This window comes from Clostridioides sp. ZZV14-6150, from assembly GCF_020657875.1.
Lineage (GTDB): Bacteria > Bacillota > Clostridia > Peptostreptococcales > Peptostreptococcaceae > Clostridioides.
On the sequence record NZ_JAGWDA010000001.1, the window covers coordinates 288358 to 346028 of the forward strand.

A 57671-nucleotide genomic window follows, 5' to 3' on the forward strand; every position below is an offset into this window, starting at 1 on the left:
TCTATATTAGTCATAAATATCACCTTTTTTTATTTTTTCTTTAATATACACTTACTTATATTCTCTATGTGTTTAATTAAAATATACCACAAAAAAACTAGATTAATTTAGAAATAATTCTAAATTCACTCTAGCTTTTAAGTATTTTTATCTAAATTTATAAAAATTTAATAAATTATTCATCCAACTTAAGTACAGACATAAATGCTTTTTGAGGAACTTCAACAGAGCCAATTTGTCTCATACGCTTCTTACCTTCTTTTTGTTTTTCAAGAAGTTTCTTCTTACGAGATATATCTCCACCATAACATTTAGCAAGTACATCTTTTCTTAAAGCACTTATTGTCTCTCTTGCAATAACTTTATTACCAACAGCAGCTTGTATAGGTATAGCAAATTGATGTCTTGGAATTTCTCCTTTTAATTTCTCACACATTGCCTTTCCTCTAGGGAAAGCACGAGTTTCATGTACAATAAAACTAAGAGCATCAACTTGCTCTTTATTAATTAAAACATCAAGTTTTACAAGAGTAGATGCAACATATCCCTTAATCTCATAATCAAGAGAACTATATCCTCTAGTTCTTGATTTTAAGGCATCAAAGAAATCATAAACAACTTCATTAAGAGGAAGGTCGTAATGAAGCATTACTCTTCTCTCATCTATATATTCCATGTTTAACATATTTCCACGTCTTTCCTGGCAAAGTTCCATAACAACACCTACATAATCTTTAGGAACTATTATATCTCCTTTTACTATAGGTTCTTCTATCATTCTTATCTCAGCTACTTCTGGTAAATTTGCAGGATTTTGTATCATTACAACTTCTCCATCAGTTTTTGTAACTCTGTATATAACAGATGGTGCTGTAGTGATTATATCAAGATTAAATTCTCTTTCAAGTCTTTCTTGCATTATTTCCATATGTAAAAGACCTAAAAATCCACATCTAAACCCAAACCCTAGTGCTGCTGAAGTTTCAGCCTCATATTCAAGAGCAGCATCATTTACTTGTAATTTTTCAAGAGCATCTCTTACATTTTCATACTTTTCACCTTCTCCTGGATATATACCACAATATACCATTGGAGTAGCTTTTTTATATCCTGGTAAAGGTTCTTCTGTAGGATTATTTGAATCTGTTATTGTATCCCCTACACGACAACTTCTTATATCTTTTATACTAGCAGCAACATAACCAACATCACCTGCTGATAATTCACTAAGTTCAGTTTGCCCTGGAGCCATAACACCAACTTCAGTTACTTCAAACTTTTTCTTAGTATTCATCATTTTTATTGTCATACCTTTTTTAACAGTTCCTTCAAACACTCTAACATAGGCTACAACACCTTTATAAGCATCGTAATAAGAGTCAAATATTAACGCCTTTAATGGAGCTTCATTATCTCCTTTAGGTGCAGGAACATTTTTTACAATATCTTCTAAAACATCTTCTATATTTAAACCTGTTTTAGCTGAAATAAGAGGTGCTTCACTTGCATCAAGCCCTATTATATCTTCAATTTCATGTTTTACTTCATCTGGTCTTGCACTTGGTAAATCTATTTTATTTATTATTGGTAATATTTCTAAATCTTGGTCTATTGCAAGATACACATTAGCTAAAGTCTGTGCCTCAACACCTTGTGCTGCATCAACTACCAATAATGCTCCCTCACACGCAACTAAACTTCTTGATACCTCGTAATTGAAGTCTACATGTCCTGGTGTATCTATAAGATTTAAATAATATTCATTTCCATCCTTCGCCTTATACATTAATCTTATATTTTGGAGCTTTATAGTGATTCCTCTTTCTCTTTCAAGATCCATGTTATCGAGTAATTGACTCTTCATGTCTCTTTCACTGACAAGCCCCGTTTGTTGTATTAATCTATCAGCTAAGGTAGACTTTCCATGGTCTATATGTGCAATTATACTAAAATTTCTAGTTCTACTTTGTTTATTGTCCACCTTAAATTCCCTCCTCTTGATTATTCTTATAGTTATCATTTTATATTATATAAAAACTTTTTATATATCAAATTTTAAATTTTTGAATATAAACTAATTGGCATTAAACAAAATTATCCACATTATATGTGGATTATCAAGCCTAACACTAAATATTATATAATATCATAAACTTAAAGTAAATCCTATAAAAGATAGTTAATGTATTTTTATTTTATACAATTAAAGATACATAACTAAAATAAGGCTTATTTTAATCAATAAACCTTATTCACTTATTTACTACTTATTAAATTTTTCAACAATTTTGTGTATATCAAAATTTGGTATATCAAGCTTTGGTATATCAAGCTTTGTAATATCAAATTTAATACTTGAGAAATAATTATGTTGTTTTATTCCCAACATACTTTTAGCATTACTGTCAACTATAAATACACAAACTGATGTACCTATAATCATAATAACTAAAAATATAATTCTCATAATATACTTATATTTTCTTTGTTTACTTTTACCTTCTATATTTCTTTCTAATCGGCTCATTCAACATGCTCCTAATTATACTAAACAATCTAATTTTTTTGTTTAAAATATTCATCTAAAATTTCAGCAAGATACTTTGTAGTAGCCTTAGATTCTTCTATACTTGTTGCATTATTTCCAATTTCTATTAACATGTGATTTTTAACTGCAAATTGATTAAATCTAGCATAATCTTTTTCTACTATTGGAGACACCAAGCCTGGATATTTCTTTTCAGCAAAAGCAGTTATATCATCTGCTAAAGCTCTAAGCTGTGCTTTATTTTCATTTTTTCCTCCTACAACAAAGAAGAATTTAGATACTCTCTCTCCATTTATCATAGTTGTATATTTTAAATGGTCTTTTTCTTTAGTGGCTGGATTAGTTAAATCCCTAGCATCCCTATGTAAATCTATTGCTATGTCCACTGTATTATATTTAGGGAGTATACTTTTTATTGTTTTTAAACTACTTGCATAAGAGTTATTATAAGATGGATAGTCATGGTATTTAGTAGTATGGACTACACCCCATCCCTTACTGTCTAAAGCACTAGTTAATGCATTTCCTACTTCCATTACTGAATTTTTCTTATCTCTTGAATGATAATTTCCATCAGGTGAATTTGAATAAGTTTCACATCCATGAGTATGATATATCAAGATTCTTGGATTTTCTTTAGTCACTCTTAAATCATCTTTATAATCTTCACTAGATGCAGTACTAGTTTCAGTTGTATCTGAGTTTTTTGACTCAATGTCTGGAACATTTTCTTTACCAACATAAAGTTTTATATATTCTTTTTCACTTTCTTTCTTATTATCAGCTTTACTTACATCCTCAGATTTTTTATTTTCATCTTTACTTTCTTTACTTGTTTCTTTATTTTTATCACTCTTTTTATTTTCTGTATTATTTCCTTCGACTTTAGCTTCTGGATAAGATGAATTTACTAAAAATTTCAAAAAGTCATCTTGATTTAAAGCCAATGATTTTCCTGGTAAAATGCATGCTAATATAAAAGTCAAGGTTACTACTTTAATGCATTTTTTAAACATATTTGCTCCTCCTTATTTTACAATCTACCTGGATGTAAAGACCTATTTAGACCTTCACTTATTATTATAGATAGATTTTCAATTGTATCATCTATATCTTTTGGTGTTACGATTAAATTCTTATCATATGGGTCTAATGAATCTTTTATTAGATGATATTTTTCTTCTTCTTTAAGTTTTTTCAACATATTATAAAAACTTTCTGTTTCTTCTGACTGAGATATTAAATTATCTATTGCCATATCCAAAACATCTATAGTAAGAGTTGCTGCGTCAACCACAGTTGGAACTCCTATTGCAATAACATCCACTCCTAAAGTTTCTTTAGTGAGAGATTTTCTTGTATTGCCAACACCTCCACCAGGTGATATTCCTGCTGTTGATATTTGTATAGTAGAGTTTACTCTTTCCATTTTTCTTGATGCTAGTGCATCTATTGCTACTACTCTATCTGGCTTCACTTTCTCAACTAATGACTTCACTACTTCACTAGTTTCTATTCCAGTAACACCCATAACCCCTGGGCTTAAAGCTGATACCTCAGTAAAATCATCATCATAATCCTTGTTATAATTTTTAAAGAGATGTCTAGTTACCAGTGTTTTAGATACACTTTTTGGACCCAATGCATCAGAAGTAATATTTCTATTTCCAAGACCAATTACTAGTGTCTTTTTGTTTTTGTCTTGTCCAAACACATCTACCAATTCATCTTTTAAATAACTTATCATTTCTTCTCTTGACTCATCATCATCAAACTTCATAAGATTACTTTCTAGGGTTATATATTTTCCTATATCTTTGTTCATTATCTCTGAACCTTGTTCATCTATTACTTCAACTTTTGTTACAATACAATTTTCTAATTCTTTAGTTTCTATTTCTACCCCAGGAATACTACTTCCTTCTTGAGACTTTTCACACATTTCACTAGCTTCTAAAGCTAAATCTGTTCTTACATTAATCATATAAACCTCCAGTATAAATTAAATGCTAATTATAATTGTTAACAAAATTTAGTATTTTATAACAAAAAACTATAAATTTATTTAAAACAAGTAAAATTAAGGCTTTCAATGTAAGAAAATCGAGTTTGGTCAGTAAATGGTCAGTAAACTTCCTTATCTATCATTTATTTACAAATATAAAAAGGTAGCAACTATTTACATAGGCGCTACCTTTTAATCTATTTATCACTTTCTTCCCAAGATTTCATTCATTATATATTTCCTCTAAAACAATTAAATGATAAACATATTTTTGAAAGTGTTTATTCAACTTTTTGAAGGGTTTAAAGATGTGCAATCATAAAAAAATGCTCTCTAAAGTACCTTTCTTGTTTTATTGGTTGAAGCCTAATGCAGATAATGTCTTAGCATAATAGTAAATAGGCATGTTCTTTGTTGCATCTTCTAAACTTTATGTTCATAGTAGAATGACTTCTTCACTTCATTTATTTCTGTTGAAAGAATGGTTCAGCAATTGCTAGCCACTCATTTGGAAGATAAAGAGAGAGATAACCATGATTATAACCTTTAGCTTCATAAATCCTACATGAGGCCACATAAGACTGAAACATTTTCGCAGAGTTTTTGACACACTTCATTTCTTTTTCTCCATACCAGTACATCACTTGTGCCGTGGTTTTTTTGACGCTATCCTTAAGTGTATATTGCATCATATAAGTACGATACATATTATATAATGTTTCTTTTCTGACATGTGGCATATCCTGCATATAATATGCTTTGATTTCATCTGGGTACTGCATATTTTTAGGTAATAGCTTTGGCATCATAGCAATTTGAAAACGACAGGCCTTCTCACTAAATAGAAGTCCTCCACAAAAACGAATACCAGCAATACAAAACCTTGCCATAGTAGGTCTTGGGTAGCATATACTACCATCAATAATTGCCTTTTGGGTAATATCAGGTTTTCGAGATAAAAGCTCCATCACAATTTGACCACCAAGTGACACACCACACAAAGCAAAAATATGACCACCACATTCTTTATCTATATATTCTACTAACTTGTCTGCTGTATCCTCTGTGGAAATATATGTATTCTCATATTCTTCTCCATGACCATCCAATGTAGGAAGTATTACATAATAGTTTTCAGACAAAACCTGTGCTTGTCGTAAATAGTTCCACCATGCGTTCCCACCTCCATGAATCAACATTATATGTGGACTTTTTTTATTTCCAAATTCATGAAATTTCATATGTCACCTCTCCCTATAAAAATAAAATGAATGTTATTTCTTCTTGTCATCATCCACTACAGGTGGAGAAGATATAATTGAGAGTTTTCGAAGCTTTAGATTCGATTTAGGTTTTTGATCTACATATGGTTTCAATAAATTAGCTATATTTTGAAGAAGATCTTTATATTCATTATCAGTCATATATAACAATGCTGAAGTAAAAAGTACATTATCTTTTTTATGCTCTTGATTTTTCCTGCTAAAATACTCATTCATTTCCTGCATTAACCCTATATGAAATGCTGTAGAAAGTGCAACAAATGCCTCACCTTCCATTGGCACTTCATCTTCCTTTAGTGCATAAACCTTTTCAATCGTACCACGCACACGATTTTCTTTGACTACTTCAATCATATTATTCTCTTCTAAAATTTTGACATGATGATAAACCGTTGCGCGAGGAATATCATTCAAATACTTCACTATATCAGATGTACGAACACTGCCATGAAGTCGAATATACTGTAAAATACGAAGTCTAGCAGGATTTAGAATCAATTTTACTACGTCCATCTTATCATCCCTTTCTTTAATCTATAAAAATATTATAGTCTATTTTTTTAGACTATTCAACTGTTCAATGTAAAAACGTTAAAAATCATGTTAGTTTTTCGATATTTATTTTATTATTAATAATACATTTATAAAATCCATCATATATGTACATGTTTTTTCAATATAAATAATTAAATGATAAATATATTTTTGAAAGTGTTTATCCAACTTTTTGAAGAATTTAAGGATATTCAATCATAAAAAAGGCTCCCTAAAGAACCTTTCTTGTTTTACTGGTTGAAGCCTAATACAAATAATGCCTTAGCATCATAGTACTTAGGCATAGTTTTTGTTGCATTTTCTAGTCTAGAAGAATTAAACTCTGCTGAAGTTCTATATAATGCAACTTCAGAACCATCAAATTCATACCACTTACCATCAATTTGCACATAGTTCCAAGCATGGTTTAAGGCTCCATCTTCCTGATATATCGAATTCATTCCCATTAGCCTTGTCAATACATGAAAGCTACTTGCAAAACTTCCACATGAAGCACGTTTTTCAACAAGATTTCCATATACATTTGTATCATGTGCTATACCACTCACATATTTTGACTCTATTACCAGTTTTGCAGCTCTATTCGCCTTTTCCATATCAGATGCATTTCTCCAATCGAAACTATTTAGGAAATTTCTAATTACTGCAAGTTCATTTTTAGTCTGCTCATAAGTAAGCAACTCTTTGCCTGCTATAATTTTTATAGGGTCAAGATTTTTAAATATTACACTCTTGTATGCTTCACCTGCAAATGCAGCAGCGTATGCACCTAATCCTGCATATCCTTTATTTATATAATAATATTTGCCATCTGCTCTAAGTTCATTCCCATTTTCATTTCCACCATAATTAATGTCCCACCCAGCTTTACCAGTTGTGTTAAGGCCAAGCTGTACTAGCATCCCTTTGAGAGGATATTCCTCGTTTGTATTGTTTTTGACTACGCCTGTATTAGTGTCACCTACATTATTAGTTACATTCAAACATTGTGTTATTATAGAAGCATCAATATTTCCTATTGATGTTATTTTAGTAGCACCTTTAAGTATACTTTTGTTACTTCCATTTCCAACTAATACAATTGGTTTACTTTCAGCTAGAGTTGAGCCAATTAACGGATAAACTAGGTCACTTCCACTAGCTACATAAAATTCTTTAGCACCACCATAAAACTGTTGAACTATCTTTTTATTAGTCTCATATCTATCAATTCCACCTAATCTAGTTGCTCCTAATTTTTCTACAAGTTGATTACTCATAGTATTTGTTGAACCAAATGCAAATATTTTATCTCCTTTAATTTTAAACTCAGGCATATCTGAACCGTTAGTAAGTAATACAGGTATCTCATTTTTAAATGCAACTGAAGCTGCACTTATGGCATCTGCTTCACCTTTAAACCCATTTGCTACCAGTACATTACCTGAAGTACCTTTTAATTCTAAAATCTTGTCACTTACCTTATAACTTGTACTAAGTCTATCTTTTCCTTCAATTCTTTCAACGTCAATATTTTTTTCCTTTAATAAATTCTCTACTTTGCTTCCTATAGAATTATTTCCTCCTATTATGTACACTTTTTTAACATTATTAAATCTTTTTAATGTTGAGTCTGGTATCTCATCTTTCTTAGTCAATAATATTGGTGCGTTTTCAACTCCAGCCAATCCACTTGCTGATAATCCATCTGCTAAACTACTATCCACATTGATAAGGATAGCTTTAGTATAATTCTGCCTATCTGCAATAATAGCTGAAGTTTCATACTTATCTTTACCATTTATACTATCAATCGAACTTAGTGCATTTGATACTATTGGAAAAGCAGAAATTACTAGCAAGAATGAAATTCCCATAGTTAATAATTTTTTACATATTTTCATAATATAAATACCTCCTAAATATTATAGTTCTACTTAAATAATATACTATAGAATGAAAAAAACATCTCAATTATTGGAAAAATTATCTTAATTAAACATATAAATTTATATTTTTATAAATTTTTTATTAAATTTACAAAAATGAGTAATTTCTTGCATTATCTTATAATTATTGGAAATACTATCAAAATGTATGTAAATAGTTTGTATTATATCAAAATATTTGTTACAAAAAATGAAATATTAATTTATATATATTAAAATATTTAAAACACAAAATATACCAACCTAAAAACAAGATATTGCAAATTATTTATACACAATCTATAGTCTAAAAAATCAAAATAAAAAACATTATTAAAATATATAAATAATAATCCTTGATTTTTAGATTTATTTCTGTTAAAATCTAATATGTTGACGATGAATATGAGAAAAAAATACAGGGAGGTGAACACGGTGGCAAATATAAAATCAGCTAAGAAAAGAATAAGTGTTATCGAAAAGAAAACTGCTTTAAATAGAGTTAGAAAATCTCAAATAAAAACTGCAATAAGAAGATTCGAAGATGCTGTTGCAGCTGGAAACAGAGAGGATGCTGTTGTTAAGTTCCAATATGCTCAAAAGAGAATATACCAAGTAGCTTCTAAAGGAACTATACATAAGAATGCTGCAGCTAGAAAAGTAGCTAAATTAGCTCAAAAGTTAAACGGTATGAACGCTTAATTACCAGTTTATATTTCTTATATATAATAACCCCTATGTAGGGGTTTTTTATTTTGGAAATTTATACAATAAAAAATAAATAGTTAGACATATTATAGTTGATTATATACTCTTAGACTCAATTTAGCCTACTTGTACTTTGAACTATAACATATCTTGCTATTTATTTTTTATTAATATATAAGTTTTTTACATTGCTTGCCTTTTACAGTATCTACTAATCAACATTTCTACTGCTAAAGTATCCCTTATAAGTCCTGTTTTTATTTTATAATCGCTTTCTAATATATAGTTTAAAATTTCTATGATTATATCATCAGAGAAGTTTTTAGTCTGTTTTAATGCTTTTCCTATTACAAATTGATGCATTTTTAATTTATCTGCTATAAGTTTTGCTGAGTATCCCTCTAGTTGTAATTGTCTTACTTGCATAACTATTTTAAATTGTCTAGCTATCATAGAAAATATACCTAAAACAGATTCGCCTTCTTGTATCATATCATTCAATATTTTCATTGCATTAGAAGCACTTTGCTCTCCAATATAATCAATTAACTTAAATATATCATTTTCAACCTTTTTAGGAGATAATTTATCTATTACATCATTAGTTACACTATTTCCCTTTCCAACAAATGAACTAATTTTATTTATCTCGTTTTCTAAGTCTGATAAAGTCTTTTCACTACTTTTATCTCTATATCCTTCTTGTTCAATAAAATACATTATTTGAGAGTTTTCTATTATAACTTCATTTAGAGCAAAAGATTTTTTTATCCACTTAAATAAGTCCATATCAGAAAGCTTGTCACAATTAAAAACAATTCCATTATTACCTATCTTTTTAACTAAAGATTTTCTTTTGTCTATATCTCCATATACAACAAAAACTATAGTGGTAGTGTCTGGAGTATTATCTAAATGCTCTATCAAGTATTTTTCGTCGCTATCTGTAAAATTCTTTTTCTTTCCTTTTAGTAACTCAAAGTCTTTTACTATTACTATTTTTCTATCATCCATAAAAGGAAGTGTCTCTATAGAGCTTATAAGCTGATTTAAGACTATTTCCTTTCCATCTATTATATCTAAGTTAAAATCGAGCATTCCTTCGTTTAAATTCTCTTTAAAGACTTTTATTGCATTTTCTATTAAATAATACTCTCTGCCATAAAAAAGATACATTTTCTCAAGTTTTTTATCTTTTATATTCCTTATAATATCCTTGTAATCCATTTTCTTGCTCCTTTATCTCTTTTCCTTCTATGTAAAATATGTAAAAAAATACTCCTATGTAATAAATCACTACAATATAAAGTTTAGGGTTATCTATATCAATATATGCAAAATTTAAATTGCTGAGTTTATCTAGTAAAAAAAATATGATTTCTATCAATGTGCTGTTGAATAAAGCTATTATTTTAGCTATTACTACACTTATTTTAAATATTATTAAACTTGCAATACTCAAATACATTATTATACCTATAAATGGTACTATTATTAAATTTCCTATGATTGAAACCAATGGTATACCTTTAAATGTATAATATATTATAGGCAAGGTTAATATATTTGACGATATTGTCAATGATACCATACTTAATTTTATAATACTATTTATTTTATTGTAAAATATTAGTATAGAGAATGTAGCTAAAAAAGATAATTGAAAACTTACATTATATATAACATAGGGGTTATTTATAATTAAAACTATCCCTATTAGAGACAGTGTTGATATTCCATCCTTTTTTCTATTAATAAAGACTGATAAATAGAAAACCATAACAAATGCTATAGACCTAATTATAGATGGAGACGCACCTACCATTATACAATATAAAGATATAAAAATCGACAATATTAATAATTTATACAATTTATTTATACCTCTTAATAGAAAAGCAATTACAACACATAGTATGCTTGTATGAAGACCAGATATAGATATTACATGACTAGTTCCTGTCCTAGTGAACATTTCTTTTTGTTCATCTGTCAAATTTTCAACCTCTGCTAACAATATAGAATTTATAAAATCTGAATTTTTCTTATATAAATATCTATAAGTTTTATTTATGTAAAGCTTTATTTTACCTATTAAGTCATATATTTTATTTTTACCAATAATTTTATAACTATTTATATATATTATACCTTTATATCCAGTACTTTTTATATATCTTCCATAATCAAAATCTTCATATTTCATTTTACCTAAACTTTTAAATTTACCTGTAACATTAACTTTCTGACCAATTTTCAAATTTTTAGTTCTTGTGTAATCATTTATTAGGAAAGCTCCTACTTTATACTGATTATATCTAGGCTTTTCAAATCTTCCTTTGACTGTTCCTTGTATAGTTATTATCTTATCATTAAATTTTTCATCCTCTTTCTTCTTATTTGTGATAATAAAAGATACAGCTATCACAAATATTAATATAATTAGTAAAGGTCTTCTTATTTGAATCATAATCACTCCTCTATAAAACATATTATTTAGATTATTTTCAAATAAAGATTTTTTAAACAAAAGAAATTATTCTATAAACAAAAGAATACGTCAAAAGATTTATTAAAATCTTTTGACGTATTTTCACTTCTATATATATTCATTTATATAATTGTCTTTTTTAGAAAAAATGCAATTAAGTATTTCTATTGTTTCTTTTGAAATACCTTCTATATTATTTAATAAAAGTGCTTCTTCAACGTCTGTATAAGAAAATGCCAATTGTGTTAAAGCATTTATATCTAATTTAATATCAAAACACTCTTGAAGCCCTTCTGTGCATTCTTTATTTAATTTTTCCACTATTACTTTCTTATTTTGTATAGAGACTTTGAATAGTCCATTATTTTCTTCTATAAATTTATCTTCTATATATAATTTTATAGAACTATTAATATCCTTATCAATATCTATATCTTCAATAAATTGCTTTACATTTATAACTCTTCCCATCATAAAAGGTTTTATTTTTATCTCACAATCTTTAGGGTTGTCTAATATAAACCTTATCTTATCTATTGTAGGAGTAGCTATAGAAGCTATCTTACATTGAGTATTGTGATTATATATAAATTTAAGCATTGATTTAAGAGCATCTATGTTTTTATAAAATAGCTCTCTGACAAACATTTTATCTCCTTGAAGAAAATAAATTATATATCCATCTTTTTCATTACCTTCATGGATATATAAATGTCCGTCTTCACTTTGGATTTCTTTAAATAAGTTTTCATAATAATGTTCATCTTTTAACACATTACCATTAACCTCATTTAAAAATACTTTATCTATTTTAATTAAATCATCAATTTGTGATAAATCAGCTTTTATCATTTTTCCATTTGCCTTGAAATTTTTTAAATCATCTGTTTTGATAGTATATTCAATTTGGTCATAACAGTGCTCATATCCAAATCTTCTATAAAGTCTATAGTCAATTGGCATTAATATAGATACTAGTTGTCCTTTCTTATACAACTCATTTAAAGTAAATTTAATAACTTTACTCATATAACCAGTTCCTCTCCCCTCAGGAAGTGTAGAAACCCCTACTACATACGATGTATTGTATACCTTACTATTTAAGCTTAATTTATACTGGTTTAGCTGAAGAGAGGAAACAATTTTTCCTTCATCTAAAGCTATTACAGTATTTTCATATTTATATTTATCATTAAAATAGTATTTCATGAAACTTTCACTGTCATTAAAGCAATAACTCCATATTTCTTTTATACTTTCTATTTCTTCGTCTTTAGCATACCTAATCTCCATATAGTTTATTAAGCCTCCCTAACACTGTACTTTTCAACAAATCTACAAGGGTGGTAAGAAAGTTTAGCTTTTCTCAGACCTTCAATACCTAAGTCTTCTTCTCTATTTACAAATTCAACATCTTCAAATTCACTTACTAAAAATTGTTGGTTTATAAATGGATATAAACCTCTTATATCAGGATTGGCTTTTTCTATATGAATTAATGCCATGTTTTTATTTAAAAGCTCTCCGATACTAAATGCTTCTAATTTTCCATCCACATATACACCAAACACTTTTACTTTATCTTTTAAAATATCGTAATTGTTAAATATCTTTTTGATACCAACCAATTCATCATCCATACTTTCATCAAATTCGTTATTTTCTTCTTTGTTACTTTCCCATTCTTTCATTAATACTAAACATTCATTGAAGTTTTCTTTATCTAATAATCTTGCTTCATATCTACCTGCATATTCTTTTAAGAAATAATTTATGTGATTTCTCTTCTTTTGATTCTTTTTACCAGCTAATGTTCTTAAACTTTCTGCATCATAGATATAGTCAAATAAATCTCTTTCTTCTATATACTCAAATCTATTTGGGTATTTTTCTTTTAGAAATTCTACCACTTCAGTAGTAATACCCCTTAAGTATATTTTTTTGTTGTTATGTGAAAAATACTCAAGTACAAAATCTACAACTTCTGGAAGTTTGTCTTTTTTAGCAAGTGGTAATATTGAGAAACTATCTCCTTCGTATTCACCAACTAAAACAGCAAAATCTTCACCTATATAATATCCTGTCTTATAAACATGTTGCCACATATATAAAGTACTAAAACAGTACTCACAAGCTTCATAATCTACTAAATCAAAATAAGGGTCTAGCTCCTTTTTTGAATTTAGTTCAATATCTTTGAAAAACATAAAATCCTCCTACCTTTTTATTGCTTAATTTTTTAAAATTTTATTTTGTATCTATAAAAACTCCAATTTAGTTATGGTATTAATTTCACTTATATTGTCTAAAATATAAAATAGGATAGTTCCCATATATCTTATATTACCCATCATAAAATTATATAAACATGTAATGACTGGAGTGATTTTTTATTGAGAAATAAAATTTTTTTATTAACACTTATTATAATATCACTTTTAAGTGGTTGTGACAAAAAATCTCTACTATCTATACATATGATAGATGTTGGACAAGGTGATAGTCTTTTAGTACAAACACCTACAAAGAAAAATATATTAATTGATGGAGGTGATGAAGATAGTGGAAATATAGTTACTAGTTACTTGAAACAAAAAAGAATAAAAACCATCGATATAATAATAGCCACACACCCAGATTCCGACCATATAGGTAGTCTTGATAATGTCATAAAAAAATTTAATGTAAACTCCATCTATATGCCTGAACAATCAACAGAAAGTGAAGCTTATCAAAACCTAATAAGTTCTTGTAATGATAAAAACCTATCTATTCAGTATCTATACAGAGATGATGTTTTAAATATTGATAACAATATAAATATATATGTATTAAGTCCTTCATATATACAAGAAGAATCTAATTTAAATTCAATAGTTTTTAAATTAAACTTTAATGACACCTCATTTTTATTTATGGGCGATGCTGAAGAACCAATTGAAAAAGAAATTTTACATTATTTTAAATTAGATAATATCAATTTTATAAAAATAGGTCATCATGGAAGCAATTCATCAACTACTTCAGAATTTATTGAAAAAATTCATCCAGATATAGCCGCAATATCATGTGGATATAAAAATCAATACGGTCATCCTCATAAGGAAGTTATCAATAATTTAAAACAAAACAATATATCAATTTATAGGACAGATAAAATAGGTGATATTGTTTTTTATAGTGATGGTAAAATGATATTTACAAAACACAAATATAAAATAGACACTTAACATAAGAAATAAAACTGTAACTACATAACAGAACTAGGCTAAAAGTATCAACATAAAATGGTTTTATATTGATGCTTTTAGCCTTTAAAATGTGTCTATAAAATTTATAAATAAAACATTTAACATTTATTCCCCTAATAATTCATTAACTATTACAGATGCAATTACTAGTCCTCCAACAGATGGCACAAATGATACACTACCTGGTGTTACCTTTTTCCCATTCATAACTTTCTTTTTAAGTTCTATTGGTTGTTCAGTTGAATATACCACCTTTAATTTTTTAATTCCTCTATCTCTAAGCTCTTTTCTCATGACTTTAGCTAGAGGACAAGTGCTTGTTTTGTGTATATCAGTAACAACTATTTTAGTTGGGTCTAATTTATTTCCCATCCCCATAGAGCTTATTATTTTTAAACCTTTTTTTTCACATGTTTCAATTAAATGTATCTTTGAGCTTACCATATCTATTGCATCCACAACATAATCATATTTTTCAATTAATATTTCACTGCTAGTATCTTTATTATAAAGATTTCTTATTTTTTTTATATTAATATTAGGATTTATATCTAAAATCCTTTCTTCCATAACATCAACTTTATATTTTCCCACAGTTGAATGTAATGCTGGTATTTGTCTATTTATATTTGTTATATCTACATCATCAAAATCGACAATAGTGAGATTACCCACTCCAGCTCTTGCTAAAGCTTCAACAGTAAAACTACCTACTCCTCCAACTCCAAATACTATTACATTTGAATTTTTAAGTTTTTCTATCCCATCATCTCCAACTAGAAAACTAGTCCTCGTTGTAAAGTTATTTTCCATTTTTCCACTCTCCTACACTTTTATATACATAATATTAGTATTAGAAAATTTACATTATATAATACTAAATATTATATATCACTAAAAGTAAATTATCTCAAAATAATTTTTAAATTTAAAAAGGTATCTTTTAATATTAAAAGATACCCTTTATACTGGCGGGAATGCGTGGGAATCGAACCCACCTAAGAGGCTCTTAACCCCTCATACTAGTTTTGAAGACTAGAGGGCACACCGGCACCCATCCACTCCCATAACGAAACGTTTCTCAACGAAATCTATAATATCATATATTTTGACTCTTTGCAACAATTTTTATAGATTAATTTGATAGTAAATCATATTTTAAATAGTTTTTATCTATAGCAATTAATATTTATATATCTTCTTATTATATTTATAATTATATTTATAAACTTAAAAACTGGAAAGCATATTTTAATTATCTATAAAGAATTTTCCTCTATTTAATCAAAATATAATTTCCAGTATAAATACAAATTATTTAATTATTTTAATATACGTATATCTATAGTTTTTCTTCCCCAGTTATAAACTGTCTTTGAATCATTCATAAATATATCAATTTTATTTCCTTTTATTGCACCACCACAGTCTTCAGCAGTAAATACCATATCAAATTGAGGTATATATACTTTCGTTCCATATGGTATAACCTTAGGGTCTACAGCTATTGTTCCCCACTTAGGCTTTGTTCCTGTTGCAGTTATACTATGACCAGAATATGCAGTTGCTACAACTCTCATACTTCTACCATTGTTACTACTACTGCTACTTGAAGAAGATGAAGCCATCCTTCTTGAACTTTCTCCCCTTGATGAAGCTACTTGCATTTCTACTTTTGTTCCTTTATTTACAACTTTATTAACTGGCTCAGATGTAACAACTTTTTTCACAAATTCCTTTTCTACTTTCTTACCATTGTGATAAGTTTCTTTATATACTAATTCACTTTTACCAGATTTTCCTTCTTCTTTAACTTTAGAATCTCCTTTTGACAAAGAGTTATCTTCAACAACTGTAACTTCAAATGGAATGTCTTTAGTCTCTACAACTGTTTTTTCCTTAACATCAATTACTTCTATTTTATCTCCATTAGATAACTTTGAATTTACATCCAAACTAACTATATCATTTCCATCATAGCTAATGTTTTGAGCTTCCAAAAGGTCTCCTACATTAGATCTAAATGTAGATACAGTTCTCTCTTCTCCTTTTACTACCAATGTTACTTGTTTATTAAGTGCAGAGTATCCTGATAAAATTCCAACTGATAAAACAACCGCCATTGCCGAGACTTTAACATTACTCAATTTCTTTAAATTCATATAAAATTTCCTCCCTCAAATTTTTTACACTATATATTTTGCTTCGTAATATTCTGCTTCGTAAATTTCTTTTTTGTTTTTTGTGTAACTAAATTGTAACTATTTTTTCAAGAGTTGTCAACTTGACAAAAAAATAGAAATATGCATATATAGTATTTCCAACTATTAAAGCATATTTCTATTAGTTACAACAATGTCATTGTTTATTGTTGTTTTGTTATCGTTTTGTTACCTTTTATCTTTATATATTTTCTATCTGCCAATTGATAGGTTCTTTTCCTAGCTTTTCGAGAATTTCATTTATCTTAGAGAAGTGATTACATCCAAAAAAACCTTTACTTGCTGATAATGGACTTGGATGAGGTGCTTCCAAAATATAATGCTTACTTGTATCAATCAATTCTACTTTTTTACGTGCATTACTTCCCCACAATACAAAAATTACTGGGTCTTCACGGTCACTTAAAATAGAAATTACTCTATCTGTGAAAATTTCCCACCCTTTATTTTTATGAGAATTAGCTTCATGTGCTCTAACAGTAAGTGCTGTATTTAAAAGTAAAACACCTTGGTCTGCCCAAGGCATTAAGTATCCATTATTAGGTATAAAGCATCCTAAATCTTCTTTTAACTCTTTGTACATATTTAATAGAGATGGTGGAGTTTTTACTTGTGGTTGAACTGAAAAAGCTAAACCATGAGCTTGATTATCTCCATGGTAGGGGTCTTGTCCTAGTATTAAAACTTTTGTATCTTTATATGAAGTGTGTTTTAAAGCTTCATATATGTTATGCATATTAGGAAAAATTTGACGTGTCTTATATTCATCTATAAGGAATTTTCTTAAATTCAAATAATATTCTTTTTCAAATTCTTCTTTTAATAATTCATTCCAATCGTTTCCTAAATTAACCATAGTTATCACCAATTCCTTTCAGCTATTTTTATTTATTGTTTTATTTAGAAATTATGTCCTCTTGATTGTCATTTTTTTCATTAGTATTTATTTTTATGCTCACTCTGTTAGGTATACAAACTATACTTTGACTTGGTTTGTTTATAAAACCTGTATGTACACACACCTTATCAGGACATGAAGCATCTATTATCTCTACACCTTTGTCGTGAATTTTAACTATATTGTACCCTCCTCTATTTTCTATTTTAAATTCTTCTTTGGCATTTATTGAAACAGTCTTATACAATTTATTATCTACATAAATTTCAATACTTCCAGCATTTTTAGAATTTATAACAGTTATTATTCCATAACATGCTGTAATAACAATCAAAACACCTAAAATAAGAAGAATGTCTTTTTTCTTCATTTTTTGTCCTCCTATGAAATTATGCTATAATAAGATAATAACACAATTTCATAGGAGGAATATACCATGAATAAGAAAAAAATCACATTTATTTTTGTGATATTGATTTTAGCATTAATTTTATTTTCATTTTTTAGGAGTTCAAGTCAAAATACTAAATATAGTAAGACAAGCTATTACCTTGGTACAGTAAATGAAGTTACTATATTTAATACAAAAGAATCAAAAAGTGATAAAATTTTAAATGAATGTGATTCAATTTTAAGATATATTGATAACAAGATGAGTACTCATATACCAGGAAGCGATGTTTCTAAAATAAATGATAATGCTGGTAAAGATTTTGTCAAAGTTTCTGATGATACATTTTTTGTTGTACAAGAGGCTATAGAATACTCTAAGTTGTCAAATGGATACTTTGATATAACAATTGGTCCACTATCCAATCTATGGGCAATTGGAACAGACAAGGCTAAAGTCCCAAATGACTCTGAGATAAACGAACTTCTTCCTCTCATTGATTACAAAAATATTATATTAGATGAAAAAAATAAATCTATAAAATTAGCTAAAGAAGATATGAAAATTGATTTAGGGGCAATAGCTAAAGGATATGCTGCTGATAAAATCGTAGGCTATTTGAAATTAGAAGGTGTAAAAAAAGCTTTAGTAAACTTGGGAGGTAATATATTTACTCTAGAAGATAGCAAAAATAACAAACCTTTTAAAATTGGTATTCAAGACCCAACTAGCAAAAATGGAGAATCTATAGGAAATATAGAAACTACCAATAAATCTGTTGTTACATCTGGAATTTATGAGAGATTTATAGAAAAAGATGGCAAAATATATCACCATATGTTAAATCCATTTACAGGGTATCCTTTTGAGAACAACTTAAGTAGTGTTACAATAATATCTGATAAATCTATTAATTGTGATGCTTTATCCACTTCTACATTTGGACTTGGACTTGAAAAAGGCATGGATTTAATTAATAGTATTGATAATGTAGATGCTATATTTATAACCAAAGATAAAAAAGTATATTTAACTAATGGCATACAAAATAATTTTAAACTTACAGACAAGGCTTTTTCTATTGAAAAGTTCAATAAATAGTGAGTTTAAATAATGTCAATGTCTATATACATACAAAATACATAAGAACTTAAATAGTTATCATACAACTAATGAAAATTTAAGTTTTATATAAAATATGGTATATACTAAGTAATCTAAAACAAATTGTACTTATGTATATACCATATTTATAGTTTAATTTATATAAAACACTACCCATTATTCTTTAACTTTCGATAATAAATAACACCTACAACATACAAAACAATCCATAAAACAGATAGATATATAATGATTACCAATGAGTTGTATATATCTAAGGCATGTAGTACAGAGAAAACAAAAGCAGATATAGGAATTATTATCATACACACAATATAAGCATATCTTCCTGCTTTATCTCTATACATAACATTCCTTTCATCATGAAGATTGATGTCTTCTGCTTCAAGCTTTTCTTTGTATTCCTCTTTATGCTTATTCCAGTAAAAATATCGATAAATTGCAGAAATTCCACCAAATCCAAATCCTCCTGCTAATCCAGCAAACAAAGAACCTAACTTATTACCAGTCATTAAACAAAGAAACAAGAAAGTAACACCTAAAACTACAAATACAATTCCTATTCTTAAATTTCTCTTTTCCATGAACTATATCTCCTTCCATAAAAATATTTCTTCAATCGACATTTCAAAAAAATCAGATATTTGAAATGCAAGTTCTAAAGATGGATTATATTTTCCATTTTCAATAGAACTAATCGTCTGCCTTGAAACCTTAAGAATTTTTGCAAAGTCCTCTTGATTAAGACCTTTTTTCTTTCTTAAATCTTCTACACGGTTTTTCAAAAATATTTCCTCCTTTTTGTAAAGTTTCCTTTACATATATAATATAGCACTTGCTTTTATTTTTGTAAAGGAAACTTTACAAAACATATATAAAAATAGACATTTCATCAGAAATGCCTATCATTAAATATATTTACTTTTACAATTGAATTACATCTTGTTGTCTATAAACCTTATTTTTTGATGTTTTTTAGTATATCCCTACAACAACCTACATTTTTATATTTTCAATAAATAATACAACTAACTTTTTATAGTGACTTTACAAACAAATCCATTCTATTTAAAGCTTCAATTACGTTTTCTTTTTGAGTTCCTAAATTTATTCTAACATAGTTCTCACCATCTTTTACAAAATGACTTCCATCTTCTAACAATACTCCCGTATCTATAGCCAACTTATCTGTAAACTCACTTGCACTTATACCTAATCCACTTATATCCATCCAAGCTAAGTAAGATGATTCCATCTTCATCAATTTTATCTTACTATATTTATTTACCCAAGTTTCTAAAAGTTCATAATTTGATTTTATATATTTATTTACACCACTTAACCACTCTCTACACTCATCATAAGCTGTTATTAATCCTATTATTCCAAACACATTTGGAGAAGTTATAGAATTTTGTTTTAATTTATTTCTAAAAATATCTCTTATATCCTTATTTATGACTATTGAATAAGAAGTCTTTAATCCTCCAAGATTAAAACCTTTATTTGGTGATGTCAATAGGATAATATTTTCTAAAAGTTCCCTTTCAAGCTTAAGAATAGAATTAAATTCTCCATAATGAATATGCTCTGCATGTACTTCATCTGCAACTAAAATAACATTATTTTCTTTACATATAATTGCTACTTTCGTCATTTCTTCAATTGACCAAATTCTTCCTGATGGATTATGTGGTGTACAAAACATCATTAGCTTAGGTTTATTTTCTTTAATTTGAGATTCTAATCTATCAAAATTTATATAATATCTATCATTTATCACATCTAATGTATTACAAACTACATTTACACCCTGCTTTTTAGCTGATGATTCAAATGGGTCATAAACTGGTGTATTTAATATTATACTATCTCCTTTTTTACAAAAAGCTTGTACTACATAGTGAAGTGTTGACACAGTTCCATAAGTCAATGTAATCCATTCTCTTTCTACATTTACTTTATGCATATCTTTTTGCCATCCAATAACTGAATCATAGAATTCATCATAACAGTATGTATATCCAAATACACCTCTTTTTACAGCTTCAATAAATTTATTTTCTATTTCTGTTGGTATTTTAAAATCCATATCAGCAATCCACATTGGCACAAAATCTTCTTTAATATCTCCAAATTTATCTTTTATAATGTTCAAATCCCACTTTCTACACTTTTCACTTACTCTATTTGGTCTATCATCAAAATTATACATTTAAATTTACCTCGTCTTTTCTTATTATTATAAAAATACTTAGCTACAATTTATTTTTAATTTACAACTATTAAATCTTTGGTAGATGTAGTCAATCTCATACAGCCATCTTGAGTTATAAGTACATCATCTTCAATTCTTACTCCTCCAAGTTCTGGTACATATATACCAGGCTCTATAGTTACAACCATACCTTCTTTTAATACTTCATTTGATTCTGGAGCTAATGCTGGATACTCATGAACCATAATACCTACACCATGACCTAGATTGTGTCCAAAATTATCACCATATCCATATGAACTAATTATATCTCTTGCAACCTTATCTATTTCACCAGTAGTCATACCTGACTTTAAAACCTTTATACACTCTTCATTAGCTTTCTTTACTATATTATATATTTTTTCCAGCTCCTTATTTGTAGTTCCCATACAAATAGTTCTAGTAATGTCTGAACAATAATTATTGTACTTTGCTCCAAAATCGAATGTAACAAAATCTCCATACTCTATAATTTTTTCACTTGCTTTTCCATGAGGTAAGGCTCCTCTCAAACCAGATGCAACTATAGTATCAAATGACTCTTTTTGTCCACCTAATTCTTTTATAAATCGTACAATTTCATTTTCTACTTGCATTTCACTCATACCAACTTTTATAAAGTCAATTATATGATAAAATGTAGCATCTACTATTTCACAAGCTTTTTTTATATATTTTATTTCATCTTCATCTTTCTCTTTTCTTAGAGTAGATAAATCAACTGATTTTAAAGTTACATTTAATTTGTTACTCATACTTTTATATGAGTCAAAAGATACTTCACTTCCTTCAAAGCCAATTTCTTTTATATTTTGATTTCTACAAATATCATTAATTATGTCAAAATACCTTCTATTTTTATCCATTAATATAACATCAAATAAATCTGATTTTCTTTTAACTTCTTCAAAGTATCTAAAATCTACTATTATATATTGTTTATCTTTTGTTATAAAAACATAGCCTGATGAACTAAATAAATTTCCAATATAAAACTTATTGGTAGAACTATTAATAAGAATTCCATCTATATTATACTCTTTAAGATACTTTCTTATTTTTTCTATTTTATTCATAATTTTATCTTCACCACCCTTAATTAGTCATATAGGTAAGGCTGGTAATATTGATTGAAACAATATTACCAGCCAAGGTTATTCTAGATAGTAAAATTTATAAATTAATCAATATAATCTACAACAAGTTTACCATCTTTTATTAATTTATTTCTGTAAAATACATTTCCTACAGCTATGAATATAGCACCAACTGCTATACCTATTATATATCCAAATAAGTTATCTACTAGAGGCCATGCCCATATAGCTGATTCTGGGAACCACTGAATTGCCCCTAAAATTATACCTGTAATAGCTCCTATTATACTTCCTACTATATTTAAAGGTATAACAAAACCTGGTCTCTCAAGTGCAAATGGTATTGCTCCCTCTGATATACCCATAAATGATAGGAATATAGAAGTTTTTCCTGCTTGATAGAATTGTCTATCATATACTCTTCTTCCTACTAATCTTTTATCTAATAAAGTTGTAAGTCCTAATCCAATTGGAGGAACAACTATAGCTATTGTTCTTGCTGTTATTGGTAATACATTTTCTGTAGTCAAACCAAGTGCAACGAATCCTGCTGCTTTATTTATTGGTCCACCTAAGTCAAATGCTGTAGCTGCTGCTAAAGCTGTTGCATATACATACTCTCCTGCTGCTCCTGCTGCTGTTAAGAAGTTTTTCATACTTTCATTAATTAATCCACCAAATGGAGTTATTATAAATATCATCAATACCATACAAGTTAATGATGCTATTAGTGGTATTAAAAATGTTGTTTTGAAAGCTAACCAGTTATGAGAAACTTTTATAGATTTATTTAACCATTTTACAAAATATCCTATTATAAATGCGATTAATATTGCACCTAAGAATCCTGATGCAACTGGTACAACTTCTGTCCATTGTCCATCTACGAATTGTGGTACCCCTACAGGTTTATTAGCTACATATCCTCCTATAAATCCTGCGATTAAGGCTGTTTTTCCACCTATAGAATTTGCACAGAATGCTGCAAATAGTGGTATTGCAAATCCAAACAGAGTAAATCCGAAGTTTGACATTAATTGTGCCATGTTTAAAAGACTAAGCTTAAATCCTGTAAATTCACCTGAGTTCATAGCATCAACTATACCTACAGATGGGTCAAGTCCTAATATTGCATATGGTATTAATTGAGATAAAGCTCCTATAAGTCCACCCATTACTAAGACTGGTATCATATACGATATACCTGTCATTATATGTTTACTAACTTCTTTCCACTTTCCATTTCCCTTTGATTGAGTTGGATTAGATGAAGTAGTTTTTCCTGCGTTATTGCCTCCTGTTGTAGAAGCACCTGAACTGTTTATAACTTTTTTCTTGATTGCCATTCTATTTCCTCCACAGTAAATTTATTATATTCCTAAATCCTCTTCTATTTCCTTTATAACACCTTCTGCATTCTTTATAGCTTCTTGTAATTCAACCTCATAAACTTCACAACCATCAAATCTTTCCATACCTTCTGGTGTTATTGCTACTGCATGTATTATCATAGTTGCTCCTAATATGTCTTCTCTTGTTAATTCATTTTGCACACCATCTGCACCTTGAGTTTCAACTTTTGCTTCATAACCTAATGCCTTTGCAGCTTGCTCTATTGCTTCTGCTGCCATAAAAGTGTGAGCTAGTCCCATTGGACAAGCACATAATGCTACTAATTTTTTATTCATTTTAAATTCCTCCTATTTACTTTAATTATTTTTTTATTTTAACCTTAGTATTTATCTATAAACCTAAAGCTTCATTTATTAAATTAGCGATTTCTTCCACATTATCACTCTTTAAAAGAGAATCTTTAAAATCTTTATTTATTAATTTTCTTGAAAGAGATGATAATAATTTAAGGTGTATGTTTTCTTTACTTTTTCCTGGCATAAGCAAACTTATTGCCAATTTGACATTGTCCTCACCTTCGTTCCAAACAACATCATCATTAAACTTTAGTACCACTACTGCTGGATTTTCAATTGCATCATTTTTAGTATGAGGTATTGCTATAGATTCTCCTAGATTTGTAGTAAATTGCTCTTCTCTAGCTATTAAACCTTCATATACTAGATTTTCATCTTCTGTTAAATTTAATTCTTTAGCTTTCTTTGCTATAAATTTTAAAACCTCAACCTTAGACTTAGCCTCAGTATTTAAAAATACATATTCTTTGTTAAATATGTTTGTTCCCATTGTTAATTTCCTCCTTAATTACCTATTAGTGCCATTAATTTATCAAAGTCACATATTTTAATAATTCCTCTTACACCACCCTCATCTTTTATAAAATTGTAAAGGTATTTAAATATTGAAAAATTATGTTTTTCTTTAGTATTAAAAAATACCATAAATACTAGTTGAACTTCTTGTTTATCCCAAATTATTGGATTTTCAAGTATTCCAACTCCGATTATAGATTTTTTATCTCCCTTCACTATTGTGTGAGGTATAGCTACTAGATTTCCTATTTCAGTTGATGAAATATTTTCTCTTTCTATTATGCTTTTTATTGAACTTTCTTCTATAAAGTCTCTTTCTTTTAACTTGTTTGAAAGCGAAAGTATAACTTCTTCTTTTGTATTTGCTTTTATACTGAAAAAAGCTCTTTCATCAAACATATTACTTATTATTTTTCTTCTTTCTTCCTTTTCATAAAAGGCTTTGTTTACGTTTTCAATTACGCTATCATCAAAAATATTTTCTATATATAGTACTGGCTTTTCATATCCTTTTAATTCAACCGTCGATACTACCAAATCAACATCTTGACTTATTGCCATATCAAGATATCTAAATGGATAAACACCTACAACATTTAAATCACTTATATTTTGCTTTAATTTTTCAGAAAGAAGCTGACCTGTACCTATACCATAGTGACAAACTATACAAATTTTCTTACTTGTATTTTTTTTCATTCTTTCATTTGAAGCAGCAAAATGAATAGCTATATATCCAAGTTCATCCTCATCTAATTTTAAATTAAATTCAGTTTCTATCTTATTTGATAAAAACACAGCTAAGTTAAAAGCTATTGGAAATTTCTCTTTTATTTGATGAAGTAGTGGATTATTAGATTTTATATTAGCTTTTGCTCTATTTAAAAACCTCTTTATATGGTCAGATATCGCTATCATAAACTCTTCATCTTTTGTATAATCACTTCCTGAGATAAGTAGTATATCTTGAAGAGCACTACTTATAACACAACTTATTCTTTCTTCAATTTCACTTGCATTTTTTATTCCCTGTGCACCTCTATATGCTATTACACCAGAATAATTTGAAATATAAATTACTTCATCTTCAATAAGTTTAAATCCAACCTTATCAGATATTTCTTTCATAAGCTTTTCTATAAAACTGTAATTATGAAATCTATATCCTGTATCTATTAAATTTATATTTTTACTATGACCTCTCTTACTTCTAAACACAGAAACTATTATTTTTGAAAGTAAAAGATTAAAATCTTTATCTGAAATTATTGTTTCTTTTTCTCTTAAATGCTTTTCTAAAATACTTTCTATGGAATTTATATCGTTTTCACTGATATCATCCAAAAATACTTTGATTTTACTCTTCTCATCCAACTTTATTGCATAATCAGTAATCAACTGTCTTATATTAATTTCTTCACCATATATATAGCTTCCATAATAAGGTTTAGATTTTATAACTAAGTCATACTTTTCAAGTTTTCTTTTAAGCTTACTAGACAATTTATTTATGGCTGCTATACTTAGATTTAATTCTTCTGCCATTACTTCTATACTCATATAATTTCTGTTAATCAGCATACATATTATATTTGATATCCTTGCTTCTTCAGAATCATCCAAGAAACCATTTATATATTTATTTGCTTCTTTAACAGCCTTTGCTATGTTAGTTTTAGAGCCACTTAACTTATATCCTATGCCTCTTGAAGAATCGATTTCTAAATCATACTTACTCAAAATACCATTTAAATCTGCTATATATCTTTTAATAGTTTTAGTAGATACATCTAATTTAATAGCTAGTTCATTTGATGTCATATATCCATCTTTATTGCTTAAACTTTTTACTATTACTGCATGTTTCTTAGTTATCATTGTATCACCTTCTCTTTGATTTCAATTATATATCAAATAAAATTTTAGTTGTATATATAATATGTCTATATAAGGGACATTTTGTATTTATATATTATTACATAATGTAACTATTGCCTCCGCATAGATACCTATTGCAGTTATAAATCTATCTAAGCTAGCAAATTCATTTGCACTATGAACATTTCCAAAACTACCATCAGGAAATTCACACCCAAATATTACTGAGTTCTTCATTTCAGCTGCATAGCTTCCTGCACTGGTTACTCTAACAACACTTTTTGAGTCTCCAGAATACTTTACATATATCTCATGTAAACTCTCTACAAGTTTTGAATTCTCATCTATATAATTTGCTTGCTTTAAATTTTCCCCAATAAACTCAAATTTATTAATATTATTTCTTTTTATATACAAATCAAATTTTTCTATTATCTCTTCAACTGTCAATACTTCAGGATATCTAACACTTAAAATTACTTCAAGCTTTCCATCTTTTATATTTATTATTGTCGGAACCATTGATAGAATTCCACATTTCCCTTCAACATTTAAGCCAAACAGTTTTCCATCTATATTATCTTTATTTATTAGCTTATACAAGTCTTTTGCCCAATCCTCATCAAGATTTTCTGCTAAAACTTTAATTGTATCTAATATGGGGTTTATTGCTTTTTCAGGTTTAGATGAGTGTCCACCTTTCCCATTCACAATATACTTACCATCATTAAAACTTATTGAAACATTATTAAAATCAGAATTTATATAGTCATTACTTAAAGTTTTAATATTTTTTATATACACTTTATCTGGAATTGTATTAAACTCTATTCCACCACTTAAATCTAGATATTTATCATCTATATCCAGCATTAGCTTTATTATTGCTCCACCCTTTTCTCCATTTAGTACAGGAAATTTAGCATCTGGGGTAAATCCATATACACCATGTGGTTCTTTGCTATAATAGTGCTTTATGCACTTAAATCCACTTTCTTCATTTCCTCCAGCAATTAATCTAACTTTTCTCTTTAAATCTATATTTAGACTTTTTATCATTTTTAATGCCAAAAAATTTGCTATCATAGGACCCTTATTATCTGAAACACCTCTAGCAACTAATTTATCACCTATAATATCTAGCTTAAATGGCTCACTATCCCATCCTTCTCCTGGATTTACAACATCACAATGTCCAAATATATCTATATAATCTTTACCATCTCCATATTCAATATAAACAGCATGATTATCTATATTTTTAACAGTGAAATTGTTTTCTCTACCTAAATTTTCAAACCAGTTTAATGCATCATATACACCTTTTCCAAAAGGCATATCTTTAGATACAGTATTTTTATCATAAAAGGAAGGTATACTTACCCATTCCTCCAACAATTTCAAGAATTCTTTTTTATATTTTTGATTTTCTTCTTTAAATCTCTCCATGATTATCACTCCAATTTAAACCTTTATATTATATATCATAGTTTATCTTGTTTCATAACTCCTTATACTTTATGTCATTTCAAGGGACAAAACTTTTTTACTATTGATTTTATAATCTATTTATATATAATTATTTGTAGGATAAATTTAATATCATAGGAGGAACAATATTATGGAACCATTATTTTTAAAACCTATTTTTATGGATAGAATATGGGGTGGCACTGCACTTAGAGATAAATTTAACTATGAGATAAAATCACCAACAACAGGTGAATGTTGGGCTATAAGTTCTCATAAAAATGGAGATTGTCTGATAGAGAATGGAGAATATAAAGATAAAAAGCTATCTGAATTATGGGAGAAAAATAGAGAATTGTTTGGTAATACACCTGGAGATAAATTCCCTTTACTTACAAAAATACTAGATGCCAATGACAATTTATCGGTTCAAGTTCATCCAAATGATGAATATGCTCAAAAAAATGAAAATGGAGAATTAGGTAAAACAGAGTGTTGGTATGTAATAGACTGTTCTGAGGATGCAGAAATTATAATAGGTCACAATGCAAAATCTCGTGAAGAATTTATAGAAATGATAAATAATAATGAGTGGGACAAACTGCTTAGAAAAGTTAATATAAAAAAAGGTGACTTTTTCTATGTTCCAAGCGGAACTATACATGCTATATGTAAAGGAACATTAATTTTAGAAACTCAACAAAATTCAGATACCACTTATAGAGTTTATGATTATGATAGAACCGATAACTTAGGAAATAAACGTGAACTTCATGTTCAAAAATCAATAGAAGTTACAAATGTTCCTCATACAAATTTTGATACTGATTATAAAACTGTATCAACACCAAGCTTTAAATGTACAACATTTGTATCAAATGAATTTTTTAGTGTTTATAAATTAGACATTTTTGGAAAATGTAATTTTACTCACAACACACCTTTTTCTTTGTACAGTGTACTGGATGGAGCTGGTAAATTGATACACAATTCTATAGAATATGATTTAAAAAAAGGTATGCATTTTATATTACCAAATAGCTTTGGAGATTTTGGATTTGAAGGTAATTTAGAAATTATATGCTCCCACATATAGATACAAAATACATTTAACTTTAACAAAAGCTAGACTAACATAAAAAATCATTTTTATGATAGTCTAGCTTTTCTTTTATAGTATACTATACTAAATATAGGATATTTTATTTTTACAATTATAATAAATTTTTAATAATATATATCAGAAAATTCTATTTTTATTTTTTCTTGAAGATTATATATTCTCTTATCTTCTGTATAGTACTCATTACTAAAACTTTTCATTGGCAGTGAAATTAAGAATTCTGTACCCTTATTAACTTCACTTATTACTTCTATATCTCCACCATGAAGACTTACTAGGTTCTTAACTATAGCAAGTCCTATTCCACTTCCTTCAGTGTTTCTAGATAAAGTCTTGTCAACTTGTGAAAACTCTTCAAAAATCAACTCCAATTTATCTTGAGGTATACCAACGCCAGTATCTTTAACACTTATGATTACTTTATCTATTTTATAATAAATGTTTACGTATATCCATCCTCCATTATCAGTAAATTTAATACAGTTTGATAATAGATTTAGCATAATTCTCTCAATTTCAGCCTTGTCTACATAAACATTGATTTCTTCAAGCTCTGTATCAAATAGAATTCTTATATCTTTTCTACTTGCATACTCTTCTATATTCATAAACAAATCTTCTATTACAGATACAATATTGTATTTTGCAAGTTTAAGTGTATAAAACCCAGACTCCATCTTTGTCAAATCTATAATATTATTTATCAATCTTTGAAGTCTATAGGAACTTTGTCTAACTAAATCAACATGAGATTTAATATTATTATTATAGTCTTTTATTTTTTCGCTTCTATAAAAAGAATCTACCAATTGATTTGAACTTGATATAACATTTAATGGTGTTTTTAACTCATGAGACATATTTGCGAAAAACTCAGTTTTTATTTTATCTGTTTTAAATCTTTCAAGCAACTCTTTTTCAGCTTGTTCAGAGTATTTTTTATGTGCTAAATCTTTTATAATAAGCATTATATATCTAGTGTTATATATCGCAAAAGGTAATGCACTTAATTCTACTTCTACTATATCATCATAATTATTTATTAATTCATATTCTAGTAGAAGTATACTTTTATTTTCATTTAAAACTTTAGTCATATTTTCAGTAAATTTTATTTTTTCTTCAGTATTTGCATTCATTAATATCTTAATATTAGAATCTTTTACATCATCTATACTTGTAAAAGATAGCATATCTAAAAATGACTTATTTGCATAATTTACACTTAAGTCTTCTCTTAACAAGCATATACCATCAGGTAGTATATCTATAAATCTTGAATAAGATGATTGACTTTCTTCAAGTTTTATTTGTGATATCTTTCGAGAAGTTGTATCACGTATTACAATAATAGTTTTATAAGTTCCTTCATTATTATAATGAGAAAAACTCATCTCTACATATTTTACTTCACCCTCTATTACATACCTTTTTTCTATACTTTCTTCACTTTTACATATTGATGAAAAATCGATATTTTCTAACGTCTCTTTAAATATTTGTCTACATGCATTATTTACATATATTTTATTACTACCTTCAAGTACTACTATACCATCTCCAACACTTTCTAAAAAGTCTTCACTTCTCTTATTTGCTTCAATAAATTTTCGTTCATATTCCTTTTTCTTAGTTTTATCCTTTAATACACATAAGACTCCTTCTATTTGTGTAGCTATGATTAAAGGAGCAAATATAGCTTGGTAAACCTTATTATCACTTGTATCAATAAATTTTTCTATATTTTTTTTATTGATAAATACATAATTAATGCTTTCTATTAAGTCATTAAAATTTTTAACTTTATTACTTAATTTACCTTGTTCTTTATAATCTCCAAAAATATTTCTAAAACTTTTATTTGCATATGTAATTTCTCCATCCTTACTAAACACAACTATACTATTTACAGCAACATCTAAAGTAGACTGTAATCGTAATTCTCTTTTTATAAGTATTTCTTTAAGTTCTTCTATTTTTTCTGTTTCATATATTAATTTTTTGTTTTTTTCTTTCAAACTTTCCGTTTTTATTGTTAATTCTTCATTTGTATCATGTAATTCCAATGCTGTTTTCTTAATATTCTTAGATACTATATAATTATATAAATAGTATAATGATACATTTATTATTATTTGTGATAACATACCTTCTATATGCCTATTACCAATTACTATATGTAGTAAATTTGGAACTCTTGATAAGATTGTTATTATTATTATTCTATTAAAAAACTTTTTTTCACTATATTCCCATTTATTTACGTTTGAACTTGAGTTTAGTTCAATTCCACTCATAATAGAGGCAATTATCATAAATATAGATGTAACAACCCCTAAGGTATAGTGTAATGTCCCTCTGTCTAAAGAGTTACAAATTCCAGATATTATGAATAAAGATGATGTTGTCAAAACTACAGCTACTACAAATAAAATTATGCTCGAATGAATTTGTTTATTATCTTTAACAAATTTAAAACTTAAATACACACCTAGTATAGGAAATAAATCTGTTATTGCTGATATTGTAATGTTAGTTCCAATTATAACTTCTTCTCTAGCACCTAAACAATTAAATAAATATATACACTCCAATACTCCAGTTGCTGCAAATACTAACCCCAAAAATGTAGAAAATGAATCTACCTTAAATTTTGTAGTATTAAATATAATCATCCCTGTAGCTATTAAGAATGTAGCATATACAGCATGCAGTAAAATTTCATATTTATTTGTATCTTTTATAATAAATAACAAAAGCACTGAGCCCATTATTATAAATAAAAGGCTCATGTCTTCTCTTTCTTTTATATCTGGTTTCACAGCAGGTATTATATTCTTCAATACTTTACACTTCCTCTTAATTAATATTTTATACTAATTAATTTATACGATACTCGACATTATAATTCCTTCTTTATACCTCAAAGCAAAAACAGACATTTTCCGCTAAAACAAAATTCTTTTGTTTTCTATTCTCTTAGTTATTTTATTTCTATCAAAGTTTTCTAATATAATCATACAATTTTTTCTACTAGAATCTATCAAATCTCTGTATTCTCCTAGTGTTATTTCCTTATTTTCTTTTATATAATTTATTAAAGTATTCTTTGCATCTTCATAAATATCTTTATCCATTATATACAAATCATCCAATTTCTCTACTTTGTTACCTATCATTGACTCTAATACTTCAGCATAGTTATGATTTCCTTCAGAAACTTCATCTATTGTCAATATTGAAGAAACTCCACATGATTTTAGCCTTTTTTCTATTTTTTTTGCTATTTCTCTTTGTTTGTCATTTAAGATAACTTCAAAATCAAATAATGATATTATATTATTTTCTATTTTTATAATATTTTCTGTAGATAATTTTTCTAGTAAAATATCCATTTCTCTAGTCTTAAAATTACTTTCTACCTTGGACCTTACTTCTTCTTTTAACATACCTTTTCTCAATCTATACTTCTTATGGTACTCACTTAAAAGATTTATCGTGCTTTCCTTCAGTTTATTATATTGATTTATATGCATGTACATGTTTCCAATAGGCAATACTTTATTTTCTGATATAAGTATCTCAATAGCTCTTTTTACATGTTCTTCATGAGCACCACTATAGCTCATTATTGCTTTTATATTTGGATAATTTTTTAGGTTTCTCTTTAAGTATTCTTCTATTATATCTTTAAGTTCACCTTTTTCTTTTATTTTTAATGCCTCTATAGCTTTTTCATCAAATCTCTTATGCTTTTTAGGAGATGGGTCAATTATCACACCTCCACCTATAGTTTCCATTGGAGAATAGCGTCTGACAACAAAAGTATCACCCTTCTTAGATACTATACTTTCTTCAAGTCTTAGCTGAACATATCCATTCTCTCCATTTTCAATTAAATCTTTATCTAGTGGAACTGCTCTACAAAGTATTTCTCTAGTACCATGATACAATCTCAATCTATCCCAATGTCTTATCCCTTTTTCTAAATGATTTACTAATGATAATTTTACATCTAACATCATTGATTCTTCTAATGAATTTGGAGCCGCCAAGACATCTCCTCTTTTTATATCATCTACCTTTACATTTGATATGTTGATTGCTGTCCTTTGTCCTGCATAAGCTGTATCTTTATTTTCCCCATGAACTTGTATACTTCTTATCTTTGTTTTTAATACTTGTGGATATATAACCAAATCATCCTCTATACTTATCTTTCCTTCTATTAAGGTACCTGTTATTACAGTACCAAATCCCTTTATAGAAAATACTCTATCTATATTAAGTCTTGCTGGAGAATTTTCGTTTTTATCTTCTATTGCCTCACTCATCTTATCTATTTTTTCAATAAGAGTATTTATTCCTTTTTTAGATACAGAATCAACTTCAATTATTTCTGCACTTTCAAGAAAAGTACCTTTTATTTTTTCACAAATATCTTCTTTTACTAGTTCTCTAAATTCTTCGTCTACAGTATCAGATTTAGTCAAAACTACTATTCCATTTTTTATATTTAAAAAACTTAAAATATCTAAGTGTTCAACTGTCTGTGGCATAACGCCCTCATCTGCTGCTACAACAAGTAAAACTATATCAAGTCCTGATGCTCCAGCTAGCATGTTTTTTATAAATTTTTCATGTCCTGGTACATCTACGATACCAGCTCTTCTATTATTTGGTAAATCAAAATAAGTAAACCCTAGATTTATTGATATACCTCTCTTTTTTTCTTCGTCTAATGTATCAGTTTCTCTTCCAGTCAATGCTTTTATAAGAGTTGTTTTTCCATGGTCTATATGACCTGCTGTTCCAATTACTACGTTTTTCATTTTTTGCCCCCTATCAAAGCTTCAATGCTTCTAATTTTCAATTAAAATTAACAGTATTACTATCTTAAATTTAGTTAATTAAAGGCTTTTCTTAATTCCTCAACTACTACATCAAATTCATCATCAAATATAGTTCTTACATCTAAAACATATTTATTATCATATACTCTAGCTATTATATGAGCTTCACTGAGTCTTAATTTTTTTTCTAAAGACGAAACATTCATATGCTCAGGAGTTATTGTTATTACCTTTGTGGCTATCGTTTCAAGAGGCATAGACCCTCCTCCTACCTGAGAAAATCCATCTTCTATGTTTATTTTAGCATTTAAATTCAAGGTAGTTATTTTTTTAAATAATTTGTTTGCCTTTGCTTCTAATTCTTCAATGTTATATGTCAACATTTTTAAAGTAGGTATGTTTTCCACAGCTTTTGTTTCATCTAAGTACATTCTTAAAGTTGCTTCAAGGGCACATATTGTAAGCTTATCGACCCTAAGAGCTCTAGTAAGTTGATTTTTCTTCATTTTTTCTATATATTCTTTTTTCCCAACTATAATACCTGCTTGTGGTCCACCAAGCATTTTATCTCCACTAAAAGTAACTACATCCGCACCTTGTCTTATAGAATCTAATACAGTTGGTTCATAAGATAATCCATATTTTGATAAATCTATAAATACTCCACTTCCTAAGTCTTCTATTACAGGTAACTTATATTTTTTACCCAAATTAACTAGCTCTTCTATAGATACACTCTCTGTAAATCCCATAATTCTATAGTTACTTGTATGAACTTTCATCAATACATTAGTTTCTTCTGTAATAGCTTCTTTATAATCTTTTAAGTGTGTCTTATTAGTTGAACCTATTTCCACTAATTCTGCACCACTAAGAGCCATTATACTTGGAATTCGGAAAGAACCTCCTACTTCCACTAGCTCTCCACGTGATACAATTGCTTCTCCTCCTTTGGCCATTGTACTAAGTACAAGAAGCACTGCTGCTGCATTATTATTAACAACTAGTACATCTTCTGCACCAGTAAGTCTTTTTATTGTATTAGTTAAATGAGAATATCTTGAGCCTCTTTCTCCATTATCCAAATCATATTCTAAGTTTGAATATCTTGAAGCAGCACACCACAATTCATCTTTTATATCTTCACTAAGTAAAGACCTCCCCAAGTTTGTATGAATAACTGTACCAGTTGCATTTATAACTTTTTTTAATGATAATGAGTAATTTAATTTAACTCTCTCTATTGAAGATTCTATTATTTCATCAAATTCTATTGTTACAGAATTAGATGCATCTTCTTTTAATCTTAATATAAATTGTCTCTTAAAATCTATCACTTCTCTTACAGATTCTAAAACTAAACTTCTAGGATATTCCTCTATTATTTCTACTATTCTATTATCACTTAATACTTCATCAACTGAAGGTAACATTGCAAATAATTCTCTTTTGCTCAAAATAATCACTCTTTCTCTATATATAATATTTTATAAAACTGTAATATATTTTTCCCCTTTTTTCACTACAGAACCTATGATTTTTGCTTCTATTGCTCCATTTAACTTCATATCTCTTACAAGTTCTTCTGCTAGTTCTTCTTTTACAGAAATCAATAACCCTCCAGAAGTTTGTGGGTCATATAGAATATCTTGAACTGCTACTTTTACATCTCCTACAACTTCTACATCCTTTGATACATAATGCATGTTTTTATACATTCCAGCAGGTATGATTCCCATTTCTGCCATTTCTATAGCACCCTCGATAATTGGAACATGCTTTGAATCAATTTCAAGACTTACCTCAGAAGCTTTAGCCATTTCTAAGGCATGCCCAAGTAAACCAAATCCAGTGATATCTGTAACTGAATTTACATCAATTCTATCAAAACTCATTGCTGCATATTTATTTAAATGTATCATTATTTCTACTACTTTATCACATATATGTTGTTCTACCATACCTTCTTTCATGGCTGTATTTAATACACCCACACCGATTGGCTTTGTTATAACTAACTTGTCACCAGGCTTTGCAGTGGCATTTGATAAAACTTTATTTGGATTTACAATTCCAGAAACTGAAAGACCATATTTAGGTTCTTGGTCATCTACAGTATGACCTCCAACTAATAGGGCACCACTTTCTTTTACCTTATCAAATCCACCTTTTAATATTTCTGCAAGTACATCCATATCATGACATGATGGAAAACAAACAATATTCATTGCAACTAAAGGCTTTCCTCCCATAGCATATACATCTGATAGTGAATTTGATGCAGCAATTTGACCAAACACAAACGGGTCATCTACCATTGGTGTAAAGAAATCCAGTGTTTGAATAAGTGCCATATCATCATTTAATTTATACACAGCAGCATCATCTGCTGTATCTAATCCTACTAATAAATTTTCTATATTATCATTTTTAGGCAGTTGAGATAAAACTGATGCCAGAACCTCTGGCCCTATTTTAGCTGCTCATCCACCTGCTGTTGTCATCTCTGTAAGTTTTTTTTGTTCCTTCTTCATAAAAGTACCTCCTTTACTAAATTTCCACATATACACACATATACATACATATACATACATATTTATAATACCATATCTATAAGTGAGTTTTGTATTATATTTTTAGTCTGTACAAATTAAATCTTTTAGATTTTCGTATTTTTTATCTCCTATACCATTCACATTTTTTATATCTTCAATTGAAGCAAACTGTCCATTTTCTTCTCTATGTTGTAAAATTTTATTAGCTGTAGCCTCTCCAATTCCAGGTAAAGCATCCAGTTCTTCTAATGTCGCTGTATTTATATTTATTTTTGATTTATCAGATAGATTTTTACTATTTTTACTTTCAGATTCATTTTTAGGTTCTTTTTTTAGACTTAATTTATTAGAATCACTACTACTTGTAACAGATATTGTTTCTCCTATTTTAGGTATTATGTAATGTTGTTCATCTTCTAACTTTAGTGATAAATTAATTCCATTTAAATCAGCTTCTTTTGTTGTTCCACCTAATAATTCTACAGCATCATAAAGTCTCTTATCTGATTCTATAGTTACAATCCCTGGTCTATTTACTGCTCCACTTATGTATATAGTTATTTTATTAATTTGAATATTTTTATCTATTTTCCCCTCATCTTTATTATGCTGATTACCTTCATTTTTAACTATTTTGTCTACCTTATCTGTTTTTTCATTATGTGAATTATTTTTACTTACAACATAAATATCTTCTTTAAAGATATCTAGCCGATTAATGATTATTGCTGATAATGTTAAAAAACATATGATGGAAAACAAAATAATTTTTACCTTTTTTTTCATATATTAATCACTCCTTTATTTTAATTATTGACAAAAATATGCTATACTAAAAGATGAATTTAAATTTTGGAGGCTCACAATGAAAAGAAATTTATCACTTTTATTAATCTGTTTCTTGATATTTGCTTCATTTTTAGGAAGTTCTGATATATCTTTTGCAGATGATGAACCAGCTATAGTTGCCAAACATGCCGTTTTAATGGACTATGAAACTGGAAAAATATTATATAATAAATCTGGAGATTCTAAGCTTTATCCAGCTTCAACAACTAAGGCATGGACAGCTTGTTTAGTTTTGAAAAAGGTTAAGGATTTAAATCAAGTAATAGAAATTAAAAACCTACCTCAGATAGAGGGTTCTAGTATGTACCTGAAAGAAGGAGAAGCTTTCACTGTAAGACAATTATTAAACGCTCTTTTAATTCATTCTTCTAATGATGCTGCATTTGTATTAGCTAGATATGTTGGTGGAGGAGATGTACAAAAATTTGTTGACCTTATGAATTCTGAGGCAAAAAATATTGGAGCTACTGGCACTCATTTTAACAATCCTCATGGATTACCAGACCCAAATCATTACACTACAGCTCATGATATGGCTCTTATGGCTAGAGAAGCTATGAATAATGATGTTTTTAGACAAATTGTAAAAACTAAGTCACTTAAGTTTGATGCTACAAAAGCATACCCTTATGAAAGATATTTTGTAAATACTAATAAATTTTTAACATCACATGATAAGATTACATATAAAGGTCAATCTATAGATATAAAATACGACATAGTTGATGGCATAAAAACAGGATATACTGATGCTGCTGGTAAATGTCTTTTATCTAGTGCAGTAAAAGATGGAAGAAGAGTCATTGCTGCTGTATTTAATTCAACTAATTACGATTTATATTTAGATTCACGCATCTTAATTGATTATGGATTTGATAATTTTAAATGTGCTACTATTGTTGATAAAGAAAAATATACTGATACTAAAAAAGTATTATTTACAAAACAGCATGAATTAATTTATGAACCAAAACATAGTTATAAGATAACTTTAGGACAAAATGAATCTCAAGGTGACTACAATACTAAAACTGAACTAGATAAAATTGATTTGCCTGTAAAAAAAGGTACTAAGGTTGGTACTTTAAATATATATAATAGTGGTAAACTAGAAAAGAGTATAGATTTAGTTGCAAAAAACAATCTTGATAGTAGTCTTCCATTTATAACTGAAAATAAAACTTTGATGATTTTTATTAAAATTATTATAGCTATTTTAGTACTCTTAGTTATATTTATAATAGCTTCAAATATTAAAAAGAATAATAAAAAAAAGTCTAGAGGAAAAAGAAATATGAGAAAATAACAATTATTAATGATAAAACTTAAGTGTATTTCTTATTATAAAAATAGACGATATATTTATTTGATTTTTAAAGTTTTTAAATTGAAAATATAAATTCTAAAATAAAAAAATTTAATTAGAAATAGATTAGGGGTTCTTAAGAACCTCTTTTCTTTTTTTATACAAAAAAGGAGATACCCAAATTTTTATTTTGAGACATCCCCATATAATTACAACTAATCATAATCTTAAACGAATCTGATTTTTAAATTTTCCTTTTTATAAAATATCATTTTTTAAATCATCTATACTGTATAAAATAACAGCCTATATATCAAATTGAAATGTAAAGTTATCAATTAATCTAGTTTTTCCTATGAAAACAGCACTTGCTACAAGTACAGAATTTTCTATATGTTCAACAGGTTGTAATGTCTCACTATCTACAATTTCAACATAATCTATTTTTGTTGAATCTTCAGAATTTATTTTAGATGTTATTAATTCTTTTATTTTTTTTACATCTAGATTTCCTTTTGCCAGTTCTTTTTTTGCTAAGCTTAAACTTTCATTTAAAACTAAAGCAGTTTTTCTTTCTTCTTTTGAAAGATATGTATTTCTTGAGCTTTTTGCTAAACCATCATTTTCACGAACTATAGGGCAACCTATTATTTTTGTGTCTATATTCAAATCTTTAACCATCCTTTTAATTACTGCTAGTTGTTGAGCATCTTTCTCTCCAAAATAAGCTTTATCAGGAGTTACTATATTCAGAAGTTTTGAAACAACTAGACAGACACCACCAAAATGAACAGGTCTTTTAGAACCACAAAGAAAATCTGTAAGTCCAGACACATTTATGGTAGTACAATGGCCTTTCAAATACATTTCTTCTGATGATGGATTAAAGACTACTGATGCACCACTATCTATACAGTATTTAAAATCTTTTTCTATATCTCTCGGATAGCTGTTAAAATCTTCGTTTGGTCCAAACTGAGTTGGATTTACAAATACACTTACTACTACCTTATCATTTTCTTTTACAGCTTTTTTGATAAGGCTTTGATGTCCTTCATGTAAAAATCCCATAGTAGGAACAAGGCCTATAGAATAGCCAGCTTTTTTCCAATCTTTAACTATATTCCTTAGTGATTTTATTTCTTTTATAAGCATTTTGTACCATCCTTAATCTTAGTATAATTTTTCTAATTCAGATTCATTTATTGAAAAGCTATGTTTTTCTTGTGGAAATGCACCAGTTTCAACTTCTAGTATGTAATTTTTAATTGAATCTTTCATTATATCTCCTATATTTGCGTATTGCTTTACAAATTTAGGTACAAAATCTCCAAACATCCCCAACATATCTTGATAAACTAAAATTTGACCATCACAATTAATTCCTGCTCCTATCCCTATTGTAGGAATTGAAATAGAATTAGTCACCATCTCAGCTATTTTAGCAGGAACTCCTTCAAGGACAATAGAAAATGCTCCTGCTTTTTCTATTAATTTAGCATCTTCAATGAGTTGTTTTGCTGTTTCACTAGTATTTCCTTGAACCTTAAATCCACCAAATGAATTTACAGATTGAGGTGTTAGTCCTAAATGGCCCATTACAGGTATTTGAGCATTTACAATGTTTTTTATTTGTTCTATAACGTTTGAGCCACCCTCTAATTTCACAGCATGTGCCCCACCTTCTTTTACAAGTCTGCCAGCATTTTTAACAGCATCTTCTATAGAAACATGGTAAGATAGAAATGGCATATCACTTACGATTAAGGCATTTTTTGCACCATTTTTTACAGCTTTTGTGTGATATATAATTTCATCTATAGTAACAGATAGAGTGTTTTCTTCACCTTTTACTACCATTCCTAATGAATCTCCTATTAAAATACCATTTATGTTACATTCATCCATTATTTTTGCCATTGAGTAATCATAAGCTGTAAGCATAGACAGCTTCCTTCCTTCACTTTTAGCATTTTTAAAAGTCAGTATAGTATTTTTCATTGTTTTTTCCTCCTAAAATTTTGTAAATCTCTTTGTATTTTTCAGATTTACTTATTAAATTTTCGACTGCATTTTCTATAGAAATATTTTTTGTACATTTTAATGAATCTTCATTTTCCAAGGCAATTATTTTTAGTAGATTTAAGGAGAGTATTTTGTAAATATCTTCATCTTTTTTATCTAATGCTGATAAATGTTTTTTTATTGGTGTTATATCCCCACGAACAACAGGTCCAGTAAGGGATTTAGTAAATCCATTATCAAGTATGTTTTCTATATTTATTTTGACCAAAGGATTTATAGCTTTTAAAGCTTCTTCTTCAGATAAACCCAATTTAATAAAGTAACTTACTCCTACATCTAGTAAAGATAACACTAAATTTGAAACTAAAACATTAGCTACATGATAAGTGGATGAAGTATTTTTATCTCTTATAAAAAACTGATTTCCTAAGCTATTTATAAAATTTTGAATAAATAAATCATCTTTTTCATTATCACCTTCTATGGAAAAACAAATGTCTTTCATTTTTTTAATATCAGTATTTTTATTGGAAAATGCAAATATAGGATGGACAGAATAAATTAATGCACCTGCTTTTTTTGAACAGAACAATATACTAGATTTTAAAGAACCACTTGTGTGGCAAATGTATTTATGTTTTAAATTAAATTTGGAAAGTTTTTTGTCTATGATTTCAATAGAATCATCTGATGTTGTAATAAATAATATATCATTTTCATAAATAATGTCTTTCAAGTTACTATAAATCTTTGTTTTTGTTAAATCTGTTGATTCTAATAAAGATAATTGATTTCTTCCATAAAAGCCTGTTACACAATAATCTTTTGACAAAAAATAATTTGCTAAAGATGTACCAACTTTTCCAGAACCAATAAATCCTATTTTAATAGTATCACCTCCAACTTGTGATACAACATCTTAATTTCCAATCTCATTCATGAAGATATGAGTTATATAAGACAAAATAATTAAAAACATTTAAAGTATAGTTCTTATAACAAGATACCATCCATGAATATTCTACCATTTAAATAAAAAATTGACAATTAATTCTACAAAAATTAAGTAAATGTGTTTTTATTTATATTTTCTTATTTTACTAAAAATGTACTTAACTTAAAAATAATTAAAATAATATTTTTATCATATTCTTCCATAATCTCTTTAACATTTTAGTTTTGTTAAAAATTAAAAATGTGCTCCTTCCTTCTATATTGTGATATTTTAATTATCACAACTTTTGGGAAGAATACACACTTTATTTTACACACTCAATTTATATTGAGTATGTATTCTCAAACTTATTAAATTATATATTTATGTATTTTTCTGTTTTTGCTTATCATTAAGTTTACATTTTGAACAGTTTCCTAGACATTCATCAACCATATCTAGACATTCATTAAATGCTACTTTACTACTATTTTTATGTCTTACGATTAATATATCTTGTTTTTTAGCCTGAGACTCAACTGTTCTAGACATCTTATGTGAAACTGTTGATGTAAGTATAACAACGGCATCAGGTTTTCCTATAGAGTTATTTAATTTAGATGACATAGTAGTGTATACTTTTGTTTTATAACCTTTTTTCTTGGCCATAACCATATAATCTTTTTCCATTCTTTCATGGCCACCAATCACTAATAAGTTCATTAGACTGCCTCCCGCCTTATTTGATATTGATTTTCATTATTATTTATATTATATATAATAATATCTAGAAATAAATTTGTCAACACTTATTGATATTAATTATCATTTTAATAATAGAAGTTTTTATTTTTAGTAACTTTTCAGTGTTAATAAATTTAAATTTATTGACACTAAAAAGTTATTGATATTGCATTATAAATAATGTTTTATATAATAAAAAGCTGTGAAATTTGATGATATCACTCATCAAATTCACAGCTTTTAAAAACTTAATCTATTACTATTATTTTAAATTCTTTTTTATTCCTTTGTTTAATATACTTTCATAATCGATAAAGTCATAAATATCTTCCTTAAATACAGCTGAAAACTTATGTAATTCTTCTAGTGTTAAATCTTCTATTGCTTTTTTATTGTCTTCACAATATATCACAATACTTCCAACTATTCCATGTGCATCTCTAAAGGCAACATTATTTTTAACTAGATAGTCAGCAACTTCTGTGGCATTTAAAAAACCATTTTTAACTGCTTGTTTCATTTTATCTTCATTTACCTTTAATGTAGCTATCATTCTTTCCATTATTTGTATACACATTTCAAGAGTGTGTACACTATCAAAGAATCCTTCCTTATCTTCTTGCATATCTTTATTATAAGCTAGTGGTATACCTTTCATAACTGTAAAAAGACCAAATAAATTTCCATATACTCTACCAGTCTTACCTCTTATAAGTTCTGCACCATCAGGATTTTTCTTTTGAGGCATTATACTACTTCCAGTAGTATATAAATCATCTATTTCAACAAACCCAAATTCTTGTGAACTCCAAAGTATCAATTCTTCACTAAGTCTACTTAAATGCATCATTATGATTGAAAAATCACTCATTAGTTCTAATAAATAGTCCCTATCACTTACACCATCCATAAAATTATCTACAACTTTTTTAAACCCTAATTGCTCACAAGTTATATTTCTATCTATATCATGTGTAGTTCCTGCCAAAGCTCCACAACCTAAAGGTGACTCGTCCAATATCTCTATAGCATTTTTTATTCTTTTTTCATCTCTATCAAACATACTATAATATGCCATCAAGTGATGTTTAAAAGTTACCACTTGTGCTCTTTGAAGATGAGTATATCCTGGCATCATTACTGAATTTTTATCAGCAACATCTTTTATAGTTTCTTTAAATCCAGATATTAACTCCACTAAATCGCTTGCCTTTTCTTTCGCATATAATCTCATATCAACTGCAACTTGGTCATTTCTACTACGTGCTGTATGAAGTTTCTTCCCAACATCACCTATTCTTTGAATTAAGTTTATCTCAGTAAAACTATGTATATCTTCATAATCTCCATCTAATGCCAATTTTCCATTTTCAATATCTTCAAGTATTCCATTTAGACCTTCTGTTATAGCTTTTCCCTCTTCATCTGTTAAAAGCCCACATTTTACTTGCATATAGACATGTGCTATACTTCCTTCAATATCTTTTTTGTACAGCACACAGTCATACCCAAAAGATTTATTAAATTCTTCCATAAGTTGATTTTCAGCTTTTCTAAAGCGTCCACCCCATAATTTCATATTTTTCACCTCATATTTTAATTTTTTATATTTTAATTGTAATATTTTTACTTTAGCTAAAAATAAAAAATCTCTTGGTCAAAAAGACCAAGAGACGAAATATTCCGTGTTACCACTCTAGTTGATAAACAATGTTTACCCACTCTATTCTCTTAAGGCGAGATTACCTATTACCATACTGAATTTCAAGTAATATTCTCCAAAGCTCTCTTCAATATAAAGTATTATCATTAGGCTTACACCATCCCTAACTCGCTGAGACTTGCTTTATATCTACTCTCTTCTTCACTGAATCTAAATTTTTATATTTTACCTATTTGTATTATAATTACTATCTATAAAATAGTCAACCTATTTTTTCCTTTAAATGCCTTTTTTAAGAACTAAGTGACTCTTCTAACTCAAAAAACTTATAAATTGCTTTTGCAACTCCACTCTCTTGGTTGCTGTCTGTCACATAATCGGCCTCTTGTTTAATCAATTCTTCTGCATTTCCCATAGCTACACCAAGACCAGCAAATTTTATCATTTCTATATCATTGTAATTATCTCCAAATGCAATTATATCTTCTCTATCTATGTTCATTTTTTCAGCTAAAATTTTAACCGCATTGCCTTTATCAACACCAATATTCATAACTTCAATATTATTTGGCCAAGAAGAAGTTATTTTTATGCCTTGAACTTTTTTTAATTCTTTTCTTATTTCGTCTAAAATAGCTGGATTTTTTTCTTCTATTATTACAAACTTTAATATGTCATTTTTAGAAATCTCTTCTCTTAAATCATCTCTTACAATGACTTCTGTTTCAGAACCCAAAAACACACTTATTCTATCTTCACGTCCTTCTATTTTTTTTGAAAGCATAGAATCTATACTATTACATTGATAGTAAATATTGTATTTGTCTAGCACATCTAAAATATCTAGACATGTTTTTGTATCAATTTTATTTGAATATATTATATTTCCATTTTGTTCCCTTATCAATGAACCATTACAAGCTATTATTGGCATATCTTCTTTAAGAAAATCTACATTGCATTTAGCTGAATCGAAAGCTCTCCCTGTTGCTAAAGTTACATTAATACCACTTTTAATAACTTTTTGTAGTGCAGTTTTATTTTCATCAGTAACTTTATGGTTATTTCCCAATAAAGTTCCATCCATATCTGTTACAATCAATTTATATCCCATCATCCAACTCCATAACATTTTATTGTATACTTATATTTCCTTAATCTAATTTAAAGAATTACCCTTATTAAATTATATCATAACTTTACACTTAAACTATTCCAATTTATAAAATTAATAACATTCCTATACCTCCATATCAAAGCAAAATAAATCGTTTCTTGTAGTATTTTTCTGAATATTTTCAATTTATAGTCTTATAATGCTAGAAATTTTACAATATATGATATATAATCATATTAAATAAAGTGAGCTATTATAATATTTATATTCGTTTTTTACTATCATGTATTTTCACAATATTTTAAATCTAGCAACTTTTTTAACATTTATTATTGACTAAATAAGGAGTGATAAACTATGAAATTAAAAATTAACAAAGCTATTGAAATGCAGTTGAAAAAAAGTTATGCCATAGAATCTGGTCATTGCGAAAATGTATTCGAGATAGATTGTGGCGAAGGTATAAACACAGTATCTTTCTCAAATAAAGCTGTAGAAGCTTTTAATGCTTTAGAATTTGATATGATAAGAGGATACCCGCATTCAATTAGTCTAAAAGACAATATAGTTGATTATTGGAAAGACTTTACAACACTAACTACTGATAGAATTTGTCTAGCGGATGGTTCTATACATGTTATTTATCTTTTAAATAGATTATTTATTGAAAAAGGAGATAAAGTTTTAGGATGTTCACCTCAATTTTCAGAATATGAAACAGATATAAAAATGCATGGTGCTACTTATGACTATGTTCTTTTAAAGAAAGAAAATAACTTCAAGTTTAATGAAAAAGAATTTATTGAAAAAATAAATTCAGAATATAAAGTAATTTACATAGATAACCCAAATAATCCTACTGGACAAGTTATACCTCTATCATCAATTGAAAATATAGTAAAAGAGGCAGAAAAATATGATATAGCTGTTATGGTAGATGAGGCTTATGGTGAATATATGCCAAAAGAAAATTCAGCTGTAAAACTTTTAAATGATTATGACAATGTAATTGTTTTAAAAACATTCTCAAAAGGTTTTGGTTTAGCAGGACTAAGAGCAGGATATGCAGTCCTTCCTGAACAACTTGTTAATCCTATTAAAAAGATATCTACTCCTTACGAAATATCTGAAATCTCTCGTAGTATTGCAGCTAATTTATTAGACGATGTTCAATTTATAGAAGAATTAAAAGAAAAAACAAAAGCTATAAAAAATCAACTATTGATTCCATGGAAAAACCTTAACATAGCTGAGACTAGTGATACTGTATCTATAATGACAGTTGAACATAAAAACAAAGATATAGATTTACAACAAGAATTTGCAAAATTAAAAATAAGAGTTATATCTGGTAGCGATTTTACTGGACTTGATAAAAACTTTATAAGATTTAGAATGCCTGAAGAAAAAGAACTTCCTGAAGTTATAAAAGCATTCCAAATAATCGATAACTTAGAATAAATCTAACTATATAGGGGACATATTGATTTTATCAATATGTCCCTTTAGTTTAGTATTTTTAATTATTTTACAGTATTTCTATTCATTAATTTATTAAGTTCCATCAATATTGATGAAAGTAATGCTAAACCTAAACAAATTCCTAATTCATATAAACCAAATACTGTTGGAATAGAGAATATTCCTCTCAAAACTGGCATTAATGTTAAAGAGTAAAGTCCAAAACATATTAAAACTGCTCCTATAACATATTTATTACTAAAAAAGCCTAGTTTTACTATTGTCTGATTATTAGAACGTGCAGGCAATGTTTGCATTATTCTCGCTAATATTAAAGTTGAAAATGCCATCGCTACACCAAGTTCTGGTGATACTTGTAGCCCTATATATTGTGCAATTATTGTAACTATACCAATTATACAACCTCTTATAGCCACTGCTTTTAATGTTCCTCCTGCCAATATACTTTCATCTGGATGTCTAGGAGGTTTATTCATTATATTTTTTTCTGATTTTTCAAACCCTAATGCTATTGCTGGTAAGGAGTCATTTACTAGGTTTATAAATAAAAGTTGTAAAGCTGTAAATGGATTTGACCATCCTGCAAATACTGCAAATAAGATAGCCACTATGGCACCCAAGTTTCCTGCAAATAAATAAGTTATTGCTTTTATTATATTGCTATATACTGTTCTACCAACTTCAACAGCATTTACTATACTTGCAAAGTTATCATCAACTAATACCATAGCAGAAGCATCTTTTGCTACATCAGTACCACTTCCCATACCTATACCTATATCTGCTTGTTTTAAAGCTGGTGCATCATTGACACCATCACCAGTCATAGCAGTTATGTTATTCTTATGTTGCCATGCTTTTACTATACGAATTTTGTTTTCTGGGGAAACTCTGGCATATACACTTATATCTTCTAATTTTTTATTTAATTCTTCTTCACTTAATGCATCTAACTCTTTCCCTGTAAGTGCTAAATCTCCATCTTCCATTATACCTATTTCTTTTGCAATTGCTGCTGCTGTTGTTTTATGGTCTCCAGTTATCATAACGGTTTTTATACCAGCACTCTTCGCTTCTTTTACTGCATCCATTACTTCTTCTCTTGGTGGGTCTATCATTGCCATTATACCAACCAATGTCATATCATGTTCATCATCAATTGAAGGTGTAAAACCTTCTTCTGGGACATCTTTTATTGCAAATGCTAATACTCTAAGTGCTCTATTTGAAAACTCTTCATTTCTCTTCTTGTATTCTTCTATTATCTCATCTGTTATGTCTACTTTTGAGCCATTTTTTAAAGCATATTTACATCTACTAAATACAATATCTGGAGCACCTTTTGTAAACATTATATAATCTCCATATATACTATTTACTGTAGACATAAGCTTTCTATCTGAATCAAATGGTATTTCATTTATTCTAATATATTTACTTCTTAATTTATCATAATCTAAATCGTTTTTGCTTGAATAATTTATTAATGCAACTTCTGTTGGGTCACCAACTTCTTTTCCATCACTAGTTATATGAGAATCATTACATAATGTAGAAACCATAGTCAACAATTTAGCATGGTAAGAATAATTTATATTTTCTTTATTAAGCTCATCATTGTTAGTTCCATACATATAACAGTCCACAACTGTCATTTTATTTTGTGTAAGAGTACCTGTTTTATCAGTACATATAACACTTGTTGAACCTAAAGTCTCTACAGCTGGTAATTTCCTTATTATAGCTTGTTTCTTTGCCATACTATTTGTTCCAACAGCCAGTACTATAGTAACTATTGATGATAAAGCTTCTGGTATTGCTGCTACTGCTACTGCTACAGAAAACATGAATGAATCGAGAATAATTTGTGTCATTTCTCCATTCCCAGCCATCATGTAATTTCTTGCTACCTGAATTATAAATATTAAGAGTGCAAGTACTACAATACCTACACCAAGCTTTTTACTGAAAGCTTCTATTTTTTGTTGTAATGGTGTCAACTTATTTTCGGCAGTTTCTAAAAGACCAGCTATTTTACCCATTTCAGTCTCCATACCTGTTCCAGTTACTACAAATGAACCTCTACCATAAACTACTACAGCACCACTAAATACCATGTTTTTTTGGTCACCTAAACTTACATCTTCGTTTATTTTTTCTGTATGTTTTAGAACTGGTTCTGATTCACCAGTTAACATCCCTTCTACAACCTTTAATGATTGTGCTTCTATAAGTCTTCCGTCTGCTGGTATGTAATCACCAGCTTCTAAAAATACGATATCTCCAACTACTAAATTTTTTGCTGGAATTGTCATTTTCTTATTGTCTCTTATTACCTTTGCATTTGGTGCGGATAAATTTTTCAAACTTTCTAATGAACTTTCTGCTTTTTTTGTTTGTACAACACCTAAAACAGAGTTGATAATAATAACTGCAAAAATTATTATGGACTCTACAGTTTCACCTAAAAATATTTGTACTAAAGCAGCTATCAATAGAATTATTACCAGTGGGTCTTTAAAACTTTCTAAGAAAAGCTTATACGTAGGAACCTTATCTGCTTCCTTTAATTCGTTAGTTCCATTTTTTTCTAATAGCTCTTCTGCTCTTTCTTTGCTCAAACCATTTAAGCTTGAGTCTAAATTTTTAATTATTTCTTGATAAGTACTTTTGTAAGACATTTGTTGCCCTCCTCTTTAATAAATTTATTTTATGTTTGGGGACTCTTATGTATACTTGAAATTTGAAATTTTTCAAATAAAAAATTCCTTGAATAAAAAAAGCCCCCAAAACAAACATACTTAATGCTTATTTTGAAGGTCTTGCTATCAAGGAATTCCTTGCTAATTAACCGAGTATTTCTACTGTCCTGACGATTAATTACCACTTTCGTGTAAGCTACTCCCCTTCGAGTAGTTATCTTTAATTGTACTTACATTATAACACTTTACACAATTAATAGTCTAGCTTATTTTTTATTTTAACCTAAATTTAACAAATTATGGCTTAATCTATATGCAAATATTCTTCTAGAGTTAAATTGTTCATTGCAAAGTTTTTACTGTGTTCAGTTCCAACATATCTATAGTGCCATGATTCATACATGTATCCTGTTATATTTTCTTTTCCCTCTGGATATCTAAGTATAAATCCATACTTATATGCATTTTCATACAGCCACTTAGCTTCTTTTGTATTATTAAATTTTTTATTTGCCCAACAAGATTGGTCGTCTCCTCCAATATCAAATGCAAGTCCAGTTTGATGTTCACTTTCTCCTGGCTTAGCTGAAAATCTGTTTGCTTCCTTCTCACCATGTTTTTCTGCATATGAGTTAAATAATTTTTCTTGATATTTGTAACTTCTATATGTACTGAAGGCTTTTAGATTTAATCCTGCTTTTTGAGCATCTTTATTCATTTTATAAAAAGCATCTTTTGCTTCATTACTTTCTTGTGGAGAATAGTCTTCAGGTAAACTATACTTTTTGTTTGCTACTACAATATTATTTATTGATAGAACGTTCACACCTTTTCTATACTTACTTATTTCATATGCCATAATTTTATTTTCTCCACTAGAGATATTAATAAACATTTTTGCGAAAACTAGAAAAAATGCAAAAGCTATAATCAAACCTCTTTTCTTTTTCATATACTACACCCCCATAATTTAGATTTAATACCTAAAAAATTTAAAGACATTTTACTTCATAGTATAATCATATCATTAATTTATTGCAAATTCTTTAAACAATTCTTAAGAAACTCTTAAATTCTCCTTTATATTACTAAAACTAACAATATTTTTTTCAATTTTTTTATATCACAGGTCCAGATATTGATTTTTTTTCCAAATGATGTATAATGTATTTATGGAAACTTTAAAGTACTACTTAGTACTTATCGTTTTTATATGAAAGGAGATAGCCAATTGACTGACAAGCAAAAACTTATTATAACTATTGCTCAAAGAATCTTTGACCAAAAAGGTTTTCAAAATACTTCAATACTAGATATTGTAAAAGAATGTAAAATGTCTAAAGCTACTTTTTATAAACATTTTGAAACTAAAGAAAGTTTTATCTGTGAAATAATTAATTATTATGATGAAAAATTTTTAGAAATTATACATTCTATTAATGAAAATAAAGATATCCATCCATCTGAAAAATTAAAAAGAAAAATAATAGCTGTATGGGGAAATATTTTTTCTAGAACTACTATAAATACTTATGTGAGGGAAAATTTCTCTGAAGTGCAACGTAAAACGACAAGTAAGTTACAAAAAAAATCTCGTGCTAATTTATTAAATGAATATAAGTTGAGTTTATTTGATAATTATGGCAACAAAATAGAAAACATTCTATTTGATTTAGTTTTCTTACTAGATGCTCTAATTCACCAGTTTACATATATTATTCATATACAAAAAAGAGAAATAAATGTATACTTTATTGCTGAATTTACTATCCAAATACTCGATTTAGTTGTAGAAAATGCTGATAACCTAAATCCTTTAATTGAAAAATCAATGTTTTTATATGAACAAGAAGATGAAGCTTACTCTTCTCTTTATAGTAAATCATTATTTTTTAAAACAATACAGGATATAGAAGAGCTAATCAAAACAAACACTTCTCTTATTGAAAACCCTAAGTTACTAGAAGCATCAAAAAAATTATATGAAGAAGGAAAAAATCAACTATACGATTCTTTAATTATGGATGCAATGATTACATATCTAGAAAAAGAAGACATTTTGAGACCAAAAGTACTTTTATTGAATAGTATTAAAAATCAGTTAAAAAAGGAGACGTTATAAACTATGGAAATACAAAGTAATAGCAAAAACAATAAAAAAGGAAATTTGATAATAGCAATCGTAATGACTGGCGCTTTTATAAGCTCTCTTAGTCAAACATTACTGGCAACTGCACTTCCCAATATAATGTCAGATTTTAAAATTACTGCTGATGTTGGTCAGTGGTTAACTACAATTTATCTACTTATTGCAGGTATCATTATTCCTACAACAGCTTACTTGATAAATAGATTTAGTACTCGAAAATTATTTATTACATCAATGACTATCTTTTCTTTAGGATGCATTATTGCGCTTTTCTCTCGTGATTTTTCAACTATGTTGATTGCTCGTGTATTACAAGCAGTAGGTTCTGGCTCTTTAATGCCACTTTTACAAGTTATTATATTATATTTATGCCCTATAGAAAAACGTGGTACAGCTATGAGTCTAGTCGGTATTACAGTGGGATTTGCTCCAGCAATAGGACCAACTTTATCTGGATGGTTAGTAGATTCATTTGGTTGGCATAGTTTATTTTTGCTTCTTTCACCTATAGCTATACTAGATGTTATACTTTCATTTATATTATTAAAGAATGTTGGAGAAGCCCAAAAACTAAAACTGGATATACCTTCAATAATACTATCTTCTTTAGGTTTTGGTGGTTTATTGATTGGGTTTACTAATCAAGGTAATTATGGGTGGACTAATAGTGCCACATATTTACCAATAATATTAGGAATTGTATCATTAATTTTATTTACATGGCGTCAATTAAAATCTAAAGAACCATTCTTAGAATTAAGAGTTTTTAAAAATAAACCATTTCTTATTTCTACATTATTAATTATGATTGTATATGCTTCAATGATGTCTGCTACATTAATGATACCTCTATATATTCAATCTGTAAGGGGATTCTCTGCACTTGCTTCAGGTTCTTTAATGATGCCTGGTGCTATACTAATGGTTGCATTAAATCCAGTCGCAGGACGTCATCTAGATAAATATGGTCCTCACGCTCTATCAATATTAGGCACTGGATGTTTATTTTTAGGAACTTTATCTTTTGCGTTTTTAGGCAAGGATACATCTTTAATTCATGTATCATTAATGTATTGTATTCGTATGATTGGTATTTCAATGGTTCTAATGCCATTAACTACATGGGGAATTAAAACACTAGATAGAGAACTTATATCTCATGCTACAGCAATTAATAGTACACTTCGTCAAATATCTGGTGCTATAGGCTCTGCTATACTTATTACTATAATGACAACTGCTACTAAAAAAGCTCACATGAGTTCAGCTATCCTGTCTAATATCCATGGAATAGATGTAGCATTTTCAATAGCAGCCACACTTGCATTTATTGGATTAGTTATATCAATATGTTTTATAAAAGAACGACAAACTATTAGAAGTTAATATAAAAAAAGGAGGTGTCTCAAAATGAACTTTTTAGTTTATGAGGCACTCTTTTTTTGTATGAAATCAAATATATTTTCATCATTTCAACAATGAAAAAAAGGCTTATCTCTATTTTGAGACAGCCCCTTTTTTTCAGTTTGAAAAATATTGTAATCTTATAATACAGCTATTACTTCTATTTCAACTTTAACGTCTTTTGGTAATCTAGCAACTTCTACACAAGCTCTTGCTGGTTTATTTTCTCCAAAATACTCAGCATAAACTTCGTTTATAGCACCAAATTCATTCATATCTTTTATAAATACTGTAGTTTTAACTACATTTGAAAAATCAGCTCCACTTTCAGCTAATATTGCTTTAAGATTTTTTAGAGATTGAGCAGTTTGAGCTTGTACATCTCCTTCAACTACTTCCATAGTTTCTGGTACAAGTGGAACTTGTCCAGATACAAATAATAAGTTTCCAGCTTTTATAGCTTGAGAATATGGTCCTAAAGCTGCTGGTGCATCATTAGTATGCAATACTTCATGTTTCATATTAAAATCCTCCTAATTGGTTAATCTACTATACATAAAATGTATCTTCATACACTATTATACTATTTTTCTTGTATATTATATACACTTTTTATTATAATTCTATAATTTTAAAACCTTTTTCTTCTATTGCTTTCTTTATTTTCGCTATATGGTCATAATCTATTGTTTCTAATATAAATTCCGCACTTTGTTTTCCTAGAGCTTCACCTGCTGATAATTTACCTTGATTAGCACTTAAAATATTTCCACCATTCTCACTTATTATTCTAGTTAATTCAGCAAAGTTTCCTGGCTTATCTTCCATAATTGTGCTAAATGAATATCTTCTTCCTTCTTTAGCTAGAGCAACACCTATTATTCTATATAATGTATTTATATCTATATTACCACCAGATATTATACACACTACATTTTCGTCTTTTGCTGGTACATATTTACCACTTAATATTGCAGCTGTACACACAGCCCCTGCACCTTCTGAAACTATCTTTTGACTTTCCATCATAAATAATATTGATTCAGCTATTTCTGTTTCTTCAACTACTACTATTTCATCAACTAATTCATTTATTATTTCAAAAGTTAAGTCTCCAGGAGTTTTAACAGCTATACCATCAGCTATTGTACTATCATTAAATGCTGTTGTTACTTTGCCGTTTTTAATTGACTCTTTCATTGAAGGTATATTTGCAGTTTGAACACCAACTATTTTTACATTAGGATTTAATGCCTTTGCTGCAACAGCAACACCAGATATTATTCCTCCACCACCAACTGGGCATAGTATAGTATCAACCTTATTATTTAATTGTTCGAAAATTTCAAGAGATATAGTTCCTTGCCCTGCTATAACATATTTATCATTGAATGGATGTAAGAAAGTTGCTCCTGTTTCTTTTTGTATTTCAACAGCTTTTGAATATGCATCATCATAAACTGCGCCATTTAAAACTACTTCTGCTCCATAACCTTTAGTTGCACTAACTTTTGCTAATGGTGCAGTTGCTGGCATTACTATTGTAGATTTTATACCAGTCATTTTTGCGCCTAATGCTACACCTTGTGCATGATTCCCTGCACTTGAAGCTATTACTCCACTTGCTTTTTCTTCGTCTGTTAAACTTGCTATTTTATTACAAGCTCCTCTTAATTTAAAAGACCCTGTTTTTTGAAGGTTTTCACATTTATAAAAAACCTTTGCGCCTGTTTTTTCGCTAAGTTTAACGCTTTCAAGTAAATCAGTTTTTTTAACTATGTCTTTAATGGTCTCTCTAGCTTCTTTCACATCTGTTAAGGTAACATTTATCATTTTATTCCACTCCCGTAAATCCAATTTTTATTTATTACTTTCTATATAATTCTATATCTTTTTTTTTTAAAAATCAACATGTAAACGATTTTTATAATTTTTTAATTAATCACAAAAAAACTAAAAATACAACAATTGAATACAATAAACACATATATTCAATTGAGTTACATTACACTAAATGATAATATTAAAATAATTTTTACTTTTTTATCAAAATAACAGTTTATTCTTTATTATTTTTACTAAAATTTATATTTATATTATTTTGTTTAATTAAAAATTGTTTTTTTTAATTTTCTTTAATAACATTAATATTACCAATCTAACCTAAAATATTTTTATAAACAACTTTAAACAAAAAGAAAGTTTTATTTTATACATTTTCATAATAATAAAACTATACCTTTTACAACAAATAAAATAAAAAAAATAAAATGCAAGTTAAATTAGAGTTTTATTTTATATAGTAATCATTTTTTATTAAAAGGTATTTTATCTTTTAACATACATTTTATAAAGCTAAATAGAGTTATTATTTTAATTTTATACTTTACTTTTTCTATAAACCTATTATAATTAAAGTATAATCATTTTAGGAACTTGTTTATTTTATTATAAAAATGTGAAACTTATTACATAAGGAGGAATTAAACATGAAAAATAATACTTATAAAGAAATCAAAAACATATATGGAAAAATAAGTCCTTTTGAATTTAAGGACAAATTAATAGATATTGCGAAACATACTGCAAATGAAAATCATAGAGAATTGCTTGATGCAGGTCGTGGAAATCCAAATTGGACTTGTTCAACTGCTAGAGAAGCTTTTTTCACTTTTGGTCATTTTGCGATTACTGAAACCCGTTCTAATTGGGATTTAGGTCATTTAGCTGGTATGCCTCAAAAAAAGGGCATTAAGGAAAGATTCTTTAAATATATAAATGAAAATATAGATATGCCTGGAGCGTACTTAGCTAGAGATATTATAAATTTTGGTATAAATGAACTTGGATTTGATGGTGATGAATTTGTTCATGAACTAGCTGATGGGATTATTGGTGATAATTATCCACTTCCAGATAGAATGTTACCTCATATGGAAAAAATAGTGCATGATTATCTAGTTCAAGAAATGAAATATGATATATCAGGTAAATATGGCGATGTAGAAATATTCGCTGTTGAAGGTGCTACAGCTGCTATGTGTTATATATTTGATTCATTAATGGCAAATGAACTTCTAAAAAAGGGCGATACAATAGCTTTAATGACTCCTATATTTACACCTTACCTTGAGATACCTAATCTTCCTCGATATGATTTTAAAGTTGTAAATATAAACGCCAATGCGGTTGATGAAAAAGGTGCTCATACATGGCAGTATACTAAGAAAGAATTAGAAAAGCTTCGTGACAATTCTATTAAAGCTTTATTTGTTGTTAATCCTAACAACCCTGCATCTATAGCTATGGATGAGACATCTTGTAATAATCTAATAGATGTAATTGAAAATTATAATAAGGATTTAATGATAATATCAGATGATGTATATGGGACTTTTGTAGAAGATTTTTCATCATTAATGTCAAAACTTCCTTATAACACGGTTGGAGTTTATTCTTATTCAAAATATTTTGGAGTTACAGGATGGAGACTTGGTACATTCGCTCTTCATAAAAAGAATGTTTTTGATAAAAAAATAAATGATTTAACTGGAGAATTAAAGAAATCAGTAGATAAGCGTTACAGTGATATGAGTCTTAACCCTTCTAGCCTTTCATTTATGGAAAGAGTTGTTGCTGATAGTAGACTTGTTGCTCTCAATCATACTGCTGGTCTTTCAACTCCACAACAAGTTCAAATGTCATTTTTCTCTGCATTTGCATTAATTGATAAAGTTGATGCCTACAAAAAACTTAATATGAGTATATGTCATAGACGTCAAAAACTATTGTTTGAAGCTTTAGAGCTTCCAGTTAATAAAAATAAAAATAATGCTGCATATTATACTCAGTTTGATATTGAAGAATGGGCTAAAATAAACTATGGAGAAGATTTATTCAGATTTATAAGTAAGAATGCATCTCCAGTAGATATACTTTATAGATTGGCTAATGATTATTCAGTAGTCTTACTTAGTGGAAATGGATTCTACGGACCTGAATGGTCAATTAGAATATCTCTAGCAAATCTATATGATGAAGCCTACACTAAAATAGGGAAAGCCATAAGAGAGATATTGAATAGTTATATTGCTGAATGGGAAAAAACAAAGAAATAATTCTAGTACACTGAAATATCTAAATTATGCGAATAAAAGAATTTATATAGACCTAAATAAATTTTTTTGATATAATCCTATCGGAATTATAAATTTTATTTGTGAAAGGCAGAGAATATTATGAGTATTAAGAAAAAAGTTGCCATAGTCTTTACTGGTGGAACTATATCTATGACAGTAGATGATAAAGTAGGTGCTGCTATACCAACTTTATCTGGGGAACAAATATTATCCATGGTCACTAACATTGATAAAGTTGCAGATGTTGAAGTTTTTAATTTTGATGAAATTCCAGGACCTCATATAACACCTTATAGAATGATGGAATTAAAA

The 57671-nt window shown here is 28.0% G+C and carries 50 protein-coding genes, 1 tRNA gene and 1 other annotated feature (2 of these 52 only partly in view); of the genes, 10 read left to right on the plus strand and 41 right to left on the minus strand.

The window, feature by feature from the left end; translation table 11 throughout:
- From KGF41_RS01310 to KGF41_RS01345, 8 genes are all read right to left on the minus strand, one after another.
- Positions 1–14: the start of a CCA tRNA nucleotidyltransferase gene (locus tag KGF41_RS01310; RefSeq protein WP_227828203.1), read on the minus strand. It extends 1324 nt beyond the left edge of the window; only the first 14 of its 1338 coding nucleotides appear in the window; the start codon lies at positions 12–14; its stop codon lies off the left edge, out of view.
- Between the two features lie 161 nt (positions 15–175).
- Positions 176–1981, minus strand: a complete 1806-nt coding sequence (lepA, locus tag KGF41_RS01315; RefSeq protein ID WP_227856279.1) for a translation elongation factor 4 — start codon at positions 1979–1981, stop codon at positions 176–178.
- Positions 1982–2263: 282 nt separating this feature from the next.
- The gene (locus KGF41_RS01320; RefSeq protein ID WP_227842133.1) at positions 2264–2527 is read right to left on the minus strand and encodes a hypothetical protein; all 264 of its coding nucleotides are present in this window, start codon (positions 2525–2527) and stop codon (positions 2264–2266) included.
- Between the two features lie 29 nt (positions 2528–2556).
- On the minus strand, positions 2557–3564 hold the full coding sequence (gene spoIIP, locus KGF41_RS01325; RefSeq protein ID WP_227828200.1) for a stage II sporulation protein P: 1008 nt from the start codon (positions 3562–3564) through the stop codon (positions 2557–2559).
- A gap of 17 nt (positions 3565–3581) precedes the next feature.
- Positions 3582–4532, minus strand: a complete 951-nt coding sequence (gene gpr, locus KGF41_RS01330) for a GPR endopeptidase (protein ID WP_227828199.1) — start codon at positions 4530–4532, stop codon at positions 3582–3584.
- Positions 4533–5017: 485 nt separating this feature from the next.
- Positions 5018–5794 (minus strand): alpha/beta fold hydrolase, encoded by a 777-nt coding sequence (locus tag KGF41_RS01335; RefSeq protein ID WP_227856280.1) that lies wholly within the window; start codon positions 5792–5794, stop codon positions 5018–5020.
- A 33-nt stretch (positions 5795–5827) separates the two neighbouring features.
- A complete protein-coding gene (locus KGF41_RS01340) occupies positions 5828–6349 on the minus strand; it encodes a helix-turn-helix domain-containing protein (RefSeq protein WP_227840030.1) in 522 nt (173 codons plus the stop codon).
- A 272-nt stretch (positions 6350–6621) separates the two neighbouring features.
- Positions 6622–8274 (minus strand): cell wall-binding repeat-containing protein, encoded by a 1653-nt coding sequence (locus tag KGF41_RS01345; protein ID WP_227856281.1) that lies wholly within the window; start codon positions 8272–8274, stop codon positions 6622–6624.
- 459 nt (positions 8275–8733) lie between these two features.
- Between KGF41_RS01345 and rpsT the strand changes: the two genes are divergently transcribed.
- Positions 8734–9000: a 30S ribosomal protein S20 gene (gene rpsT / locus KGF41_RS01350; RefSeq protein WP_227432754.1), complete on the plus strand. Its 267-nt coding sequence runs from the start codon at positions 8734–8736 to the stop codon at positions 8998–9000.
- A 189-nt stretch (positions 9001–9189) separates the two neighbouring features.
- On the opposite strand, the gene holA is transcribed toward rpsT, so the two are convergent.
- The 4 genes from holA to KGF41_RS01370 form a co-directional block, all read right to left on the minus strand.
- Positions 9190–10233 (minus strand): DNA polymerase III subunit delta, encoded by a 1044-nt coding sequence (gene holA, locus KGF41_RS01355; protein WP_227856282.1) that lies wholly within the window; start codon positions 10231–10233, stop codon positions 9190–9192.
- A complete protein-coding gene (locus KGF41_RS01360) occupies positions 10196–11476 on the minus strand; it encodes a ComEC/Rec2 family competence protein (protein WP_227828194.1) in 1281 nt (426 codons plus the stop codon). The genes holA and KGF41_RS01360 overlap by 38 nt, the downstream gene beginning before the upstream one ends.
- Positions 11477–11605: 129 nt before the next feature.
- Positions 11606–12790 (minus strand): GNAT family N-acetyltransferase, encoded by a 1185-nt coding sequence (gene eis, locus KGF41_RS01365; protein ID WP_227828193.1) that lies wholly within the window; start codon positions 12788–12790, stop codon positions 11606–11608.
- 8 nt (positions 12791–12798) lie between these two features.
- Positions 12799–13704 (minus strand): DUF2156 domain-containing protein, encoded by a 906-nt coding sequence (locus KGF41_RS01370; RefSeq protein WP_227828192.1) that lies wholly within the window; start codon positions 13702–13704, stop codon positions 12799–12801.
- Between the two features lie 186 nt (positions 13705–13890).
- Here KGF41_RS01370 and KGF41_RS01375 point away from each other — a divergent pair, with 186 nt between their 5' ends.
- The gene (locus tag KGF41_RS01375) at positions 13891–14727 is read left to right on the plus strand and encodes a ComEC/Rec2 family competence protein (RefSeq protein ID WP_227839984.1); all 837 of its coding nucleotides are present in this window, start codon (positions 13891–13893) and stop codon (positions 14725–14727) included.
- Positions 14728–14853: 126 nt separating this feature from the next.
- On the opposite strand, the gene KGF41_RS01380 is transcribed toward KGF41_RS01375, so the two are convergent.
- The 5 genes from KGF41_RS01380 to KGF41_RS01400 form a co-directional block, all read right to left on the minus strand.
- On the minus strand, positions 14854–15561 hold the full coding sequence (locus tag KGF41_RS01380; RefSeq protein ID WP_227828190.1) for a ThiF family adenylyltransferase: 708 nt from the start codon (positions 15559–15561) through the stop codon (positions 14854–14856).
- A gap of 156 nt (positions 15562–15717) precedes the next feature.
- Positions 15718–15814: transfer RNA gene (locus tag KGF41_RS01385), tRNA-Sec, on the minus strand.
- A 256-nt stretch (positions 15815–16070) separates the two neighbouring features.
- Positions 16071–16910: a G5 domain-containing protein gene (locus tag KGF41_RS01390; RefSeq protein ID WP_227828189.1), complete on the minus strand. Its 840-nt coding sequence runs from the start codon at positions 16908–16910 to the stop codon at positions 16071–16073.
- A gap of 241 nt (positions 16911–17151) precedes the next feature.
- On the minus strand, positions 17152–17826 hold the full coding sequence (locus tag KGF41_RS01395; RefSeq protein WP_227828188.1) for a uracil-DNA glycosylase: 675 nt from the start codon (positions 17824–17826) through the stop codon (positions 17152–17154).
- 40 nt (positions 17827–17866) lie between these two features.
- Positions 17867–18238 carry a NusG domain II-containing protein gene (locus KGF41_RS01400; protein ID WP_227828187.1) on the minus strand — a complete coding sequence of 124 codons (372 nt, stop codon included), beginning with the start codon at positions 18236–18238 and terminating at the stop codon, positions 17867–17869.
- 66 nt (positions 18239–18304) lie between these two features.
- Here KGF41_RS01400 and KGF41_RS01405 point away from each other — a divergent pair, with 66 nt between their 5' ends.
- Positions 18305–19360 (plus strand): FAD:protein FMN transferase, encoded by a 1056-nt coding sequence (locus KGF41_RS01405; protein ID WP_227828186.1) that lies wholly within the window; start codon positions 18305–18307, stop codon positions 19358–19360.
- Between the two features lie 173 nt (positions 19361–19533).
- On the opposite strand, the gene KGF41_RS01410 is transcribed toward KGF41_RS01405, so the two are convergent.
- From KGF41_RS01410 to KGF41_RS01450, 9 genes are all read right to left on the minus strand, one after another.
- Positions 19534–19968 carry a tellurium resistance protein TerC gene (locus KGF41_RS01410; protein WP_227828185.1) on the minus strand — a complete coding sequence of 145 codons (435 nt, stop codon included), beginning with the start codon at positions 19966–19968 and terminating at the stop codon, positions 19534–19536.
- A 3-nt stretch (positions 19969–19971) separates the two neighbouring features.
- Positions 19972–20169 carry a helix-turn-helix transcriptional regulator gene (locus KGF41_RS01415; RefSeq protein WP_227828184.1) on the minus strand — a complete coding sequence of 66 codons (198 nt, stop codon included), beginning with the start codon at positions 20167–20169 and terminating at the stop codon, positions 19972–19974.
- 251 nt (positions 20170–20420) lie between these two features.
- Entirely contained in the window at positions 20421–21599 is a 1179-nt protein-coding gene (locus KGF41_RS01420; RefSeq protein ID WP_227828183.1) for an aminotransferase class I/II-fold pyridoxal phosphate-dependent enzyme, read from the minus strand.
- A 56-nt stretch (positions 21600–21655) separates the two neighbouring features.
- The gene (locus KGF41_RS01425) at positions 21656–22720 is read right to left on the minus strand and encodes an aminopeptidase P family protein (RefSeq protein WP_227828182.1); all 1065 of its coding nucleotides are present in this window, start codon (positions 22718–22720) and stop codon (positions 21656–21658) included.
- A 104-nt stretch (positions 22721–22824) separates the two neighbouring features.
- Positions 22825–24087, minus strand: a complete 1263-nt coding sequence (locus tag KGF41_RS01430) for a PTS fructose transporter subunit IIC (protein ID WP_227828181.1) — start codon at positions 24085–24087, stop codon at positions 22825–22827.
- A 24-nt stretch (positions 24088–24111) separates the two neighbouring features.
- Entirely contained in the window at positions 24112–24429 is a 318-nt protein-coding gene (locus KGF41_RS01435) for a PTS fructose transporter subunit IIB (RefSeq protein ID WP_227432546.1), read from the minus strand.
- Between the two features lie 55 nt (positions 24430–24484).
- Positions 24485–24940 (minus strand): PTS sugar transporter subunit IIA, encoded by a 456-nt coding sequence (locus KGF41_RS01440; protein WP_227828180.1) that lies wholly within the window; start codon positions 24938–24940, stop codon positions 24485–24487.
- A 14-nt stretch (positions 24941–24954) separates the two neighbouring features.
- On the minus strand, positions 24955–26844 hold the full coding sequence (locus KGF41_RS01445) for a BglG family transcription antiterminator (RefSeq protein WP_227828179.1): 1890 nt from the start codon (positions 26842–26844) through the stop codon (positions 24955–24957).
- Between the two features lie 87 nt (positions 26845–26931).
- Positions 26932–28293 (minus strand): Sapep family Mn(2+)-dependent dipeptidase, encoded by a 1362-nt coding sequence (locus tag KGF41_RS01450; RefSeq protein ID WP_227856283.1) that lies wholly within the window; start codon positions 28291–28293, stop codon positions 26932–26934.
- Positions 28294–28465: 172 nt separating this feature from the next.
- Here KGF41_RS01450 and manA point away from each other — a divergent pair, with 172 nt between their 5' ends.
- Positions 28466–29410 carry a mannose-6-phosphate isomerase, class I gene (gene manA, locus KGF41_RS01455; protein ID WP_227828177.1) on the plus strand — a complete coding sequence of 315 codons (945 nt, stop codon included), beginning with the start codon at positions 28466–28468 and terminating at the stop codon, positions 29408–29410.
- Positions 29411–29541: 131 nt separating this feature from the next.
- Here manA and KGF41_RS01460 read toward each other — a convergent pair whose 3' ends face one another.
- The 5 genes from KGF41_RS01460 to KGF41_RS01480 form a co-directional block, all read right to left on the minus strand.
- Positions 29542–32280: an ATP-binding protein gene (locus KGF41_RS01460; RefSeq protein ID WP_227839964.1), complete on the minus strand. Its 2739-nt coding sequence runs from the start codon at positions 32278–32280 to the stop codon at positions 29542–29544.
- Between the two features lie 105 nt (positions 32281–32385).
- Positions 32386–34269 (minus strand): selenocysteine-specific translation elongation factor, encoded by a 1884-nt coding sequence (selB, locus tag KGF41_RS01465; protein WP_227828175.1) that lies wholly within the window; start codon positions 34267–34269, stop codon positions 32386–32388.
- A 74-nt stretch (positions 34270–34343) separates the two neighbouring features.
- Complete coding sequence (gene selA, locus KGF41_RS01470; protein WP_227828258.1) at positions 34344–35723, minus strand: L-seryl-tRNA(Sec) selenium transferase; 1380 nt, start codon at positions 35721–35723, stop codon at positions 34344–34346.
- Between the two features lie 54 nt (positions 35724–35777).
- Positions 35778–36794 (minus strand): selenide, water dikinase SelD, encoded by a 1017-nt coding sequence (gene selD / locus KGF41_RS01475; RefSeq protein WP_227828257.1) that lies wholly within the window; start codon positions 36792–36794, stop codon positions 35778–35780.
- Between the two features lie 132 nt (positions 36795–36926).
- Positions 36927–37631 carry a DUF655 domain-containing protein gene (locus KGF41_RS01480; protein WP_227828174.1) on the minus strand — a complete coding sequence of 235 codons (705 nt, stop codon included), beginning with the start codon at positions 37629–37631 and terminating at the stop codon, positions 36927–36929.
- A gap of 79 nt (positions 37632–37710) precedes the next feature.
- Between KGF41_RS01480 and KGF41_RS01485 the strand changes: the two genes are divergently transcribed.
- Positions 37711–39000 (plus strand): D-alanyl-D-alanine carboxypeptidase family protein, encoded by a 1290-nt coding sequence (locus KGF41_RS01485; protein ID WP_227828173.1) that lies wholly within the window; start codon positions 37711–37713, stop codon positions 38998–39000.
- A gap of 306 nt (positions 39001–39306) precedes the next feature.
- Here the strand turns inward: KGF41_RS01485 and panC are convergent, their stop codons facing one another.
- From panC to KGF41_RS01515, 6 genes are all read right to left on the minus strand, one after another.
- Positions 39307–40155 carry a pantoate--beta-alanine ligase gene (gene panC / locus KGF41_RS01490; RefSeq protein WP_227828172.1) on the minus strand — a complete coding sequence of 283 codons (849 nt, stop codon included), beginning with the start codon at positions 40153–40155 and terminating at the stop codon, positions 39307–39309.
- A gap of 18 nt (positions 40156–40173) precedes the next feature.
- A complete protein-coding gene (panB, locus tag KGF41_RS01495; protein ID WP_227828171.1) occupies positions 40174–41001 on the minus strand; it encodes a 3-methyl-2-oxobutanoate hydroxymethyltransferase in 828 nt (275 codons plus the stop codon).
- Positions 40976–41914 carry a DUF2520 domain-containing protein gene (locus KGF41_RS01500; protein WP_227850128.1) on the minus strand — a complete coding sequence of 313 codons (939 nt, stop codon included), beginning with the start codon at positions 41912–41914 and terminating at the stop codon, positions 40976–40978. The genes panB and KGF41_RS01500 overlap by 26 nt, the downstream gene beginning before the upstream one ends.
- Positions 41915–42343: 429 nt before the next feature.
- Positions 42344–42682 (minus strand): DUF2325 domain-containing protein, encoded by a 339-nt coding sequence (locus KGF41_RS01505; protein ID WP_021385441.1) that lies wholly within the window; start codon positions 42680–42682, stop codon positions 42344–42346.
- 283 nt (positions 42683–42965) lie between these two features.
- Positions 42966–44282, minus strand: coding sequence for an argininosuccinate lyase (argH, locus tag KGF41_RS01510; protein WP_227828170.1), 1317 nt, complete (start codon positions 44280–44282; stop codon positions 42966–42968).
- 87 nt (positions 44283–44369) lie between these two features.
- Positions 44370–44580 (minus strand) — a binding site (T-box leader).
- 78 nt (positions 44581–44658) lie between these two features.
- Positions 44659–45498, minus strand: a complete 840-nt coding sequence (locus KGF41_RS01515) for a Cof-type HAD-IIB family hydrolase (RefSeq protein ID WP_227842125.1) — start codon at positions 45496–45498, stop codon at positions 44659–44661.
- A 342-nt stretch (positions 45499–45840) separates the two neighbouring features.
- Between KGF41_RS01515 and KGF41_RS01520 the strand changes: the two genes are divergently transcribed.
- Complete coding sequence (locus tag KGF41_RS01520; RefSeq protein WP_227828168.1) at positions 45841–46944, plus strand: pyridoxal phosphate-dependent aminotransferase; 1104 nt, start codon at positions 45841–45843, stop codon at positions 46942–46944.
- A gap of 62 nt (positions 46945–47006) precedes the next feature.
- On the opposite strand, the gene KGF41_RS01525 is transcribed toward KGF41_RS01520, so the two are convergent.
- Positions 47007–49646 carry a cation-translocating P-type ATPase gene (locus KGF41_RS01525; protein ID WP_227828167.1) on the minus strand — a complete coding sequence of 880 codons (2640 nt, stop codon included), beginning with the start codon at positions 49644–49646 and terminating at the stop codon, positions 47007–47009.
- Positions 49647–49971: 325 nt separating this feature from the next.
- On the minus strand, positions 49972–50619 hold the full coding sequence (locus KGF41_RS01530; protein ID WP_227856284.1) for a M15 family metallopeptidase: 648 nt from the start codon (positions 50617–50619) through the stop codon (positions 49972–49974).
- Positions 50620–50898: 279 nt separating this feature from the next.
- Between KGF41_RS01530 and KGF41_RS01535 the strand changes: the two genes are divergently transcribed.
- Together KGF41_RS01535 and KGF41_RS01540 are read left to right on the plus strand one after the other, a co-directional pair.
- Positions 50899–51789, plus strand: coding sequence for a TetR/AcrR family transcriptional regulator (locus KGF41_RS01535; RefSeq protein ID WP_227841078.1), 891 nt, complete (start codon positions 50899–50901; stop codon positions 51787–51789).
- A 3-nt stretch (positions 51790–51792) separates the two neighbouring features.
- Positions 51793–53202, plus strand: a complete 1410-nt coding sequence (locus tag KGF41_RS01540) for an MDR family MFS transporter (protein WP_227828164.1) — start codon at positions 51793–51795, stop codon at positions 53200–53202.
- A gap of 158 nt (positions 53203–53360) precedes the next feature.
- On the opposite strand, the gene KGF41_RS01545 is transcribed toward KGF41_RS01540, so the two are convergent.
- Complete coding sequence (locus KGF41_RS01545; RefSeq protein ID WP_227432527.1) at positions 53361–53741, minus strand: RidA family protein; 381 nt, start codon at positions 53739–53741, stop codon at positions 53361–53363.
- Positions 53742–53835: 94 nt separating this feature from the next.
- Positions 53836–55053 carry a threonine ammonia-lyase gene (gene ilvA / locus KGF41_RS01550; protein ID WP_227828163.1) on the minus strand — a complete coding sequence of 406 codons (1218 nt, stop codon included), beginning with the start codon at positions 55051–55053 and terminating at the stop codon, positions 53836–53838.
- A 656-nt stretch (positions 55054–55709) separates the two neighbouring features.
- On the opposite strand from ilvA, the gene aspD reads away from it, so the two are divergent.
- Both aspD and KGF41_RS01560 read left to right on the plus strand, forming a co-directional pair.
- The gene (gene aspD / locus KGF41_RS01555) at positions 55710–57338 is read left to right on the plus strand and encodes an aspartate 4-decarboxylase (RefSeq protein WP_227828162.1); all 1629 of its coding nucleotides are present in this window, start codon (positions 55710–55712) and stop codon (positions 57336–57338) included.
- A gap of 120 nt (positions 57339–57458) precedes the next feature.
- Positions 57459–57671 carry the 5' end (the start) of an asparaginase gene (locus KGF41_RS01560; protein WP_227828161.1) on the plus strand. It continues 783 nt past the right edge of the window, so 213 of the gene's 996 nt are visible here — the first part of the coding sequence; the start codon lies at positions 57459–57461; its stop codon lies off the right edge, out of view.

Coding starts and splice junctions, on each gene's coding strand:
- KGF41_RS01320 (WP_227842133.1), bottom strand. CDS start 2,527: ATGAGCCGATTAGAAAGAAATATAGAAGGTAAAAGTAAACAAAGAAAA.
- spoIIP (WP_227828200.1), bottom strand. CDS start 3,564: ATGTTTAAAAAATGCATTAAAGTAGTAACCTTGACTTTTATATTAGCA.
- gpr (WP_227828199.1), bottom strand. CDS start 4,532: ATGATTAATGTAAGAACAGATTTAGCTTTAGAAGCTAGTGAAATGTGT.
- KGF41_RS01335 (WP_227856280.1), bottom strand. CDS start 5,794: ATGAAATTTCATGAATTTGGAAATAAAAAAAGTCCACATATAATGTTG.
- KGF41_RS01340 (WP_227840030.1), bottom strand. CDS start 6,349: ATGGACGTAGTAAAATTGATTCTAAATCCTGCTAGACTTCGTATTTTA.
- KGF41_RS01345 (WP_227856281.1), bottom strand. CDS start 8,274: ATGAAAATATGTAAAAAATTATTAACTATGGGAATTTCATTCTTGCTA.
- holA (WP_227856282.1), bottom strand. CDS start 10,233: ATGGATTACAAGGATATTATAAGGAATATAAAAGATAAAAAACTTGAG.
- KGF41_RS01360 (WP_227828194.1), bottom strand. CDS start 11,476: ATGATTCAAATAAGAAGACCTTTACTAATTATATTAATATTTGTGATA.
- eis (WP_227828193.1), bottom strand. CDS start 12,790: ATGGAGATTAGGTATGCTAAAGACGAAGAAATAGAAAGTATAAAAGAA.
- KGF41_RS01370 (WP_227828192.1), bottom strand. CDS start 13,704: ATGTTTTTCAAAGATATTGAACTAAATTCAAAAAAGGAGCTAGACCCT.
- KGF41_RS01380 (WP_227828190.1), bottom strand. CDS start 15,561: ATGGAAAATAACTTTACAACGAGGACTAGTTTTCTAGTTGGAGATGAT.
- KGF41_RS01390 (WP_227828189.1), bottom strand. CDS start 16,910: ATGAATTTAAAGAAATTGAGTAATGTTAAAGTCTCGGCAATGGCGGTT.
- KGF41_RS01395 (WP_227828188.1), bottom strand. CDS start 17,826: ATGGTTAATTTAGGAAACGATTGGAATGAATTATTAAAAGAAGAATTT.
- KGF41_RS01400 (WP_227828187.1), bottom strand. CDS start 18,238: ATGAAGAAAAAAGACATTCTTCTTATTTTAGGTGTTTTGATTGTTATT.
- KGF41_RS01405 (WP_227828186.1), top strand. CDS start 18,305: ATGAATAAGAAAAAAATCACATTTATTTTTGTGATATTGATTTTAGCA.
- KGF41_RS01410 (WP_227828185.1), bottom strand. CDS start 19,968: ATGGAAAAGAGAAATTTAAGAATAGGAATTGTATTTGTAGTTTTAGGT.
- KGF41_RS01420 (WP_227828183.1), bottom strand. CDS start 21,599: ATGTATAATTTTGATGATAGACCAAATAGAGTAAGTGAAAAGTGTAGA.
- KGF41_RS01425 (WP_227828182.1), bottom strand. CDS start 22,720: ATGAATAAAATAGAAAAAATAAGAAAGTATCTTAAAGAGTATAATATA.
- KGF41_RS01430 (WP_227828181.1), bottom strand. CDS start 24,087: ATGGCAATCAAGAAAAAAGTTATAAACAGTTCAGGTGCTTCTACAACA.
- KGF41_RS01435 (WP_227432546.1), bottom strand. CDS start 24,429: ATGAATAAAAAATTAGTAGCATTATGTGCTTGTCCAATGGGACTAGCT.
- KGF41_RS01440 (WP_227828180.1), bottom strand. CDS start 24,940: ATGGGAACAAACATATTTAACAAAGAATATGTATTTTTAAATACTGAG.
- KGF41_RS01445 (WP_227828179.1), bottom strand. CDS start 26,844: ATGATAACTAAGAAACATGCAGTAATAGTAAAAAGTTTAAGCAATAAA.
- KGF41_RS01450 (WP_227856283.1), bottom strand. CDS start 28,293: ATGGAGAGATTTAAAGAAGAAAATCAAAAATATAAAAAAGAATTCTTG.
- manA (WP_227828177.1), top strand. CDS start 28,466: ATGGAACCATTATTTTTAAAACCTATTTTTATGGATAGAATATGGGGT.
- selB (WP_227828175.1), bottom strand. CDS start 34,269: ATGAAAAACGTAGTAATTGGAACAGCAGGTCATATAGACCATGGAAAA.
- selA (WP_227828258.1), bottom strand. CDS start 35,723: ATGTTACCTTCAGTTGATGAAGTATTAAGTGATAATAGAATAGTAGAA.
- KGF41_RS01480 (WP_227828174.1), bottom strand. CDS start 37,631: ATGAAAAAAAAGGTAAAAATTATTTTGTTTTCCATCATATGTTTTTTA.
- KGF41_RS01485 (WP_227828173.1), top strand. CDS start 37,711: ATGAAAAGAAATTTATCACTTTTATTAATCTGTTTCTTGATATTTGCT.
- panC (WP_227828172.1), bottom strand. CDS start 40,155: ATGCTTATAAAAGAAATAAAATCACTAAGGAATATAGTTAAAGATTGG.
- panB (WP_227828171.1), bottom strand. CDS start 41,001: ATGAAAAATACTATACTGACTTTTAAAAATGCTAAAAGTGAAGGAAGG.
- KGF41_RS01505 (WP_021385441.1), bottom strand. CDS start 42,682: ATGAACTTATTAGTGATTGGTGGCCATGAAAGAATGGAAAAAGATTAT.
- argH (WP_227828170.1), bottom strand. CDS start 44,282: ATGAAATTATGGGGTGGACGCTTTAGAAAAGCTGAAAATCAACTTATG.
- KGF41_RS01515 (WP_227842125.1), bottom strand. CDS start 45,498: ATGTTATGGAGTTGGATGATGGGATATAAATTGATTGTAACAGATATG.
- KGF41_RS01520 (WP_227828168.1), top strand. CDS start 45,841: ATGAAATTAAAAATTAACAAAGCTATTGAAATGCAGTTGAAAAAAAGT.
- KGF41_RS01525 (WP_227828167.1), bottom strand. CDS start 49,646: ATGTCTTACAAAAGTACTTATCAAGAAATAATTAAAAATTTAGACTCA.
- KGF41_RS01530 (WP_227856284.1), bottom strand. CDS start 50,619: ATGAAAAAGAAAAGAGGTTTGATTATAGCTTTTGCATTTTTTCTAGTT.
- KGF41_RS01540 (WP_227828164.1), top strand. CDS start 51,793: ATGGAAATACAAAGTAATAGCAAAAACAATAAAAAAGGAAATTTGATA.
- KGF41_RS01545 (WP_227432527.1), bottom strand. CDS start 53,741: ATGAAACATGAAGTATTGCATACTAATGATGCACCAGCAGCTTTAGGA.
- ilvA (WP_227828163.1), bottom strand. CDS start 55,053: ATGATAAATGTTACCTTAACAGATGTGAAAGAAGCTAGAGAGACCATT.
- aspD (WP_227828162.1), top strand. CDS start 55,710: ATGAAAAATAATACTTATAAAGAAATCAAAAACATATATGGAAAAATA.